General features: G+C 67.5%; 40 protein-coding genes and 2 tRNA genes (2 of these 42 cut by a window edge). 23 read left to right on the top strand and 19 right to left on the bottom strand.

All coding sequences use genetic code 11. The features are described from left to right. The 8 genes from VGN82_RS05095 to VGN82_RS05060 all read left to right on the top strand — a co-directional run. Positions 1 to 1,771 carry the 3' portion of a peptidoglycan L,D-endopeptidase MepK gene (locus VGN82_RS05095; protein WP_327525907.1) on the top strand. The gene continues 44 nt to the left of window position 1, outside the view, so 1,771 of the gene's 1,815 nt are visible here — the last part of the coding sequence; its start codon lies beyond the left edge, outside the window; the stop codon is at positions 1,769 to 1,771. Between the two features lie 80 nt (positions 1,772 to 1,851). Continuing rightward, positions 1,852 to 2,061, top strand: coding sequence for a hypothetical protein (locus VGN82_RS05090; protein WP_327525906.1), 210 nt, complete (start codon positions 1,852 to 1,854; stop codon positions 2,059 to 2,061). 90 nt (positions 2,062 to 2,151) lie between these two features. Beyond that, positions 2,152 to 3,066, top strand: coding sequence for a LysR family transcriptional regulator (locus tag VGN82_RS05085; protein ID WP_327525905.1), 915 nt, complete (start codon positions 2,152 to 2,154; stop codon positions 3,064 to 3,066). 232 nt (positions 3,067 to 3,298) lie between these two features. Continuing rightward, complete coding sequence (locus tag VGN82_RS05080; protein ID WP_327525904.1) at positions 3,299 to 3,766, top strand: NAD(P)H-dependent oxidoreductase subunit E; 468 nt, start codon at positions 3,299 to 3,301, stop codon at positions 3,764 to 3,766. Then, on the top strand, positions 3,763 to 5,346 hold the full coding sequence (locus tag VGN82_RS05075) for a formate dehydrogenase beta subunit (protein WP_327525903.1): 1,584 nt from the start codon (positions 3,763 to 3,765) through the stop codon (positions 5,344 to 5,346). Before VGN82_RS05080 ends, VGN82_RS05075 begins: the two co-directional genes overlap by 4 nt. Before the next feature lie 10 nt (positions 5,347 to 5,356). Continuing rightward, the gene (gene fdhF, locus VGN82_RS05070; protein WP_327525902.1) at positions 5,357 to 8,251 is read left to right on the top strand and encodes a formate dehydrogenase subunit alpha; all 2,895 of its coding nucleotides are present in this window, start codon (positions 5,357 to 5,359) and stop codon (positions 8,249 to 8,251) included. Beyond that, on the top strand, positions 8,238 to 9,080 hold the full coding sequence (gene fdhD / locus VGN82_RS05065; RefSeq protein ID WP_327525901.1) for a formate dehydrogenase accessory sulfurtransferase FdhD: 843 nt from the start codon (positions 8,238 to 8,240) through the stop codon (positions 9,078 to 9,080). The genes fdhF and fdhD overlap by 14 nt, the downstream gene beginning before the upstream one ends. Positions 9,081 to 9,102: 22 nt before the next feature. Continuing rightward, positions 9,103 to 9,345 carry a formate dehydrogenase subunit delta gene (locus VGN82_RS05060; protein ID WP_327525900.1) on the top strand — a complete coding sequence of 81 codons (243 nt, stop codon included), beginning with the start codon at positions 9,103 to 9,105 and terminating at the stop codon, positions 9,343 to 9,345. A gap of 80 nt (positions 9,346 to 9,425) precedes the next feature. Here the strand turns inward: VGN82_RS05060 and VGN82_RS05055 are convergent. Further along, positions 9,426 to 9,501: transfer RNA gene (locus tag VGN82_RS05055), tRNA-Ala, on the bottom strand. Between the two features lie 142 nt (positions 9,502 to 9,643). On the opposite strand from VGN82_RS05055, the gene VGN82_RS05050 reads away from it, so the two are divergent. The 3 genes from VGN82_RS05050 (at position 9,644) to VGN82_RS05040 (ending at position 11,033) form a co-directional block, all read left to right on the top strand. Then, complete coding sequence (locus VGN82_RS05050) at positions 9,644 to 9,934, top strand: YggT family protein (RefSeq protein WP_327525899.1); 291 nt, start codon at positions 9,644 to 9,646, stop codon at positions 9,932 to 9,934. Positions 9,935 to 9,953: 19 nt separating this feature from the next. Next, complete coding sequence (locus VGN82_RS05045) at positions 9,954 to 10,271, top strand: DUF167 family protein (RefSeq protein ID WP_327525898.1); 318 nt, start codon at positions 9,954 to 9,956, stop codon at positions 10,269 to 10,271. A gap of 69 nt (positions 10,272 to 10,340) precedes the next feature. Further along, positions 10,341 to 11,033 (top strand): carbonic anhydrase, encoded by a 693-nt coding sequence (locus tag VGN82_RS05040; RefSeq protein ID WP_327525897.1) that lies wholly within the window; start codon positions 10,341 to 10,343, stop codon positions 11,031 to 11,033. Between the two features lie 95 nt (positions 11,034 to 11,128). On the opposite strand, the gene VGN82_RS05035 is transcribed toward VGN82_RS05040, so the two are convergent. Beyond that, positions 11,129 to 11,785, bottom strand: a complete 657-nt coding sequence (locus VGN82_RS05035; RefSeq protein ID WP_327525896.1) for a transglutaminase-like cysteine peptidase — start codon at positions 11,783 to 11,785, stop codon at positions 11,129 to 11,131. Between the two features lie 680 nt (positions 11,786 to 12,465). On the opposite strand from VGN82_RS05035, the gene VGN82_RS05030 reads away from it, so the two are divergent. Next, positions 12,466 to 25,548 (top strand): T1SS-143 repeat domain-containing protein, encoded by a 13,083-nt coding sequence (locus VGN82_RS05030; RefSeq protein ID WP_327525895.1) that lies wholly within the window; start codon positions 12,466 to 12,468, stop codon positions 25,546 to 25,548. Between the two features lie 609 nt (positions 25,549 to 26,157). On the opposite strand, the gene VGN82_RS05025 is transcribed toward VGN82_RS05030, so the two are convergent. The 4 genes from VGN82_RS05025 to VGN82_RS05010 form a co-directional block, all read right to left on the bottom strand. After that, positions 26,158 to 27,474 carry an HlyD family type I secretion periplasmic adaptor subunit gene (locus tag VGN82_RS05025; protein ID WP_327525894.1) on the bottom strand — a complete coding sequence of 439 codons (1,317 nt, stop codon included), beginning with the start codon at positions 27,472 to 27,474 and terminating at the stop codon, positions 26,158 to 26,160. Continuing rightward, positions 27,461 to 29,584, bottom strand: a complete 2,124-nt coding sequence (locus VGN82_RS05020) for a type I secretion system permease/ATPase (protein WP_327525893.1) — start codon at positions 29,582 to 29,584, stop codon at positions 27,461 to 27,463. The genes VGN82_RS05025 and VGN82_RS05020 overlap by 14 nt, the downstream gene beginning before the upstream one ends. A gap of 165 nt (positions 29,585 to 29,749) precedes the next feature. Then, positions 29,750 to 31,057: a TolC family outer membrane protein gene (locus VGN82_RS05015; protein ID WP_327525892.1), complete on the bottom strand. Its 1,308-nt coding sequence runs from the start codon at positions 31,055 to 31,057 to the stop codon at positions 29,750 to 29,752. A gap of 741 nt (positions 31,058 to 31,798) precedes the next feature. After that, positions 31,799 to 31,875, bottom strand: a tRNA-Arg gene (locus tag VGN82_RS05010). 28 nt (positions 31,876 to 31,903) lie between these two features. On the opposite strand from VGN82_RS05010, the gene VGN82_RS05005 reads away from it, so the two are divergent. The 3 genes from VGN82_RS05005 to VGN82_RS04995 all read left to right on the top strand — a co-directional run bounded on the left by VGN82_RS05005 (position 31,904) and on the right by VGN82_RS04995 (position 35,216). Continuing rightward, the gene (locus VGN82_RS05005; protein WP_327525891.1) at positions 31,904 to 32,716 is read left to right on the top strand and encodes a hypothetical protein; all 813 of its coding nucleotides are present in this window, start codon (positions 31,904 to 31,906) and stop codon (positions 32,714 to 32,716) included. Positions 32,717 to 32,789: 73 nt separating this feature from the next. Further along, on the top strand, positions 32,790 to 34,202 hold the full coding sequence (locus VGN82_RS05000) for a M48 family metalloprotease (RefSeq protein ID WP_327525890.1): 1,413 nt from the start codon (positions 32,790 to 32,792) through the stop codon (positions 34,200 to 34,202). A gap of 144 nt (positions 34,203 to 34,346) precedes the next feature. Beyond that, positions 34,347 to 35,216 (top strand): dienelactone hydrolase family protein, encoded by an 870-nt coding sequence (locus VGN82_RS04995; protein ID WP_327525889.1) that lies wholly within the window; start codon positions 34,347 to 34,349, stop codon positions 35,214 to 35,216. Positions 35,217 to 35,302: 86 nt separating this feature from the next. Here VGN82_RS04995 and VGN82_RS04990 read toward each other — a convergent pair whose 3' ends face one another. Genes VGN82_RS04990 through VGN82_RS04980 form a run of 3 tightly spaced genes read right to left on the bottom strand, consistent with a single transcriptional unit; the run spans position 35,303 to position 36,990 of the window. Next, entirely contained in the window at positions 35,303 to 35,908 is a 606-nt protein-coding gene (locus VGN82_RS04990) for a HutD/Ves family protein (RefSeq protein WP_327525888.1), read from the bottom strand. A 12-nt stretch (positions 35,909 to 35,920) separates the two neighbouring features. Next, complete coding sequence (locus VGN82_RS04985) at positions 35,921 to 36,847, bottom strand: site-specific tyrosine recombinase XerD (RefSeq protein ID WP_327525887.1); 927 nt, start codon at positions 36,845 to 36,847, stop codon at positions 35,921 to 35,923. After that, on the bottom strand, positions 36,844 to 36,990 hold the full coding sequence (locus tag VGN82_RS04980; RefSeq protein WP_327525886.1) for a histidine kinase: 147 nt from the start codon (positions 36,988 to 36,990) through the stop codon (positions 36,844 to 36,846). Before VGN82_RS04980 ends, VGN82_RS04985 begins: the two co-directional genes overlap by 4 nt. A 175-nt stretch (positions 36,991 to 37,165) precedes the next feature. Between VGN82_RS04980 and VGN82_RS04975 the strand changes: the two genes are divergently transcribed. From VGN82_RS04975 to VGN82_RS04965, 3 genes are all read left to right on the top strand, one after another. Continuing rightward, the gene (locus tag VGN82_RS04975; protein WP_327525885.1) at positions 37,166 to 37,789 is read left to right on the top strand and encodes a shikimate kinase; all 624 of its coding nucleotides are present in this window, start codon (positions 37,166 to 37,168) and stop codon (positions 37,787 to 37,789) included. After that, entirely contained in the window at positions 37,786 to 38,940 is a 1,155-nt protein-coding gene (gene aroB, locus VGN82_RS04970; protein WP_327525884.1) for a 3-dehydroquinate synthase, read from the top strand. The genes VGN82_RS04975 and aroB overlap by 4 nt, the downstream gene beginning before the upstream one ends. Before the next feature lie 185 nt (positions 38,941 to 39,125). After that, on the top strand, positions 39,126 to 39,596 hold the full coding sequence (locus VGN82_RS04965) for a hypothetical protein (RefSeq protein WP_327525883.1): 471 nt from the start codon (positions 39,126 to 39,128) through the stop codon (positions 39,594 to 39,596). A 4-nt stretch (positions 39,597 to 39,600) separates the two neighbouring features. On the opposite strand, the gene VGN82_RS04960 is transcribed toward VGN82_RS04965, so the two are convergent. The 7 genes from VGN82_RS04960 to VGN82_RS04930 all read right to left on the bottom strand — a co-directional run bounded on the left by VGN82_RS04960 (position 39,601) and on the right by VGN82_RS04930 (position 50,763). After that, complete coding sequence (locus VGN82_RS04960; protein ID WP_327525882.1) at positions 39,601 to 41,373, bottom strand: caspase family protein; 1,773 nt, start codon at positions 41,371 to 41,373, stop codon at positions 39,601 to 39,603. A 201-nt stretch (positions 41,374 to 41,574) separates the two neighbouring features. Beyond that, entirely contained in the window at positions 41,575 to 42,708 is a 1,134-nt protein-coding gene (locus tag VGN82_RS04955) for a calcium:cation antiporter (RefSeq protein ID WP_327525881.1), read from the bottom strand. 136 nt (positions 42,709 to 42,844) lie between these two features. Further along, positions 42,845 to 43,828, bottom strand: a complete 984-nt coding sequence (locus VGN82_RS04950) for a TRAP transporter substrate-binding protein (RefSeq protein WP_327525880.1) — start codon at positions 43,826 to 43,828, stop codon at positions 42,845 to 42,847. Positions 43,829 to 43,920: 92 nt separating this feature from the next. Beyond that, positions 43,921 to 45,738: a glucan ABC transporter ATP-binding protein/ permease gene (locus VGN82_RS04945; protein WP_327525879.1), complete on the bottom strand. Its 1,818-nt coding sequence runs from the start codon at positions 45,736 to 45,738 to the stop codon at positions 43,921 to 43,923. 443 nt (positions 45,739 to 46,181) lie between these two features. Continuing rightward, positions 46,182 to 46,706: a CAP domain-containing protein gene (locus VGN82_RS04940; protein ID WP_327525878.1), complete on the bottom strand. Its 525-nt coding sequence runs from the start codon at positions 46,704 to 46,706 to the stop codon at positions 46,182 to 46,184. Positions 46,707 to 46,710: 4 nt separating this feature from the next. Continuing rightward, positions 46,711 to 49,356, bottom strand: a complete 2,646-nt coding sequence (locus VGN82_RS04935) for a DUF3772 domain-containing protein (RefSeq protein ID WP_327525877.1) — start codon at positions 49,354 to 49,356, stop codon at positions 46,711 to 46,713. A gap of 270 nt (positions 49,357 to 49,626) precedes the next feature. Next, positions 49,627 to 50,763, bottom strand: a complete 1,137-nt coding sequence (locus tag VGN82_RS04930) for an ROK family protein (RefSeq protein ID WP_327525876.1) — start codon at positions 50,761 to 50,763, stop codon at positions 49,627 to 49,629. A 254-nt stretch (positions 50,764 to 51,017) separates the two neighbouring features. On the opposite strand from VGN82_RS04930, the gene VGN82_RS04925 reads away from it, so the two are divergent. Beyond that, positions 51,018 to 51,497 (top strand): DUF2938 domain-containing protein, encoded by a 480-nt coding sequence (locus tag VGN82_RS04925; RefSeq protein WP_327525875.1) that lies wholly within the window; start codon positions 51,018 to 51,020, stop codon positions 51,495 to 51,497. A gap of 35 nt (positions 51,498 to 51,532) precedes the next feature. Next, on the top strand, positions 51,533 to 52,768 hold the full coding sequence (locus VGN82_RS04920; RefSeq protein ID WP_327525874.1) for a metal-dependent hydrolase family protein: 1,236 nt from the start codon (positions 51,533 to 51,535) through the stop codon (positions 52,766 to 52,768). A 95-nt stretch (positions 52,769 to 52,863) separates the two neighbouring features. Here VGN82_RS04920 and VGN82_RS04915 read toward each other — a convergent pair whose 3' ends face one another. From VGN82_RS04915 to gloB, 3 genes are read right to left on the bottom strand one after another with little or no spacing between them, the layout of a single operon-like run. Further along, positions 52,864 to 53,661 carry a GNAT family N-acetyltransferase gene (locus tag VGN82_RS04915; RefSeq protein ID WP_327525873.1) on the bottom strand — a complete coding sequence of 266 codons (798 nt, stop codon included), beginning with the start codon at positions 53,659 to 53,661 and terminating at the stop codon, positions 52,864 to 52,866. Continuing rightward, positions 53,661 to 54,125 carry a cupin domain-containing protein gene (locus VGN82_RS04910; RefSeq protein ID WP_327525872.1) on the bottom strand — a complete coding sequence of 155 codons (465 nt, stop codon included), beginning with the start codon at positions 54,123 to 54,125 and terminating at the stop codon, positions 53,661 to 53,663. Before VGN82_RS04910 ends, VGN82_RS04915 begins: the two co-directional genes overlap by 1 nt. Positions 54,126 to 54,133: 8 nt before the next feature. Next, on the bottom strand, positions 54,134 to 54,898 hold the full coding sequence (gloB, locus tag VGN82_RS04905) for a hydroxyacylglutathione hydrolase (RefSeq protein WP_327525871.1): 765 nt from the start codon (positions 54,896 to 54,898) through the stop codon (positions 54,134 to 54,136). Between the two features lie 152 nt (positions 54,899 to 55,050). Between gloB and VGN82_RS04900 the strand changes: the two genes are divergently transcribed. The 3 genes from VGN82_RS04900 to VGN82_RS04890 all read left to right on the top strand — a co-directional run. Continuing rightward, positions 55,051 to 55,818: a class I SAM-dependent methyltransferase gene (locus tag VGN82_RS04900; protein ID WP_327525870.1), complete on the top strand. Its 768-nt coding sequence runs from the start codon at positions 55,051 to 55,053 to the stop codon at positions 55,816 to 55,818. Positions 55,819 to 55,925: 107 nt separating this feature from the next. Further along, the gene (locus VGN82_RS04895) at positions 55,926 to 56,879 is read left to right on the top strand and encodes an acetyl-CoA carboxylase carboxyltransferase subunit alpha (RefSeq protein ID WP_327525869.1); all 954 of its coding nucleotides are present in this window, start codon (positions 55,926 to 55,928) and stop codon (positions 56,877 to 56,879) included. Positions 56,880 to 57,077: 198 nt separating this feature from the next. Next, a protein-coding gene (locus tag VGN82_RS04890) for a murein L,D-transpeptidase family protein (protein WP_327525868.1) crosses the window boundary here: on the top strand, positions 57,078 to 57,671 show its beginning. 834 nt of this gene lie beyond the right edge of the window; only the first 594 of its 1,428 coding nucleotides appear in the window; the start codon lies at positions 57,078 to 57,080; the stop codon falls past the right edge of the window.

The raw sequence follows: 57,671 nt of genomic DNA, 5'->3' as shown, positions 1-57,671 counted from the left end.
CTCGAAGCCGGTTCTTCGTCGGGCGCTGGCGCTGGGCGTCGCAGCGGGCGCACTGCTGCTCGGCGTGCGCGGTACCCAGGACGCCATCGCCAATGGCGACACCCGCACGCTGACCATCCGGCACATGCACACCAAGGAGGAGACGACCGTCACCTTCAAGCGTGACGGCCGCTATCTATCCGAAGGCCTCGAAAAGCTGAACTGGGCCCTGCGCGACTGGCGCACCGACGAGCCGATCCGGATGGATCCGCGCCTGTTCGACGTCGCCTGGGAGGTGCAGCGCATGGTCGGCTCCGAACAGCCTTTCCATGTCGTCTCGGCCTATCGCTCGCCGGGCACCAATTCGATGCTGCGCCGCCGCTCCAGCGCCGTCGCCAAGCACAGCCAGCACATGCTCGGCAAGGCGATGGACTTCTATCTGCCGGACACGCCGACCGCCCGCATCCGCGAAGCCGGAATGCGACTCCAGCGCGGCGGCGTCGGCTTCTACCCTGGCGCCCACACCCCCTTCGTGCATCTCGACGCCGGCTCGGTTCGCTCCTGGCCGCGCATGACGCGCGATCAGCTCGTTCGCCTGTTCCCCGACGAGAAGACCGTCCACCTTCCGGCGGACGGCCAACCCTTGGGCGGCTATGAATTGGCCAAGGCCGAGATCCTGGCGGGCGGCGGCGCCGTCGCCGGCTATGCCGCCGCCGATCTCGACGAGGGCGCGGTGATCTCGTCGGGCCGCAAGAGCCTCTGGGCCGCGCTGTTCGGCGGCGACGAAGAAGAGGCGGATGCCCGCCCGACCCGCGGTCGCCGCGCCGCGCCGCGGCCTCAGCCCACCGTCATGGCCTATGCCAACAGCGGCTACGAAGACAACAATTCCAACGATGGCGGCCGCTTTGCCGTCGCCATGGCGGCTCCTGAACCCGCCCCGCGCTCCCTGGCACGCGAGCGGGCCGACCGGCTGGCGCCCCGCGCCGGCGAGCCGCCGGCGGCCCAGGCGGTCGCTCCCGTCAATGCCGCTGCGGCGCCTCTGCCGCCGCAGGAGAGCCGGCCGTCCCTCGTCGATGCCCCGATCCCGCTCGCCCGTCCGCGCGGCCTGACCCTGCCACAGCAGCCCGGCGACGGCCCGGTCCAGGTCGCCGCGCTGCCGGGAGCCGGCGGCGCACTCGCCTTTGCCCAGCAGCCGGCACCTGCCGATCAAAAGCTCGTCCTCGCGGCCCTGCCGCCACGGCGGCCGGGCGAAATCGCGGGCCTGGCCGAGACGGTGATCGCCGGCCGGCCGACCAACGCACCCTTGCCGCCGATGCGGCCGACCGCCCTGGCGCCCTTCGCCCTGGCGAGTCACTCGACCACGCAGGCGCTGTCGGCCCAGCCGGGCCTCCGCGGCTCGGACGCGGCGACGCAGCCAGCCGTTCCGGAAGGCCGCCTCGTCACGGTCAGCCATCCGCTGCCGCCCAGCCGACCGCAGACCGGTGGCGTGAGCGTCGCCGCGTCGACGCCCGCCCGACATGCCGCCACGCCGATCGTGGCTCAGTATGACGCCGACCGCACAGGCCTTGATTCACTCTTCGCCGCGGTGGCGCGCACCCCCGCCCCTGCCGGCACCAGCGTGACGGTGGCGACCGCTCGCGCCAAGGCGACCTCGCATGCCAGCGCTCCGATCGCGGGACCCAGCCCGGCCGCTGCGCTCGGTTTCAGCCATGCCGAGCCGAGCGACGCCAAGACCGGCTCCTTCAGCGGTCCGGCCGTGCGGGCGCTGCCGACCAACTTCGTTCAGAACTGAACCGATCCGTCCCCCGCGTTAACCGATTGCTGACCCCGCTCGCGTCACACTGCCGGCGATTCGCCAGCAGTGAGAGTGAGATGGGACAGGTTCTGCAGTTTCGACTGCCGCAAAATCGGGAAGTCGCCCCGGTCGGGCTCGCGCTCGATCTGCTCTCGGCCGTGGATTTCGCGCTGCGCGATCTGACCGACATCGGCAACCATGTCACGCTGGAAGCCGTGCGCGAGCAGGCCGCCGCCTGCCGCGAGATGCTGGAAGCCGCCTACCTCGCCGAGTGCGAGCACGGCTGACGCCGTCAGAGCGCCGTCAAAATGCGGCGGCGCTTTCCGGCGGGCATTGTGGCATAGCTGATCCCAACTTCGCGTAACGGCAGTTGGTCGATGATCATACGCCAGCTCATCTATCTCGACGCGCTCGCCCGCGAGAAGCACTTCCGCCGCGCCGCCGAGGCCTGCCACGTCTCGCAACCGACGTTGTCGGCCGCCATCGTGCAGCTCGAGGAGGAGCTCGGCGTCCTGATCGTCGAGCGCGGCCGGCGCTTCCAGGGTCTGACCCGGGAAGGCGAGGTCGTGCTCGCCCACGCCCGCCGCATCCTCGCCGAAGCCGACCAGATGAAGGACGCGATCGCGGAACTGCGCGAGGGCGTCAGTGGCAGGATCAGGCTCGGGGCCGTCCCGACGGCCCTGCCGATGATCGCCCATATCACCGCACCATTCTCGACACGCTACCCCGGCGCCTCGCTTGCGGTGCTGTCTCTGACCTCGACCGAGATTCAGGACGGGATCGACAATTTCGAGCTCGATGTCGGCCTGACCTATCTCGACAACGAGCCGCTCGAACGGGTCATCTCGAAGCCGATCTATCAGGAATCCTACGTGCTCCTGACCCGCGAGGACGGGCCGCTCGGCGAACGCGAGACCATTACCTGGGCCGAGGCCGCGGGCCTGAAGCTCTGCCTGCTCACGGCGGACATGCAGAACCGGCGCATCATCGACGGCATCTTCCGCTCGGTCGGCCATGCGCCGAAGCCGGCGATCGAAACCAATTCGATCTTCAATCTCTGCTCGCATGCCGGCATCCAGGGCGTCTCCAGCATCGTCTCGTCCCAATTGCTGGAGTTCTTCGGCCTGCCGCTCGGCACCAAGGCGTTGCCGCTGGTCGAGCCCAGGGCGAAGCGCACGATCGGCCTGATCATGGCCGACCGCCAGCCGGCGGCGCCGTTGGCCCGCAACCTGCTGATGATGTCCGGCACCGTGACCGAGGCGGCGCTGCAGCGTCGGCCAATCGTCAAATAGACCGGACCTATCGCATTCGGTTCAAACTTGGACCGCAGGCACCTGACGGCCCGAAGCCATCTGCAGAATGCGCCTTCTGGAAGTCGGACATCCTCCGTCCAGCACAGCCTTTGCCTCGAATTGATAGTCGTGACCTATCACTCAGTCGGAACAAACGATTTGAAATCATCCTAAACTTCGCCACCCTCTCATCCTGTCGAGGAGCCGAAGAACGCTTCAGATCGGAGGGACGATGGCCGAGTATCCAGCCTGGGATCAGGATGAGGCGCGCTCCATCGTCGCCGGTTTTGCTCATCTTGAAGGCGCAGCACTGCCGATCCTGCACGCCCTTCAGGCCACGTTCGGCTATGTCGATCCCAAGGCGGTAGCACTGATCTCCGATGCCCTGAACCTGTCGCGCGCCGAGGTCCACGGCACGATCTCCTTCTACCATGATTTCAAGACGGCTCCGCAGCCGGCCCGCGTGGTCAAACTCTGTCGCGCCGAGGCCTGCCAGGCGCTAGGTTGCGAGGCGCTCGTCGATCACCTCGAGCGCGATTACGGCATCACCGTCGACGGCCATGCCGGCGCCGTTGCAGTCGAGACCGTCTACTGCCTCGGAAACTGCGCCTTGGGTCCTTCGGCACTGATCGACGGGGAACTCGTTGGCCGCATCGATGCCGACAGGCTGGCCGAGCTCTGTCACGGAGCCCACGCATGAGCCCGGCTGCCGCCCCGATCCGGATCTTCGTGCCCATCGATGCGGCGGCCCTGTCGGTCGGCGCCGGGCGCGTCGCAGAGGCGATCGCCCGCGAGGCCCAGTCGCGCGGTATCGCGGTCGATATCGTCCGCAACGGCTCGCGCGGCATGCTCTGGCTCGAGCCGCTCGTCGAGGTCGAGAGCGAGGACGGCCGCATCGCCTATGGCCCGGTCGTAGCCAGGGATGTCGCGGGCCTGTTCGAGACCGGCTTCCACTTCGGTTCGCCTCATGCTCTGCGCCTGGGCCTCACCGAAGAGCTGGACTGGATGAAGCGGCAGCAGCGCCTGACCTTCGCCCGGATCGGCGTCACCGATCCGTTGTCGCTGGCCGATTACCGCACCCATGACGGGCTCGCTGGGTTGAACGCCGCGCTCGGCATGACCGGAGCGGAGATCGTCGAGGCGGTCAGGGCGTCGGGCCTGCGCGGGCGCGGTGGGGCGGGCTTCCCGACCGGCATCAAGTGGAAGACCGTACATGACGCGCAGGCGGAGCAGAAATACATCGTCTGCAATGCCGACGAGGGCGACAGCGGCACCTTCGCCGACCGCATGCTGATCGAAGGCGACCCCTTTATGCTGATCGAGGGCATGGCGATCGCCGCGCTCGCGGTCGGCGCGACCCGTGGCTACATCTATCTGCGCTCGGAATATCCGCATGCCTTCCGGACGCTGCAGCGCGCCATCCTGAAGGCCGAGAGCGCCGGTATCCTCGGCGACAGCGTGCTCGGTTCGGGCCATGCGTTCCATCTCGAGGCCCGCCTCGGCGCCGGGGCCTATATCTGCGGCGAGGAGACCTCGCTGCTCGAAAGCCTCGAAGGCAAGCGCGCGATCGTGCGTGCCAAGCCACCGCTGCCGGCCCTGCAGGGCCTGTTCGGCAAGCCGACCGTCGTCAACAACGTGCTGTCCTTCGCCGCGGTACCGTGGATCCTGCAACACGGTGCGCAGACCTATGCCGATTACGGGCTCGGCCGTTCGCGCGGCACGCTGCCGGTGCAACTCGGCGGCAACGTCAAGCGCGGCGGTCTGATCGAGCTCGCCTTTGGCATCAGCTTGCGCGAGATCATCGAGGATCTCGGCGGCGGTACCCTCTCGGGCCGTCCGATCCGCGCGGTGCAGGTCGGCGGGCCGCTCGGCGCCTATCTGACCGCGGCCCAACTCGACGTCGCCATGGATTACGAGGCGCTGGCCGCGATGAAGGCGATGCTCGGCCATGGCGGCATCGTCGTCTTCGACGACAGCGTCGACATGGCCAGGCAGGCGCGCTTCGCCTTCGAGTTCTGCGCCAAGGAGAGCTGCGGCAAGTGCACGCCCTGCCGGATCGGCGCGACGCGTGGCGTCGAGACGATGGACCGCATCATCGCGAATATCGACCGGCCGAAGAACATCGCCGTGCTGCGCGACCTGTCGAAGCTGATGACCGACGCCTCGCTCTGCGCCATGGGCGGCCTGACGCCGATGCCGGTGATGAGCGCGCTGAACCATTTCGCAGAGGATTTCGACCGGCCGCCGCCGTCCAAGACGTTCCCGCTGGCCGCCGAGTAAGGAGCCTGCCATGAGCCTGATCAAGGAGATCGATTTCGGCACGCCGATCCGGGTTTCGGAGAAGACGGTAACGCTGACGATCGACGGAGAAAGCGTCACGGTGCCGGCCGGCACCTCGGTGATGGCTGCGGCGATGAGCCTCGGCACCAAGATCCCGAAGCTCTGCGCCACCGACTCGCTGGAGCCGTTCGGCTCCTGCCGGCTCTGTCTGGTCGAGATCGAAGGCAGGCGCGGGACCCCTGCCTCCTGCACGACGCCGGCCGAGGACGGCATGGTGGTCCGCACGCAGTCGGAGAATCTCTCCGGCCTGCGCAAGGGCGTGATGGAGCTCTACATTTCCGACCATCCGCTGGATTGCCTGACCTGCTCGGCCAATGGCGACTGCGAATTGCAGGACATGGCGGGCGCCGTGGGCTTGCGCGAAGTTCGCTACGGCTATGAGGGCGAGAACCACGTCTTCGCCAAGACGGCCGACGGCCTCGCCAACGAGAACTGGCTCGGCCTCGACAGCTCGAACCCGTATTTCACCTATGACCCGACCAAATGCATCGTCTGCAACCGCTGTGTCCGGGCCTGCGAGGAGGTACAGGGCACCTTCGCCCTGACGATCACCGGGCGGGGCTTCGACTCGCGCGTCGCCCCCGGCCCGACCGATTTCCTCGGCTCCGAATGCGTCTCTTGCGGCGCCTGCGTACAGGCCTGCCCGACCGCGACGCTGATGGAGAACAGCGTCATCGCCATGGGCCAGCCGGAGCATTCCAAAGTCACGACCTGCGCCTATTGCGGCGTCGGCTGCTCCTTCAAGGCGGAGATGCAGGGCGACAAGGTCGTCCGCATGGTGCCCTACAAGGACGGCAAGGCCAATGAGGGCCATTCCTGTGTGAAGGGCCGCTTCGCCTGGGGCTACGCCACCCATGCCGACCGGATCACCAGGCCGATGATCCGCGAGAAGATCACCGATCCCTGGCGCGAAGTGTCATGGGACGAGGCCATTCAGCACGCGGCCTCCGAGTTCAAGCGCATCCAGGCGAAATACGGCCGGGAGTCGCTCGGCGCCATCACCTCGTCTCGCTGCACCAATGAGGAGGTCTTCCTCGTGCAGAAGCTGGTGCGCGCCGGCTTCGGCAACAACAATGTCGATACCTGCGCCCGCGTCTGCCACTCGCCGACGGGCTACGGGCTGAAGACGACGCTGGGAACCTCCGCCGGCACCCAGGACTTCAAGTCGGTCGCCAAGGCCGACGTCATCCTCGTCATCGGCGCTAACCCGACGGACGGCCACCCGGTCTTCGCCTCGCGCATGAAGAAGCGCCTGCGCGAGGGGGCGAAGCTCATCGTCGCCGACCCGCGCCGCACCGACATCGTCAAGTCGCCCCATATCAAGGCCGACTATCATCTCCAGCTCAAGCCCGGCACCAATGTCGCGCTGATCAACGCGCTCGCCCATGTCGTCGTCACCGAGGGGCTGATCGACGAGGATTATGTCCGCGAGCGCTGCGACCTCGCCGATTTCGAGATCTGGGCCCGCTTCATCGCGCAGGAGCAGAATTCCCCCGAGGCCAGCGAACAGTTCACCGGGGTTCCCGCCGCCGATGTGCGGGAGGCGGCGCGGCTCTATGCCAGGGGCGGCAACGGCGCGATCTATTACGGCCTCGGCGTCACCGAGCACAGCCAGGGCTCGACCATGGTGATGGGCATGGCCAACCTCGCCATGGCGACCGGCAATATCGGCCGCGACGGCGTCGGCATCAATCCGCTGCGCGGCCAGAACAATGTCCAGGGCGCCTGCGACATGGGCTCTTTCCCGCACGAGTTCACCGGCTACCGCCACGTCTCGGACGATGCCACGCGGCAGGTCTTCGAGATGATGTGGGGCGTGACGCTCGATCTGGAGCCGGGCCTGCGCATCCCCAACATGCTCGACGAGGCCGTCGGCGGCACCTTCAAGGCGCTCTACGTCCAGGGCGAGGACATCGCCCAGTCCGATCCCAATACCCAGCATGTCACGGCCGGGCTGTCGGCGATGGAATGTGTCGTGGTGCAGGACCTGTTCCTGAACGAGACCGCGAAATACGCCCATGTCTTCCTGCCGGGCTCCTCCTTCCTGGAGAAGGACGGCACCTTCACCAATGCCGAGCGCCGCATCAATCGCGTCAGGCAGGTGATGGCGCCGCTCTCGGGCAAGTCCGAATGGCAGGTCACGCTCGATTTCGCCCGGGCCCTCGGCTACGAGATGGCCTATTCCCACCCTTCCGAAATCATGGACGAGATCGCAAGGCTGACACCGAGCTTCGCTGGCGTCAGCTACGACAAGCTCGAACGGCTCGGCTCGGTGCAATGGCCCTGCAACGAAAAGGCGCCGGCCGGCACGCCGCTGATGCATGTCGACCGCTTCGTGCGCGGCAAGGGCAAGTTCATGATCACGGAGTTCGTGCCGACCGAGGAACGGACGGGCGCGCGCTTCCCGCTGATCCTGACGACGGGACGCATCCTGTCGCAATACAATGTCGGCGCGCAGACCAGGCGTACCGCCAACGGTGCCTGGCATGACGAGGACGTGCTGGAGATTCACCCCTTCGACGCCGAGAACCGCGGCGTTAAGACGGGCGATCTCGTCGCACTCACCAGCCGATCGGGCGACATCTCGCTGCGCGCCGAGGTCTCCGAGCGCATGCAGCCCGGCGTCGTCTACACCACCTTCCACCATGCCGAGACCGGCGCGAACGTCATCACGACGGACTATTCCGACTGGGCGACGAACTGCCCGGAATACAAGGTGACCGCCGTCGAGGTCCGGCGCACGAACTATTATTCGCAATGGCAGGAGCGCAATCGCGAAGAGGACGTCTCGCTGCGCCGGATCGCGGGCAAGAACACGGGACGGCTGCCGGATGCCGCGGAATAGTTCGCCCGCCCAGCCCCCGGCAAGTTGGGCCGTCGAGGCGGCACCGGTGCGCTTTGCCACCGGGCCCGGCGCGGCGGTGAGCGCCGAGGTCGCCGTCGAGGCGCCGATCAACATCGTCTACGGCAACCAGCCCTATGCGGTGATGATGGCGACGCCGTCCGATCTCGAGGATTTCGTCACCGGCTTCAGCCTGACCGAGGGCATCGTCGCCCAAGCCGGAGAGATCAGGGGCATCGAGGTGGCGCCGCAGCGCGATGGCATCGTCGTGACGGTCGATCTCGTGCCCGGCCGCTTCCGCGAACATTTGGCGCGCCGGCGCAACCTGTCAGGCCGCACATCCTGCGGCCTTTGCGGCGTCGAGACGCTTGCCGAAATGCCAGTCGCCCGGGGCGGCATGTCGCCCCTCCCACCGATACGGGCGGAAGCCGTCGCATCAGCGCTGGCCGCGCTCGAACGCCATCAGCCGCTGCATCGCCTGACCCGCGCCGTCCATGCCGCGGCCTGGTGCGACAATCGCGGCACGATCCTCGCCGCGCGCGAGGATGTCGGCCGGCACAACGCCTTGGACAAGCTGATCGGCGCCCGGCTGAGGGCCGGCCACGAGGCCGGCAACGGCTTCATCCTGGTCACCAGCCGCGCGTCGTTCGAGATGATCGAGAAGACGGCGATCTTCGGGGCACGGACACTGGTTACGATCTCGGCGCCAACCTCGCTGGCAATCGAGCGTGCGAGGGCGCTCGGCCTGACGCTGATCTGCACTGCGCGCGGCAACGGCGCGACGCTCTACGCCGGTCACCTCGCTGAGACCGCCGAGGCGCAGGCGCGATGACCAAGACGAAGGACGGCAATCGATGATCGGAAACGATGCGGGCGAAAAGCACGCCAAGCTCGCGCGCATGGCCAACCAGATCGGCGACTACTTCAAGGCCTACCCGGAACAGCAGGCGGTCGCCGCGATCGCCGATCACATCAACCAGTTCTGGAGCAAGCGGATGCGCGAGGATTTCCGCGCTGGCTTCGAGGAAGACGCCTCGGCCCTGTCCTCGCTGGTGCGGCAGGCGCACGCCAGGATCGCGCCCGCACGAAACGCCTGAGCACGGCGTCCACAGCCCAACGGCACGCGAAGGCGCCGCTTTCAAGCGAATTGTGGGAGATCAGCACGTTACGTGCGGCCTGGTGGAGCTGAGGGGATTCGAACCCCTGACCTCTGCAGTGCGATTGCAGCGCTCTCCCAACTGAGCTACAGCCCCGAGGCGCTGGCCTTCTAGGCCCTGCGTCGCGTGTCTGTCAATCGCCCTCGCCATGAGTTTCTCAGGAGAGTTTCTCGGGCGAGTTCCACCGGCCGGGTGGGGACGGAGCGCGGCTGTTCAACGACGATCAAGAGGAATGCCGATGCGTGCTGTTCTCGACGTGGTGATGCTCGCCTTGAACATCTACACATGGCTGCTGATCATTTCGGCGGTGCTGAGCTGGCTGATCGCCTTCAACGTCCTCAACACCCGCAACCAGTTCGTCGCGACCGTCTGGGACATGCTCTACCGGGTCACCGAACCGGTGCTGCGCCCGATTCGCAACATGCTGCCCAATCTCGGCGGCCTCGACATCTCGCCGATCATCCTGCTGCTCGGCATCTTCTTCATCCAGAGCGTGATCGTCCGTTACATCTACCCGAACGTCTTCTGAGGGCGGTTCGCTGCACGGCGTGACCGCGCCCTGGACCGCCGTCGACGACGGCTTGCGCCTGACGGTCAGGCTGACCCCGCGCGGCGGCCGCGACGCGATCGACGGTGTCGAGACCCTCGCCGATGGCCGCCCGATCCTGAAGGTGCGGGTGCGCGCGGCGCCCAGCGACGGCGAGGCGAATGCCGCGCTGATCGCGCTTCTGGCCCGTGAACTCGACCTGCCACGCTCGGGCGTCGCCCTTGTCGCGGGCGCAACTGCGCGCCTGAAGACCGTGGCGTTGACGGGCGACGCACAAAGCCTCGTCGGCCGGCTGAAGGCGAAGATCGCGCTCGGATGACGTCCCCGGAAGCCTTCCGCGCTGCAGCATGCGCTTGACGAAACCGCGCGCCTCCTGTTCCAAGGAGCCATGGACAAGCCAGCAGCCCCCTTTCCCGATCGGCTGACCGAAGGCTACCGCGCCTTCCTCGACGATCGTTTCGACCGCGAGAAGGATCGCTACGAGAAACTCGCCGAAAGCGGCCAGACCCCGAAGATCCTCCTGATCGGCTGCTGCGATTCGCGGGTCTCGCCGGAAGTCATCTTCGATGCGGGGCCCGGCGAGATGTTCGTCGTCCGCAACGTCGCGAATCTCGTGCCGCCCTTCTCGCCCGACGACCAGCTCCACGGCACCTCTGCCGCGCTCGAATATGCGGTGCAGGCGTTGAAGGTCGAGCACATCGTCGTGCTCGGCCATGGCCGCTGCGGCGGCATCCGCGCCTTCGCCGACGATACGCAGGGCCCGCTCTCCTCGGGCGACTTCATCGGCAAATGGATCACGCTGATCGGCCCCGCCGCCGAACGCTCCGGCGGGCGCGGGCGCCACGAGACGTTGGACGGCTATGTCGAGCGCCTGGCCTTCGCCTCGATCCAGCAGTCGCTCGCCAATCTGCGCAGCTTCCCCTGCGTGCAGATCCTTGAGGGCAAGGGCAAGCTGCATCTGCATGGCGCCTATTTCGCCGTCGCCACGGGTGTGCTGATGATCCTTGACCCCGTGACCGGCCAGTTCGTTCCCGCGATCGGCGAACTGCCACGCAAGGCTCAGCCGATCCGCTGCGACTAGAGCGCACGCCGGCTCAGTGAACCCGATCGGTCGCCCCCTGCGCGGGCCGGCCTTCCGATGGCCGTGGGCGATCCGTCGCAGCCTTGCGGCCGGGGTCAGTGCGCGAGCGCTTCCTCCCCGGCCCAGCCGCTCGCCGGAGCCACGTTGTCGTGGTCGATCATGTTTGTCATCGGCGCGGCGAAGAGGCTAACAACCGCATCCTGCAGCGCGAAGATCGGCCGGAAATGCGTGGCGTCGGTATCTTCGGCGATCTCATCATACCGGTTGTCGAGCATCAGCCAGCTGCCGTTCCGGCGCACCGCGAGGACGGCATGATCCTCAAGCGCGCGCTGGTCCCAGACGAGCAGGATGCGGATGTCGTCGGCGCTGACGCCCAGGCGACGCAGGAGGGCGTATTTCGCGATGGCGTAGTCTTCGCAATCACCGAAGCCCCCGATAACCTTGAGCGGCGATGACCAGACATCGACAACGCCATGGCGCGACAGGTCGCTGGCATAGCGGATGGCGCGATTGACCGTCCGGTTGACGAACGCGACCCGCTCGTCCGAGGCAAGCGCCTGGGCCTCGTTGGCGATGTTGAGAAGGGTGCGCGCGGCCGCCGGACAATCCGCCTGCGCGGCGCCGCAGCGATCGACGACAGCCAGATCGGAAGCGACGTCCTTCTGAGCCGCACTCCACTTCGCGACGACCGTCGCGTTGGTCGTGCCGAACTGAACATAGCCGCGATGGGAGAAGGGGTCGCGCTTCGGCATCTCGGCAGCGACATGCCCCCCGAAAGGATCGGTCGAAGCCAGCCGGAGCCCCTCATTGGCGCTGCTCTGAGCCGGCTGCGGTTCGACGATGCCGTTGCGGCGGGAGAGAACTTGGGCGATCGAGAAGAACGTCGGCACACCCGTCGAGAGCGCAGGCGGCACGGCAGTGCGCCTGACGGGCCGACTCGAGCGCGTGTCGCTCGCAGCAGCGTCGCCAATGAAGACCAATGCAGCGACGACGCCGGCAAGCGTCATCACGCTGCGTACAAAGCACAGCCGATCCATATTCTATGGTCCCTGTTGCGACGAGACCTCGACCACTTGAGTGGTTCTCCAGGCTTCTGCCTGTGACTCGTCTCTATTCGACAGCAACAAGGAACAATGGGCGCAGTTCTCGCTGAGTTAAGAACTGACGTCACAAAGCGGGCATCTCGGGATGAGGTGAACAAGCCGCGAGAAAAATTGCTTTATTTTTCTTTCAACCCGAAACGCTTGGGTAAATGCTTTGTTGACGGGAATGCCGGGCTTTTACCGGCCTTCGCTCTCGAGCCCGAATTAACTCTTATTCACACGGGTTTAGCGCTTTCGCCGCCGAACTGTTGACGAATGGTCAATCGTAAACAATACGTTAAGACACCAGCTAAAGTTGGTTCGGCTGTGCGTATCGGGGGGATGGCGTGATGAACGCTCCGTTTATTTTGGCTCAGGCCTCGGTGCCTGGGGGCACTTCGGCCGCCCCGACGGCAAGCGTGAAGCTCGTCAAGCCCTCAGATGGCGCCGCGGTGGTTCTGCGCGTCGACCCGGGTACGCGGCTCGATTTCTCGGGCATCGCCAACGATCAGATCGTGATGGTTCGCTCCGGCGACCGTCTCATCATCCTCTTCCAGGATCAGTCGGCGCTCGTCCTGCAGCAGTTCTTCGATCCGCTCGGCCGCCCCGCGGATGGCGTCGGCATCGAAGTTGGCAACGGCCAGAACATCTCCGGCGCGCAGTTCGCGGGCCTGTTTCCGATCTCGACGGATCAGTCCGTCCTGCCGGCGGCCGGGCCTGCCTCCTCGTCAGGTTCGGTCGGCTCGGCGCTGGCGGTCACCGATCCGAATTTCGGCCCGGGGATCACGCAGCGCGATGGAACCGCCCTGCTTGCGGACGAAGGCGCGGGCGGCGGCCCCGAGATCACCCCTCTCGCCGAGGAGAACATCCCCTCGATCGCAGCAACGCAGAGCGCCATCATCGTCGACGAAGATGGTCTGGGCGGCTCCGATGGCGGCATCGGCGACGTCGCGGGCACCGCCACGGTCGTCAATGGCAGGATCACGCTGGCGTTCGGCGCCGACGGCGCCTCGTCGACCACGCCCATCATCTTCACGGACGGTCCGACCAGCCTGACATCCGCCGGCCTGCCGGTGACGCTGACTTGGGATCAGGCGAACCTCACCTTGACCGGCGCGACGGCGAACGGTCCCGTGTTCACGCTGGTCATAACGAACTTCCTGACCGGCGACTATACATTCACCCTGCTCGCGCCGCTCGATCATCCGATCGCGAATGCCGATGACAGCCTGACGATCGAACTTCCGTTCATCATCCAGGACGGCAGCGGCGATCGTGCCGCGGGCTCGCTTTCGGTGACGATCAACGACGATACCCCCGATGCGGCGCCGATCGCGGCGCAGACGCTTGCCGAAACGACCGGCGGGCAAGGCAACGTCTTCATCACCGCCGTTGCGACCTCGTCTCTGAACATCGACTGGAATAGCGACGACGCCAACACGAACACCGGCCCGATCGACCGCAAGGTCGCCTTCGCGGCAGGTGTTTCCGCGCCGGCCGGACTGACCTCGAACGGCGAGGCGATCAGCTACGCCTTCAATGGCGAGCGCACGCTGCTGACGGCCACGGCCGGCGGCCGGACGATCTTCACCGTCCAGCTCTCCGACCTCGCCAACGGCTCGTACACCTTCACCCTGCTCGACAATCTCGACCATCTCGGTGCCGGTGCCGCGATTCAGGCGCTCGGCTTCGCCATTGTCGCGACCGACGCCGACGGCGACACCGTTCCGAACAGCTTCACCGTGAATATCGTCGATGATGTTCCGGTTGCGGGCGCGATTGCGGCGCAGACCCTGTCCGAAATGACGGCGGGCCAGAGCGAAGCCGAAGGTCCGAGTGAAGGGCAGGGCGAGGGGCAAAGCGAGGGTGAAGAAGCGGGCAACGCCTTCATCTCGAGCGACGTCACCGCTTCGCTGAACATCGACTGGAACAGCGACGACGCGAACACGAACGCCGGCACGATCGACCGCAAGGTCGCCTTCGCGGCGGGCGTTTCAGCGCCTGAGGGCCTGACCTCGAATGGCGAGGCGATCACCTACGGCTTCAACGCCGATCGCACCCTGCTGACGGCCTCGGCCGGTGGGCGCACGATCTTCACCGTCCAGCTCTCCGATGCCGGCAACGGCAGCTACACCTTCACGCTATCGGACAACCTCGACCACCTCGGCGCCAGCGCAGCGAGCCAGGCGCTCGGCTTCGTCGTCGTCGCGACCGATGCCGATGGGGACAGCGTCAACACCGGCTTCATCGTCAACGTCACCGACGACATTCCGACCGCTGGCGTCATCCTGGCGCAGACGGTTGCCGAGACGACCGGCGGCGAAGGCAATGCCTTCGTCACCGCGATCGCGACCTCGTCGCTGAACATCGACTGGAACGGCGACGACGCCAACCCGAACAGCGGCACGATCGACCGCAAGGTCGCCTTCGCGGCGGGCGTTTCAGCGCCTGAGGGCCTGACCTCGAACGGCGAGGCGATCACCTACGGCTTCAACGCCGATCGCACCCTGCTGACGGCCTCGGCCGGTGGGCGCACGATCTTCACCGTCCAGCTCTCCGATGCCGGCAACGGCAGCTATATCTTCACGCTCTCGGACAACATCGACCATCTTGGCGCGAGCGCGGCAAGCCTGGCGCTCGGCTTCGCGATCGTCGCGACCGACGCCGATGGCGACGCCGTGCCGTCGAACTTCACCGTCAACGTCATCGACGACGTCCCGACCGCAGCTCCGATCGCCGATGAGACGATTGCCGAGACGACCGGCGGGGAAGACGATTCCTTCGTCACCGCCATCGCGACCTCGTCGCTGAACATTGACTGGAACAGCGACGAGGCGAACACGAACGCTGGCACGATCGACCGCAAGGTCGGCTTCGCGGCCGGGCTGTCGGCGCCGGCTGGCCTGACCTCGAACGGCGAGGCGATCAGCTACGGCTTCAACGCCGACCGCACGCTGCTGACGGCAACCGCCGGTGGCCGGACGATCTTCACCGTCCAGCTCTCGGATGCCGGCAACGGCGCCTACACCTTCACGCTCTCGGACAACATCGACCATCTCGGCGCGAGCGCGGCGAGCCTGGCGCTCGGCTTCGCGATCGTCGCGACCGATGCCGATGGCGATGCCGTGCCGTCGAGCTTCACCGTCAACGTCACCGACGACGTCCCGACCGCGGCTGCGATCGCGGCGCAGACGCTGGCCGAAGTGACGGCGAGCGGCGGCTCGAACGCGTTCCAGGCCCAGACTCTGTCGGCGATCTCGCTGAACATTGACTGGAACAGCGATGACGCCAATCCGGGTGTCGGCGCGATCGACCGCAGCGTCGCCTTCGCCGGCAACACGGTCTCGACGCTGAACGCGCTCGGCCTGACCTCGAACGGCCAGGCGCTGAGCTATGCGCTGAGCAGCGGCAACACCGTCCTGACGGCTTCGGCCGGCGGTCGCGTGATCTTCACGGTGAGCCTCTCGGATGCCGGCAACGGCAGCTACAGCTTCACGCTCTCCGACAACATCGACCATCTCGGCGCCAATGCGGCGAGCCTGGCGCTCGGCTTCGCCGTCGTCGCGACCGATGCCGATGGCGACAGCGTCAACACCGGCTTCACCGTCAACGTCACCGACGACGTGCCGGTGATCACGAACCCGGTCGCCGGCTTCGTCGACGAGGAGGGTCTGTCGAGCAGCGGCAACAGCGATGGCGAGCACAGCTATCCCGGCGATCTCGCGGGCACCGCGACGACGGTGACGGCCTCGCTCGGGGTCGACTGGAACGCGGATGACAACAACAGCGGCAGCGCCAACCGCTCGCTCGCCTTCAACGGCTTCGTCAACGGCCAGAACGCGACCTATGGCGCGGGCACGAACCTGACCTCGGACGGCCAGCAGGTGAAGATCTGGGTGGTCGGCACGACGCTCTACGGCTTCGTCGGCAGCAATCCGCCGAATGCGAACACCGCGCCCTCGACGGGGCAGCGCGTCTTCACCGTGACGCTCGACGACACCACCGGCAATTACAGCTTCACGCTGCACGACAATCTCGATCACCCGGTCGCCGGCAGCGAGGACGACATCGTCCTGAGCTTCGGCTTCCGCGCCACCGATGCCGACGGCGACAGCGCGACCGCGAGCTTCACCGTCAGCGTCGACGACGACGGCCCGCGCTTCACCAGCGCCCCGGATGCGCGCACCGTCGACGAGGAGTTCATCAACGCGTCCGGCAATACCGGGCTGGAGCACAACTATCCTGGCGACGTCCTCTTCGACTTCGCCAGCGCCAGCGGCGACCTCAACATCGCCTGGGGCATGGACGACAACAATGGCGGCGCCGCCGATCGCTCGGTCGCCTTCCTGAACGTGGCGAACAACCAGGCCGTCACCTATGGCAACGCCGCCGCGACCCTGACCTCGAACGGCGCGACGGTGCGCTTCGTGCGGGTCTCGGCGACCGAGATCCTCGGCATCGCCGACGACGACAATGACGGGCTGGTCAGCGCCGGCGGCCGCCGGGTCTTCCGGGTGACGCTCTCCGACGAGGACAGCGGCAGCTACCGCTTCGAGGCGCTCGACAATCTCGACCACCCGCTGGCCAATATCGAGGACAACATCGTCCTGAACTTCGGCGTGCGCGCGACCGACGCCGATGGCGACAGCGTCGATGCGAGCTTCTCGGTGACGGTCAACGACGACGCCCCGCGGATCGGCAATCCCGAGAGCGAGTTCGTCGACGAGGACGACCTCGCCAACGGCAACGACAACCCGCCGAAGGACTCGCTGGTGCACACGGGCGATCTCGAGATCGCCTGGGGCATGGACGACAACAACAGCGGCGCGACCCATAACCGCAGCGTCGCCTTCACCACGAGCGCGGCACCGGCCGGGCTGACCTCGAACGGCGAGGCGATCAGCTACAGCCTCAGCGCCGACGGCCTGACCCTGACCGCCAGCGCCGGCAGCCCGGCGCGCACGGTGTTCACGATCACGCTCTCGGACAATGGCAGCGGCTCCTACACCTTCACGCTCTCCGACAACATCGACCACGCCGTCTCGGGCCCGAACGACGACAGCCGTACGCTGAACTTCGGCTTCCGCGCCACCGACGCCGACGGCGACAGCGTCACCGACAGCTTCAACATCACCATCGCCGACGACCGGCCCGAGATCGGCAACCCGGTCGCCAGCGCGGTGACCGAGAACACCAGCGGCCCGGCCGGCGCCGAGGTCTTCGTCGCGGCCAGCGCCGGCGGCTCGCTCGCCATCGCCTGGGGTGCCGACGACGCCAATCCGAACAGCGGTGCGATCGACCGCTCGGTCTCGTTCTCCACCTCGATCGACACCGGCGACACGGTGCGCACCAGCACCGGTGCGACGCTCACCTCGAACGGGGTGACGGTGCGCTTCCTGCGGGTCTCGGCGACCGAGATCCTCGGCATCGCCAACGACAATGGCGGCGCGCTCGACGCGAGCGACCGCCAGGTCTTCCGCGTCACGCTCTCCGACGCCAACAACGGCTCCTACAGCTTCGAGCTGCTCGACAATGTCGACCATCTCGGCCAGCAGGGCAGCTCGCTGCGCCTGGACTTCGACTTCGTCGCCCGCGACGCCGATGGCGACACCGCCAGCGACGACTTCAGCGTCACCATCAACGACGACCAGGGCCGGCCCTCGATCGCGCCGGTCGCCACCCAGAGCGTGACCGAGGCGACCTCGACGGCCAGCGGCAACGTCTTCACCCCGGCCAGCCTGAACGGCGTCGCCCTCGGCATCTCCTGGGGCGCCGACGACGCCAACCCGAACAGCGGCACGATCGACCGCAGCATCGCCTTCGCCGGCAACACGGTCTCGGCGCTGAACGCGCTCGGCCTGACCTCGAACGGCCAGGCGCTGAGCTATGCGCTGAGCAATGGCAGCACCCTGCTGACCGCGACCGCCGGTGGCCGCACGATCTTCACCCTTCAGCTGTCGGACGCCGCCAGCGGCTCCTACAGCTTCACCCTCTCCGACAATCTCGACCATCTCGGCGCCAACGGCGCCAAGCTCGCCCTCGCCTTCGGCTACGTCGCCAAGGACGCCGACGGCGACACCGCAAACTCAAGCTTCACAATCGATATCGTCGATGACGTGCCGGTGGCGCCGGAGCAGGTTCGGGTCGGACTCGACGACGACGCGCTGACGGGCGGAAACCCCGGTGGCGACGGCGACGGCAGCGATTCGACCAACACCAGCGGCACGCTGGCGATCCAGTTCGGTGCGGATGGCGGCACGGTCGCCTGGACCGCTCCGACCTTCATCACGAGTGGCTACAGCTACACGATCTCGGGCAGCGAGCTGAAGATCTTCCAGCTCCAGGGGACGACGACGGTCAACATCCTGACCGCGACCCTCGATCCCCAGACGGGCGCCTATTCGGTCGTACAGAATGCGCCCGTGAAGCACCCGAACGCGGCCGAGGAGAACGAGGTCCCCTACAACCTGAACTACCGCGTTACCGACGGCGACGGCGACATTGCGGACGGCGTCATCCGTGTCGTGGTCGATGACGACATGCCGGCCCTGACCGGCCCGGTGACCACCGGTCTCACCCTGGACGAGGACGACCTCGCGGGCGGCACCGACGGCACCAAGGAGGCGCTCTCGGCGACCGGTTCGCTGCCGATCAGCCTGGGCGCGGATTCCGCCAACGGCTCGAGCACGCTGAACGGCTCCATCGCGCTGAGCGCGGCGGGCGCGACCTGGACCGCGGCGACACAGACGCTCGCGGCCAATGACGGCTCGTGGAAGGTCGTTCTGAACGGCAACGGCACCTACACCTTCACGCTGCTCGACAACGCGCTGGCGCATGGCGCGGGCGACAACGGCGAAAATACGCTGGGCATCAGCATCGGCTATGTCGCGACCGACGGCGACGGCGATTCGATCAACGGCTCCTTCGCGATCAACATCGTCGACGACGTGCCGGTGGCGCCTGGAGAGGTCCGGGTCGGCCTCGACGACGACGCGCTTGCAGGCGGCAACCCCGGTGGTCCCGGCGACGGCGGCGACGCCACCAACACCAGCGGCACGCTGGCAATCAAGTTCGGCGCGGATGGCGGCACGGTCGCCTGGATCGCGCCGACCTTCAGCAGCAACTCCACCTACTCCGCGACGATCTCGGGCGGCGAGCTCAAGATCTTCCAGCTCCAGAGCGGAGCGACGGTCCATGTCCTGACGGCGACCCTGGACCCGCAGACCGGCGCCTATACCGTCGTGCAGCACGCGGCGCTCAGGCACGGCAACGGCGCGAACGAGAACGAGGTCGGGTTCGACCTGGATTATCGCGTCACCGACGCCGACGGCGACACCTCCGACGGCACCATCCGTCTGGTTGTCGATGACGACACCCCCGTGGTCGGCGCCGCGCCGGCCCTGGGCACGATCGACGAGGATGAGCGCATCGCAGCCGTCGGCGGGGTCGTCAGCGAAAGCGGCACGTTCACCGTCGCCTGGGGCGCGGATGGCGCGCGGTCGCTCGTCGCCGGGACCGGCGTCGCGGTCAGCGGCCTGGCTTCGGGCGCAGCCCTGAGCTCCGGCGGCCAGCCTGTCTCCTTCGGCTACCTGAACGGCGTCCTCGTCGGCTATGTCGGCACGACCATCCCGACCAGCCTGTCGGATGCCCGGGTCGTCCTCTCGGTCGAACTTTCGGCTGCGGGAACCGGCTCCTATGTCTTCACCCTGCGCCAGCCGCTCGATCATTCCGGCGCGGCCGGCACGCCGATCGAACTCGGCTTCACGGTGACGGCGACCGACAATGACGGTGACACGGCCGCCACGAGCTTCGCAGTGCGCATCGATGCCGCCGGCTCGATCTCCTCGATCAACTATGCGGCGCTGCAGACGGGTGTATTCGTCAATCTCGACGGCATCGCGCATATCGGCGGCAACGGGCAGCAGGTCGCCGGCGATACGGCGACGGACCTGCAGGGCGCCACGCCGAAGATCGTCGGCATCGACAACGTCGCCGGAATCGCGAATGCGATCGGCGGCGCTGGCGACGACATCCTGTTCGGCGGCAGCGAAGCCAATGTCCTGACCGGCAATGGCGGCAACGATGAGCTGCACGGGCTCGGTGGCGCCGACCAGCTCTACGGAATGGCCGGCGACGACACCCTGTACGGCGGTGAAGGCAACGACACGCTCCGCGGTGGCGGCGGCACGGACAAGGTCTACGGCGGAGCGGACAACGACACGATCGAGGGCGGTCTCGACGCCGGTACCTCCGGCTATACCAACTCGCTGTTCGACGGTGGCGACGGTTTCGACCGGATGATCGTCAAGGGCCTGTCGGCCGGACAGACGGTCGTCGCCGACATGGCTGCGGGGACGATCACGGGCGGAGTCTATCTCGGCTCCGGCAACCAGATCGCCAATCTCGAACGGCTTGAGAACGGCAATCCCGAGAGCATCCATGTCGAGTTCCACGGCGACGCCAACGCCAACGAACTGATCGGCGGCGACCAGAGCGATTTGCTCGAGGGGCGCGGCGGGAACGACGTGCTCGAGGGCAAGGGCGGCGACGACACCTTCCTCTATGCCCAGGGCGACGGTGACGACACCGTCTCCGGCGGCGACGGCATCGACACGCTCGTTCTCGCCAAGGGCGATCCTGCGGGCCCGGGCCGCAACACCTATCTCAGCGGCAACGCGACCGGCTTCACCGCCGTGGTCAGCGATGACCAGGCCGGCACCACGGCCGTCGGCGAAGGCACGGTGACGACGACCGGCGTCGAGAAGGTCGAGCTGACGCTTGGCGACTACGAGTGGGCGATCATCGGCACCAGCGGCGCCGGCGGCTACCTGACCGGCGTCACGGATGTGAGCGTGACCGGTGCCGACACCGGCAACGTCCTGTCGAGCGCCTACCTGTCCTCGGCGACGAAGCTGGTCGCTGACCTCAAGGGCGGTGACGACAGTTTCGGTGCGGGCAACCAGAGCGTCGCGGCGGATGTCGACGGCGGCGCCGGCATCGACTTCGTCTCCTATAGCCAGCTCTCGAACCCGCGCGTCGTCATCGACCTCGATGCCGGGACGGCGGATCGCTTCAACAACGCCACCAATGCGCTGATCGCGACGGACCGGATCGTCAATTTCGAGAACGCCGAAGGCACGATCAACAACGACACGATCTATGGCGAGGAGGGCGTCAACCGGCTGCAGGGCAATGCCGGCAACGACATCCTGGTCGGACGCGGTGGCGACGACCTGCTTGAGGGCGGCGCCGGCAGCGACGTGCTCTACGGCAACAACTTCTCGCTGAACCCGACCGGCTCCGATCTCGGCCCGACCACCGGCGAGAACGACCGTGCCGTCTATCGCGGGCCGGCCACGAGCTACGTCGTGACCTTCAACGCTGGGCTCGGCGCCTGGCAGGTGACGGCGCTGGCCTCCGCCCCCGAATACGATCCGGGCGGTGCCAACACCGACACGCTCTATGGCATCGAGGGGATCGACTTCGACGGCGACGGCGATGTTGACTTCAACCTCGACCCCGCGACGGCGCCCGTTCAGGTCTATAGCGGCGCCACGCTGATCGGCACCTATGCCAGCATCCAGCAGGCCAACGACGCGCCCACGACGCTGGCCGGCATGCGTATCCTGATCGCCGGCACGATCGTCGGCGAGCTGGCCACCCTGACCAAGGACAACCTCGTCGTCGAAGGTCAGGCGGACGACACCGGTATCGTGCTGACGTTGGGCGCCGGCGCGAACAACGTCACGCTGGCCGGCACGGCCCCGATCAACGTCGTCGGCAATGCCGGCAGCAACGTGATCGCCGGCAATGACGGCGCGAACGAGATCGCCGGCGGCAATGCCGGCGACACGCTCTCCGGCGGCGGCGGCGACGACATCTTCCGCCTCGGCGCTGACCTGGTGCTGAGCAGCGGAACCCGCGACATCGAGCTCGGCGACGGCAGCAAGCGCGCGCTGAGCGTGGCCGGGCTGGCCGGGACGATGGACCCGACCGATGGCGGCACAGGCAGCGACGCCATCCTGCTCGACAAGGGCGCGGGTTCGGGCTTCGTCTACGACGCCTACACGGCGACGAGCTATCTGCAGAACATCGAGAGCATCGTCGGCACCGACGGGAACGACATCATTCTCGTGCCGGCCAACTATGCCAGCAACAACCCCGGCGGCGGCATCGTCCTGGATGGCGGTACCGGCAATGACGCGCTCGGCGGCGGTGCGGGCTCCGACACCCTGCTGGGCGGCGCCGGCAACGACCTGCTCTCGGGCCTGGGTGGCGATGACACGCTGAATGGCGGCGACAACGACGACGAGCTCTGGGGCGGTGCAGGCGCCGACACGCTCAACGGCGACGCCGGCAACGACACGCTGATCGGTGGCGCTGGCAACGACACGCTCAATGGCGGGGATGGAGACGATCTCTTCGTCTACAACCCCGGCAACGGCGGCGGGATCGTCGGCGACGGCTCGGATGTGATCGACGGCGGAACCGGCACCGACAAGCTCAAGGTCACCCGTCTGGCGGCCGAGCAGAACCGCTACGACGTCACCGCGACGGCTGGCGGCTTCAATCTGACGGTCAACAACTTCTCCGGCCCGGCCGAGGCGACGCTCGTCGCCACCCGGGTCGAGAAGGTCGAGATCGAGCTCAAGGGCAACGAGCAGGTCGTCCTCACCGGCAACCTGACCGGCATCGACGTCCATGTCGAAGGCAATGCCGAGGGCAACGGCCTGTTCCTGAACCAGCTCGCGGCGATCGGCTCGGTCACGGCGAATCTGGGCGACGGCAATGACGAGGTCTATGGCGGCTCGCACACGACCGGAGCGGTGGTCAATGGCGGGGACGGCACCGACCACGCGAACTACGGCATCGTCAACGGCGCCGTGACGATCGACCTTGCTGCCGGCACGGCGATCCGCGCGACAGCGACGGATCTGATCACCAACTTCGAGAATGCGACCGGAACCAGCGCCAACGACACCATCCGCGGCTCCTCGGCGGCGAACATCCTGCAGGGCGGCGCCGGCAACGACCTGATCGAGGGCCGTGGCGGCGACGACATCCTGATCGGCGGCGAGGGCAACGACACCATCGTCCACACCACGGGCGACGGTTATGACCGGGTGGATGGCGGTTCCGAAACCGGCAGCGCCTACCCCGATTACGACGTCCTCGTCGTCAACGGCGATGCCACCGCGCGCAGCTACACGCTGTCGCGGGTCATCGGCGGCGACGAGATCCTGCCGAGCACCGGCAGCGACGCGACCGATATCCTGGTCAGCTATGCCGGCGGCGGCATCCGCGCCGACGAGATCGAGCGCGTCGTCTTCAACGCCGGCAACGCCGGCGACACACTGACGATCGGCAACATCGAGAACACGGCCATCGCGATGTCGACGATCGTGTTCAACGGCGGCGCCGGCGACGACGTGCTCGACCTGAGCACGGCGAATCTCGCAGGGCGCACGGTCGTCTTCAACGACCAGGACGTCGTGACCTCGGGCGACAGCGATCTCGTCAAGCTCGCCGGCGCCTGGGAGGACTACACCGTCGGCCGCGCGGGCGACGTCTACACCATCGTCAACCGCGTGACCGGCGCGACGGTCAAGACCACCAATGTCGAGACCTTCGAGTTCGCCGGCAGCGGCCAGACGCTGACGCTGGAGCAGATGATCAACGACGCGCCGGTGGCCAATCCCGACACCTTCGTCACCAACGAGGACACCGTCGCGGCCATCCTGAAGTCGGTTCTGCTCGGCAACGACACGGATCTGGACGGGGATACGCTGGACCTCACCGGGGTCTCCGGCCTCAGCGCGCTCGGCGCCGCCGTGACCATCGTCGGCAACGAGGTGCGCTACGACCCGACGGCCGTTGCGGCGCTGAACGCGCTGCGCCTGCCCTCGGACACGCTGCAGGACAGCTTCACCTACACCGTGTCCGACGGGCGCGGCGGCACCGCGACGGGGACGGTCTCGTTCACGGTTCAGGGTGCGAACGACCGTCCGCACGACATCTCGCTTTCGGCCAGCAGCATTGCGGAGAACAACGCCGCGAATGCCGTGATCGGGACGCTGTCGACGGCGGATGTCGATACCGGCGACACCCACAGCTACACGCTGTCGGGGACCCACGCCTCGCTGTTCGCGATCTCGGGCAGTGAACTGCGCGCCGCTGGGCCGCTCGATTTCGAGACCGCGCCGCTGCTACAGGATGGCGGGCGCGGCTATTCGATCGACGTGACCTCGACGGATGCCGGCGGCCTGAGCCGGACCGAGACGTTCATCGTTCAGGTGACGGACGTCAACGAGACGCCGGTGCCGATCACGGTGGCGTCTGCGAGCGCGCAATACGCGTTCGTCGATGGCGTTCCGACGCCGGATAAGTTCAACCTGAACATGGCGTCGCTGTTCAGCGGTGGGCAGGGCGCGCTGACCTACACCGTGCAGCACATCGCCGGGGGCGCGATCTGGGGATGGGAGCAGATCAACGGCTCGGTGATCAGCGGCGATCCGACGAACGGCCAAGTCGGCCTCTATGTCGCCAAGATCACGGCGACCGACAGCCTCGGCCAGGTCGCAAGCACTTATGTCGCGTTCTCAGCTCTCGATGCGAACGGCGATAAGTACACCATCACGAGCAGCAACGACCCCGGCTATCAGAACAACAACAGAGGCGACGCGATCATTCTCGATCCCGCGCAGGCGATCACGACCGCCGTCCTTGGCGGCCCGAACGGCGATGTGATGATCGGCAACGGGTTCAATAACATTCTTGACGGAGGCAACGGCAGCGACGCGCTCTACGGCGGAGCCGGCAACGATACTCTTCGCGGAGACACGGACACCGACTTCCTCTCTGGCGGCGATGGGAATGACACGCTGGAAGGCGGCAACGGTAGCGACGTGCTGCTGGGTGGCGACGGCGACGACACTCTCATCGGTGGCACTGACAGCGATATCCTAGAGGGCGGCGCAGGCGTCGATACGATGAATGGAAACAACGGCGCCGATATCCTGTTTGGCGGTCTGGGCGCCGATATCCTGACCGGCGAGTCCGACTCCGACATCTTCGGCTATCGCTCTATGGCTGAAGGCGGCGATCGCATCACCGACTTCAAGCAGAACGGCAACGCCGACAAGATCCAGGTGGAAATCTCCGGCTTCGCGAACCTCTCGGCGTCCGACTTCTCGGGCGGCGCCGGCTCCGCGCTGAACACCGGCTCGTTCGGGTCCGCCGCCACGGCCAGCGCGGCTCAGAGCGGGAATTTCCTAGCCGACCAGCACTTCATCTTCTTCGATGGAACCGGCGGCAGCAATCCGTCGCTGCTCTATTACGATCCGACGCCGACCAGCGCCGGCGGCGACCGTGTCCTTCTCGCCCAGCTCGAGAACGGCGCGACGGTGACGGCCAACGACATCATCCGCGCCTGACCCCTCGCAGGATGAACAGGCAGACGAGGCGGAGGCCCCACCGGGTCTCCGCCTTTTCTTTTGTGACCAACCATCGCCTAGCGCCCAAGCAGCGCTGCATCGGCGATCGAAGTGGCGCAAGCTTCTTGGACGCCGCCGCGAAGCCTTCGGCACTGTAGCTTGAGCGGCTGGAGCGGGCTTGGTCTTGATGGGAGCGCGGGTCATCCCGGATGGAGCGATGCGGAGATCCGGAATCCATTCCGGAGCGCTGATCGGTCAGCTTCCGGAATGGATTCCGGGGCAAGCCCGGGACGAAAGAGTGGTTAAGAAAAAGAATCAGCGCGCTATAGAGCCTGACCTGCAAGGCTGGGGGCACCTTGTGCCATGAAGCACGGGCGAGCCCTGCCAGGCATAGCTGCTCGTGAAGGGCGGCCGATGCGCGAGCAAGCGGCGAGCAGGGCTGTGTCGGCAGAGCGCCCGGGCGGAGGCCTCGACCCTGCCGGAAGCCATTCCGGGCTTCAGGTGCAAGACTCACCGCACACCGAGCGCCCGCTCGAGCACTAAAAAAATGCGGCGCCCGTTGGGGCGCCGCCCGCGAAATTCGCGATGCAGGGTGCGGCTTGCCGGCCTTCAGCGTTCGCGCAGCGCCTCGGTCCGAACCTTCGTGACCGGCTTCAGCATATAGGCCAGCACGCTCTTGTGTCCGGTCAGGACCTCGATCGTGCCGACCATGCCCGGGATGATCGGCAACGGGGCGTTCTCGCTGCCGAGATGGTTCTTCGTCGTGCGCACGGTCACGCGATAGAAGGTCTCGCCCTTGTCGGTGGACGAAGTGTCGGCGCTGATGCGCTCGACATTGCCGTGAAGCGACCCGTAGATCGTGGGATCATAGGCCGTGATCTTGACCACGGCGGGCTGGTCCGGGCGAATGAAGGCGATATCGGCCGGCCGGACCTGCGCCTCGACCAGCAAGGTGTCATCCAGCGGCACGATCTCGACGAGGTGCTGACCCGGCTGCAGCACGGCGCCGATGGTTGCCACATTGACCTTGTTGACGATGCCGTAGACCGGCGCGCGCAAATCGGTGCGCTTCACGCGGTCCTGCGCTGCCTTGATGGTCTCGTCGAGAACGGCCAGGTCACCACGGCTCTTGACCAGCTCCTCCTCGGCGAGCGCGCGGAAGGTGGCGGTCGCGCTCCCCCTGCGTGAGGAGGCCTCGTCGATCGCGAGCTCGATGCGGGCAAGCGATGCCTTGGCGACGTCGAGCTGGCCGCGGACATCGGTGACCTGTCGCTCGAGCCGCAGCATCTCGATTTCCGGCACCACCTTGGACTGGTGGAGACGTCGCGTCAGCGTGACCTCGCGCGCCAGCAACTCGGCGGTCGCGCTCAGGCGCTGCTCCTGGGCGCGAAGCTCGTCGCGCTCGCGCCGGCGCTGTTCTTCCTGCTGTCGCAGCACCTCGACGTCCTGGGCGAGCTTGCGCGCCCTGGCCTCGAACAGCGACAGCTCGAGCGCGACCACGCGCGCGAAGTCGCGCTCCAGCGCCGGATCGAATGCGAGCTTCTCCGCTCCGCTCGCCTCGGCGGCAAGGCGGGCAGCGCGGGCGACGAGGGCGCCGCGGCGCTCGCTGACCTCGCCCAGCTGGGCGGCGAAGCTGGTCGGGTCGATCCGCATCAGCACCTGCCCACGCTGGACGATCGCGCCCTCCCGGATATCGATCGATTCGACGATCCCGCCCTCGAGCGTCTGCAAAATCTGGATCTGGCGCGAGGGAACCACCTTGGCCTCGCCACGCGTCACCTCGTCCAGCACGGCGAAGGAGGCCCAGGCCAGCCCCACCACCAGCAGGGCCAGGCAGACGCGGATCAGGATGCGATAGGTCTTCGGCGTCCGCAGCTCGATCGCGGCGCGGACGTCGTTCGCATAATCGAAGTCAGTTGCCCGCATGCGCCGCGCCTCCCTGCTGGCCGCGGTTCGACTTGGCCAGTTCCGTCAGGATGCGGTCGCGCGGGCCATCCGCGATGATGCGGCCATGCTCGAAGACGATAAGGCGGTCGACGAAACGCAGCAGCGAGACGCGGTGCGTGCTGACGACGAAGGTGCTGTCCCGGCCGAGCACTGTGTTCAGCCTGGCGCAGAACTCGGACTCGCTGCTCATGTCGAGCGCGCTGGTCGGCTCGTCCATGAACAGGATCTTGGGGTTGCGGATCAGCACGCGCGCCAAGGCCACGGATTGTCGCTGCCCGCCCGAGAGGCTGCGCCCGCCCTCGGCGACCGCCATGTCATAGCCGTCCGGGTGCTGCCCGATGAAATCCTCGACGCCGGCGAGGCGCCCGGCCTCGACGACTTCGGCATCGGTCGATGCCGGGCGACCGACGACGATGTTCTCCCGGACGGTGCCGAAGAAGAGCTGGACGTCCTGAAGCACGATCCCGATGCCGGAGCGGATGTCAGCCGGATCGTACTGGCGCAGATCGACCCCATCGACCAGGACCTGGCCCTCATCCGGCTCGTAGAGCGCCGAAAGGAGGCGGCCCACGGTCGTCTTGCCCGAACCGATGCGGCCGACGATGCCGACCCGCTCGCCGGGATTGATCGTGAAGCTGACGCGGTCGAGGGCCTTCGTCTTCGTCCCCGGATAGCTGAAGGACACGTTTTGGAAGCTGATCGAGCCCTTGGCGACCTGGCGCGCCACGAAGACCCTGTCCTTGGGCCGCTCGGTGTCGAGCGCCATGATGCGGTCGATCGCCTGGAGCGATTGCGAGGTTTGCGCGCCGCGCGTCATCATCGCCGCGATGTTCGTCAGGGGCGACAGGATGCGCCCGATCAGCATGTTCGCGGCGACGAGGCCACCGACGCTGATCGTGTTGTTCATGACCAGGAAGACGCCGACGACGATCAGGACGAGCTGCGCCACCTGCTGGGCGGCGTTGGACAGCGTGAGGGCGAGCGAGGACCAGTAATGGACCGCCTCACCCGAGCGGGCCGAGGCCGCGACGGAACGCTCCCAGACCGATTGCATCCGCCCTTCGGCACCGAGCACCTTCACCGTCTCGAGGCTCGCAATCGACTCGACCAGCACGCCGTGGCGCGCCGCCGCTTCGGCCTGCAGTTCCTTCATCGCGCGCTCCAGCGGGCGCTGTATCAACAGGCCGATGCCGATGATCACCGGCAGCAACAGCACCGGAATCCAGGCGAGCGGCCCGACGATCAGGAACATGATCGCCACGAACAGGACGGCGAAGAGCAGGTCCGTCAACGAGATCAGCGAGGAGGAGGTGAAGAACTCCCGGACGCTGTCGAAGTCGCGGATCTGGTTGGCAAGCACGCCGACGCTGTTCGGCCGCGCCCGCATTTTCAGGCCCAGGACATGCTCGAAGATGTTCGAGGCGAGGACGACGTCCGCCTGCTTGCCGGTCAGGTCGATCATCCGGCTGCGAGCGATCCGCAGCGCGACGTCGAAGACGAAAGACAAGGCGACGCCGATGGCCAGCGCGACCAGCGAGGATACCGCATAGTTCGGCAGGACCCGGTCATAGACCGCCATCACGAACAGCGGGAAGACCAGCGCCAGCATGTTGATCAGGAAGGCGCTGAGGCCGATATGGACATAGTTCGAGCGGAACTTGCCGACGACCGACCAGAACCAGTGCGCTCCGGCGAGGTCTTTCAGGACCTCGCGTCGGCCGGCAGCGAGGGGCTTGGGTCGCACGAAGAAGGCGAGCCCCGAATAGCGCGCCTGCAGGAGCGCGAGCGGAATGTCCTCGAGCCGGGCGTCGGGATCCGAGCAATCGACGATCTGGGCGCGGCCGGCCTCTTGATCGATCGCCTTCAGCACCGCGATGCCGTCGATCAGCACCAGAACTGCGGGCAGCACCAGCGCGGGAATATCGGGAAGGGCCCGCGCCTGGGCGACGGCCTCGAGATTGGCTCGCCCGGCCGCGCGAGGGAAGAGATCCGCGGTGAGGGCGCCGTCGACAAGTGGAAGGCCGGCCCGGATCGCTTCCGCGCCAACAGAACGGCCGTAATGCGAAGAAACGACGAGCAGCGCCTGCAAGAGAGGATCGAGACTTCTCGGCTGAGCGCTATGCCGATCCTCTCTCGGTTCGATGATCACTTCCGCCAATGACATCAAGGATTCTCCTTGACGTCACTATTGCACATTTTTCGACGCATTTTCTGCGCTCTTACTAAATAGTTAAGATGATTGCTAAAGCCGATCTCAGCGCAGGGGCGACGCGAAGATGTCGGGGAACAGGTTGCGCTGCTGCTCGAGGCGCAAACGCGACTCGTCCGGCGGGGTGATGTTCAGGCGGCTCAGGAGCCGGCCGGATGTTGCCAGCAGCTGATAATCCGCGAACACAGCGACCATGCGGGCCGAAGCCAGCGAAAGCTTGGCGTTGAACAGGCCGTTCTCCGCGTTGAGCAGATCGAGCAGGGTCCGCTGTCCCAGCTCGTACTCGGACTGATAGGCCTTGACGACCGTCTCGGCCGCCTTGACCTGCGCGACCAGCGAGCTGACGCGGGCGCCGGAGTTCGCACGGGCCGCCCAGGCGCGGTCGACGCTCTCGAAGGCCGAGCGCCGCAGTGCATCGAGCCGCATCTGCTGCTCGGTCACGCGCTCGGACAACTCGCTGCGGCGGGCCGCGCGCGTACCGCCGTCGAAGATGTCCCAGTTCATCGCAACCTTCGCGCTGGCATCGTCGAAGCGGCCGGTGCGCTCGCTCGAGTTGCGGCCATGCGTGGCGCCAGCCTCCAGCGAGACGGTCGGCAGCATCGGCCCGAGCGCAGCATCATAGGCGCGCTTCGAGGCGGTCACGTCGGATTGCGAGGCCAGAAGGGTCGGGTTGCTCGCCAAGGTGAGCTCGAGCGCCTCCTTCTTCGAACCGGGCAGGCCACCGATCCGGGGCGGCGACTTCAGCGCCTGCGGCTCCTTGCCGACGGTCCGACGAAAGGCCGCCTTGCCGTCCTCCAGCCGGATCTTCAGCTCGGCCTCGATGGCGAGGGCGGCTTCGAGCCTCTCACGAACCTGGTCACGATCGCCGACGCCGGCCCGGCCGCCTTCGAAACGGGACTCGACGTTCTTGCCCAGCGCCTGGTGGACCTGGATGTTACGTCGCGCGGCGGCCAAGGATTCCGAATAACGGATGATGTCGACGAAGGATTCGACGGTATCGAGCGCCGTCAGCTCGGCGCGCTCGAAAGTCCTCCAGGCCGCGGCGTCCGACCGCGCCATCTGCCGATAGATCTCGTTGATCGTGGAGCCGCCATCGAACAGCAGCTGGCGCACGACCACACCGCCCTCGGCGCCGCGACGCCATTTGTCATCGTTGGCGGTCGGAATGCTGTCGAAGCGACGGCCGCGTTCGAAACCCGCCTCACCGACGACGCGAACCTGCGGGAGAAGACCGCCTTGAACTTGTCGGACCTCGAAATCGACAGCCCGGCGGTTAGCCGCCGCCTCGCCGATTCTTGGATTGGTCGCGACGGCTTCTCGGATGGCTTGCTCAAGCGACATTGCTTGAGACACAACGGGGCTCGTCATGAAAGCGGCCACTGCCGCCCATCGCAAGATTCGTAACATCGAGACCCGCCCCAGAGAAACTCTTAGTCAGTCAGCGCCGCATTCCATGCGATATCCAAACGGCATCGAAATGCAATATCGGTTCGATGTTTAATTGAAATTTAATGTTAACTTACGCCGAATTTCCCGACGTTTTGTCTGATTCGGTGACCGGTTCGACACACTGGCGCCATCAAACTCGCCCGCCGCAATGCGATGGCGATAATATGGACCGCGCCGACCGGCACAGGCAGTGCCGGGAGGGCATCGCTAGCCAAGCGCGCCCCGTCGATACCATTTGCAATCATAAATCATTGATAAGAAAAACAAAAACATCAAGCCCGCGCGATCCGGAGACGCTTCGCCGAATGTTGGACCAGGCGACGGAGCTGAAGGTTGCGGGTAGCTCACCTCCCCGATTGGCATGAAGGCCCATGCCACAACCCATTACTGTGCCGCATGTTGCAGCATTGAGCAGAAAGTCCAGCCGGCGCCTGCCGCCCGCGCCAAACTCTACGTCATGATGCCGCGAACGACTCGGACGACATCGAGATGGTGACGCGCCAGACACGGCCAACCTGTCGCCGAGCGTCACGGCAGGGAGGCCGGACGGAAGCGTCCTGCCAGGGCCGGCAGAAGCCGCGCCGAGAAGCAGGCGGCGAACCGCCCTGGCATACCGCGCTGCAGATTGGTGATTTCTCGAGATTTTGGCGTCCCGGAAGGGATTCGAACCCCTGACCTACGGTTTAGGAAACCGTTGCTCTATCCTGCTGAGCTACCGGGACGCACGTCAAACCGTGTAGCATAATCGCCATGCCGGTGAAGCCTCTTCTTGTGTTGGTTTTCGCGACGCTGCTTGCCTGGCCGCTTCTCGCCGGGATGGCCGTGGCAAGCGACGCCTGTTCCGAGCTTGCGCCCGACAGTCCGGTGGTGCGCCTGTCCGGGCTGGACGGAGCCGGCGACCCGGTTCTCGTGGACGGGCGCCGGCTCCGCCTCGTCGGCCTCGCGCCGCGGCAGGACGATGCGGAAGCGGCCCGGTTCGCCGATGGCATCGGGCGCTGGCGCGAGCGTGAGCTGAAACTCGTCCTGCTCGGAGAGGCTGACCGCTGGGGCCGCCTCCCGGCAAGGCTCTATGAAGCGGGCGCGACACCCGGAGACGCACCGCGCGAGCTCGCCGCCGCGCTCCTGAGCGAGGGCGCCGCCTTGCCGCTGCCGGAGGCGAGGCCAGCCCGATGCGATGGCGGCGCGCGCCCCGCACGAACCAGCCGTCAGCGCGCAAGGCCACAACCACCGGCGACTCCGATGGCAGCGGCAGCCGGCGGACCCGCCATCGACGGTCATGATATCGCCGCGCTCAAGGCGCAAGAAGGCCGTCTCGTGCTGTTGGAAGGGCGAATCGCCTCCGTCGGCGAGCGAGCGCAACGGACCTATCTGAATTTTTCGCGCCGGCGGGGGGAGGCCGCGTCGATCGTGTTGTCGAAGACGCTGTGGCGCGAGATGCAGGATGGCGGCTGGACCGCGACCGGGGTGAGCGGTAAACGCTTGCGGGCGCGTGGTGTCCTCTCGGGGCGCGACGGGCTCCTGCTCGACGTGACCTCGAAGCTCGCCCTGGAACTGGTCGACTGACGGAATGCTGGCGTTCTGGCGACACGGATTTCTGCTTTGTCCCAAGCGGCTGGCTGCGCTCGCGCTTCCCGCCATGCTGCTCGTCGCCTGCACGAGCGACCAGAGCCCGCTCCTGCCGTCGCAGGGCGCGACCGATGGCGAGATCGCGCCGCGGGTCAGCACGGTGCAGCGCGCCTCCGAGAGCGAGCATCAGCGCCTGCTCTCCGCCTTCGGCGGTGAGTACCGGGCGCCCAAGGCACGCGCCGTCCTGGACGAGGTCGTGCAGCGGCTGTCGAAGGCCGGCGAGGGCCAGATCGGTTCCTACGAGATCACCATCCTGAATTCGCCGGCCGTGAATGCCTTCGCGCTGCCCAATGGCCGGCTCTACGTGACCCGGGGCTTGCTCGCCCTCGCCAACGACACCGCCGAGATCGCCTCGGTTCTCGCCCATGAGATCGCGCATGTCACGGCGCAGCATGCCGTCGAGCGGGCCGAGCGCGAGCTGGAATCGGCGCTGGTCAGCCAGGTCGTCTCGCAGGTCCTGAAGGATCCGGCGCAGGGCGCGGCCGTGCAGGCCGGCTCGAAGCTCTCGCTCGCCAAGTTCTCGCGGCAGCAGGAACTGACCGCCGACCAGATCAGCGTGCGCAACATCTCGCGCGCCGGCTATGACCCTTACGGCGCCGGGCGCTTCCTCGCCGCGCTCGGCCGCAACACCGCCTTCCGTAGCTCTGGCCAGAATCAGAGCTCCGACGACAAGCGCCTCGACATGCTGTCGAGCCATCCGCAGACGCCCGAGCGCATCGCCGCCGTGACCGCCGCCGCGCGCCAGATCGGCGCGCCGGGGATCGGCGAGCGCGATGCCGGGCGCTGGCTGTCGGCGATCGATGGCATCGCCTATGGCGACGACCCGCGCGACGGCGTCGTGCGCGGGCGACAATATCTCAACAGCGCGCTGCGCATCGGCTTCACGGCCCCCGAAGGCTTCGGGCTCGAGGCCGCCCGCGACATGGTCATCGGCGTCAGCGCCAACGGCACCCAGGCGCTGCGCTTCGACTCGGTCTCGCTGAAGGCCGGCCAGACGCTGCAATCCTATGTCGCGGCCGGCTGGATCGACGGCGTCGAAACGACGGCCATCGAGTCGCTCGACATTGCCGGGCAGCCGGCCGTGATCGCGGTCGGAAAGGGCACCGACTGGACCTTCCGTCTCGCGGCCGTCCAGGCCGGAAACCGGGTCTATCGCTTCATCCTGGCGGCACGCGGTGGCGATCCCGAGCGGCCGATGCGGGCCCTGCTCTCCAGCTTCCGCGTGCTGAGCGCCGAGGAGGCGCACACCGTCAAGCCGATGCAGGTCCGGACGGTGGCCGCCGCTGCCGACGACACGCCCGCGACGATGGCCGCGCGGATGCCGGACCAGGAGCGCGCGCGGGAGCTGTTCATGGTGCTGAACGGCATCGAACGGGGCGGCGCCCTCACTCCAGGCCAGCGCTACAAGATCATCGCGGAATAACGCGCCCCGAAGGCCGATCTTCACGAAGCCGCGATGAGCCGGCCGGTCCCTCCCGCACTCCACAGAGGTCGCTAGGATGTCTCCGCCCTTTGCCGGGGTGAGAGAACACTGCAATCCGTGCGCAACATCACGCGGGAGGACACCATGGCGCTCGATCGCCGGATCGTCGAACTCTACGACGAATACACCCACAAGCCGCTCGACCGCCGCATCTTCTTCAACCGCCTCATGGTGCTGGCCGGCTCGGCCGCCGCAGCCGAGGCCGCGCTCGCCCTGCTCGAGCCGAACTACGCCCAGGCCCAGCAGATCGCACCTGATGACGCGAGGGTCACGGCTGAGCGGCTGGATACGAGCGTCGATGGCGTCGCGCTCAAGGGCTATCTCGTCGCCCCCAAGGCGGCCGGCCGTCGGGGTGGCGTGCTCGTCATCCACGAGAATCGCGGCCTGAACCCGCATATCGAGGACGTCACACGGCGCATGGCGCTGGCCGGCTTCACCGCGCTGGGGCTCGATTTCCTGACGCCGCTCGGCGGCACGCCGAAGGATGCGGACGAGGCCCGGGCGCTGTTCCCGCGTCTGCCGGCGGCTGACGTCGTGCAACAGGGCCGGGCAGCGCTGAAGCTCCTGGCCTCGCGACCGGATGCGTCAGGAAAGACCGGCGCGATCGGCTTCTGCTGGGGCGGCGGCGTGGTCAACGATCTGGCCGTGGCGGCGCCCGAACTCTCGGCGGGCGTGGTCTTCTACGGCCGATCGCCCAATCTCGCCGGCGTGCCCCAGATCAAGGCGCGGCTGCTGATCCAGCATGCCGCCCGCGATACGCGCCTTGTCCAGGCACTGCCCGAATACGAGGCCGCGCTGAAGGCGGCGGGCATCCGCCACGAAGCCATCGTCTATCCGGATGTCGACCACGCCTTCATGAACGACACCAGCGCCGAGCGCTACAATGCCGCCGCCGCCAAGCAGGCATGGGAACGGTCGGTTGCCTTCCTCGCCGCAGAGACGGGAGCGACCTGAGTCCTGTCGCGTTTGCTCTGATGACGGCGTCATCCCGGCCTTGCACCGGGATGACGACCGAGCTTCGAGAATTCGGCCGGACTTGCCTAGCGCAGCTGGATGGTCGCCAGCAGCGCATGTCCCCCCTCCACAGCCAACACGCCCTCGGCATCGACATCGATGCGCAGGGCGTGGCCGCCGGGAACGGTGAACGCCTCAGAGCCGCAGCGCCCGCTCACGGCAGCGCCTGGCGCGTAGAGGATGTGGATCCCGCGGGTCAGGACCAGGCGCTCTCCCGCGACGGGTGCGACCAGGTCGACGGCGCAGAGCGATCGGTCGGCGATCAGGTTCACGACCTCGACCGGCCCATTCTCCAGCCGGCTGACCAGGGGAATGCCACCATCGTAGCGCACCGGCGTGAAGGGCTGGCGCAGATCGATCTCGCCGTTGGTCCCGTCCAGGACGAGACCGGAGCCGACGATCACCGTCTGCAGCCGCTCATAGCCGGTCAGGTCCGAGAACGGGCCGGGCCGGACGATCGCCGTTCGGCCGAGCCGCCAGACCATCCCCTCCCAGCCAGCCGGATCGGCTCCCGCCTGGCAGGCATCGGCGATATCGACCGTGATGCCGCCACCATTCTTCCAGGGCTTGCTGCGGAAGCTCTCCGGCGCCAGCGGCGTGAGGGTCGGCCGGGTGCTTGCGGGTTCGGTCATGATCGGCTCGCTTCAGGCATCGTCCGCCAGGGGGTGCAGGTCTCGCACCATGCTCTTGAGGCGGTCGTCGAGGACATGGGTGTAGATCTGGGTCGTGGCGATGTCGGCATGCCCCAGCAGTTCCTGGACCACGCGCAGATCGGCACCGTTCTGCAGCAGATGGCTGGCGAAGGCGTGGCGCAACACATGCGGGCTCAGGCTCGCGGACAGTCCCGCTGCCCCGGCCAGGACCTTGAGGTCGCGCGCGAAGGCCTGGCGGGTGAGATGGCCGCTCTCGCCGTCGGCGGGGAACAGCCAGCGGCTCTCCGCGCCGCCGCTCTCACGCAATGCGCCGAGCCAGGAGCGCGCAGCCTCGCGCGCAGCCTCGTTCAATGGCACCAGCCTATCCTTCTCGCCCTTGCCGCGCACGACCAGAAAGCGCTCGCGCGTCGTCGCGGCCGAGAGCGGCAGCGCAATCAGCTCGGAGACACGCAGGCCCGTTGCGTAGAGCATCTCGATCAGGCAGCACATCCTGAGCGCGCGCAGCCGCGCGGGCCTCGTCGCGCCCTCCCGTTCGCAGGCCAGCCTCGCCGTCTCGATCAGCCGGTCGACATCTGCGACCGAAATCACCTTGGGCAGCGGCCGCCCCTGCCGGGGCCCTTCGATCGCGGCCGATGGATCGCCAGGCGAGAAGCCCTCGGTGTAGAGGAAGCGGTGGAACTGGCGCACGGCCGACAGCCGGCGCGCGGCCGAGGAGGCCTTCAGCCCGCGCTCCGAGATTTCAGCGAGCCAGGCGCGGATGTCGTCTGCCGAGACCACGTCGAGCGCCCGCCCGCCGAGGAAGGCGAGATAGTCTTCGATATCGCGTTGATAGGCATCGAGCGTGTTACGGGCGGCCCCGCGCTCGGCCGCGAGCATATCGAGGAAGCCGTTCAGCCGCGCCCTCGCGATCCGGCTCATTTCGGCAGCAGCTTGGAAGGCGGCACCGTCTCGACCATCTCGCGCGGTACCGGCTGCACGAAGGTGACCAGCGCGACCATGCAGCCGAAGACGAGCCCGCCGAGCAAGGCGAGGAACGCCACAAATCTGAACAGCGTCGGCACGGAGAAGCTGAACCCTCGAGAAGATCGATCGACGCGACGTCGAATGACGACATCTTTCGGAAGATGGCGGGCGCGGGCAAGGGCGGCAAGGCCACAGGCCGGCCAAAAACTGCCGCCTGCGGACATGACGCAGCATATTGGCTCATGCTAAACGGGCGCTGAGGACAACGCCGCAATGACCATCGTCGAAACGCTCGACCAACCCGAGAACAAAGAACTCCGCGTGAACCCTGACGCATTGCGCGCCGCGCTCGGCAACCGCGCGATCGTGCTCGTCGGCATGATGGGCTCCGGCAAGAGCTCGGTCGGCCGGCGCCTGGCGGCACGTCTCGGCCTGCCCTTCGTCGATGCCGATGCCGAGATCGAGACGGCCGCCGGCATGACGATCGCGGAGATCTTCACACAGCGGGGCGAGGCCGAGTTCCGCGACGGCGAACGCCGTGTCATCAGCCGCATCCTTACGACGCGCAGCCCGCTCGTGCTGGCGACGGGCGGCGGCGCCTTCATGAACACCGAGACGCGGGCGCGCATCGCCGATCTCGGCATCTCGATCTGGCTCAAGGCCGAGCCCGAGGTGCTGATGCGCCGCGTCCGCAAGAACACGAAGCGGCCGCTGCTCCAGACCGCCGATCCGGAAGGGACGCTGCGCCGTATGCTCGGCGAGCGCGAACCGGTCTATGCGCTCTCCGATCTCACGCTGGTCTCGCGCGACGAGCCCCACGATGTCGTCGTCACCGGCGCGATCTCGGCGCTGGAGAGGCATCTGCGCGCCGACACCGACAGAAAGCGGATGCCATGACCATTCCTGCGAAGGACAGCTCGGGCGCCCGGATCGTGGTTCCGGTCGCGCTCGAGGGCCGTGCCTACGACATCCATATCGGCCGCCACCAGCTCTGCGAGGCTGCCGCCCTGATCGCCGCCTTCGCGCCCGGCGCCAAGGTCGCGCTGGTCACCGACGAGAGCGTCGCCGCCCTGCATGCCCCGGCCTTCGAGGCCTGCCTGCAGCAGGAGGGCATCACCTCGACGCGCATCACGGTGCCGCCGGGCGAGGCGACGAAGTCCTATGCCCAGTTCATCGCGCTCTGCGACGCGCTGCTCGCGGCCAAGATCGAGCGCGACGACATCGTCATCGCGCTGGGTGGCGGCGTCGTTGGCGACCTGACCGGTTTTGCGGCCGCTGTGCTGCGACGTGGCGTGCGCTTCGTGCAGATGCCGACGACCCTGTTGGCGCAGGTCGATTCCTCGGTCGGCGGCAAGACCGGCATCAATTCCGGCCATGGCAAGAATCTGGTCGGTGCCTTCCATCAGCCAGCGCTGGTCATCGCCGATACCGCGCTGCTCGACACGCTGAGCGAGCGCGAGTTCAAGGCAGGCTATGCCGAGGTCGTGAAATACGGGCTGATCGACGATCCCGGTTTCTTCGACTGGTGCGAGGTCAACTGGAGCCGGATCATCGCCGGCGGCCCCGAGCGCGACCATGCGGTCGCGGTCGCCTGCAAGGCCAAGGCCGCCATCGTCGCCCGCGACGAGCGCGAGGAAGGCGACCGCGCCCTGCTCAACCTCGGCCACACCTTCGCGCATGCGCTCGAGCGCCTGACGAAATACGACTCCGACCGGCTCGTCCATGGCGAGGCGGTCGCAATCGGACTGGCATTGGCGTTCCGCTTCTCACAGCGGATGGGTCTCTGCTCCGGACAGGACGCCATCCGCGTCTCGCGCCATCTCGACGCGGTCGGCCTGCCGAGCACGCTCCAGCAGGTGCCCGGCGGCGCCGGCAGCGCGCCGGAGATCGTCGCTGCGATGGGTCAGGACAAGAAGGTCCGGCGCGGCGTGCTGACCTTCATCCTCGCGCGCGGCATCGGCAAGAGCTTCATCGCCCATGGCGTCGCGGCCGAGGAGGTTCAGGCCTTCATCGAGACCGAGCTGGCGGCCAACGGCCCGGCGCACTGACCCGCTTCGCCGGCCGAGATCTCACGGATCTGGCGGCTCGGGAACGACGGCGATGACGCAACGGCAGAATGCCGCGGCGCGACCATTGCGGGCGACAGCCGTCACTGCCATTTATTTGCGGCACGCAGCCCCCGCGACGCAGGATCCGGAAGCCGGTCCGGCGTCATCAGGAGAGGACCGACCGCATGGCGAAGACGAGATTGGCCGGACGAGCTCTGCTCGGCCTGTTCATTGCGGCTTGTGCATCTTCGACACCCAGCGCTGCGGAACCGATCCAGCTCATCACCAGGCAGGAAGCGAGCTTTCCGCCGCCAGCTGCCGCCAGCAGCCAGGAACGCAACCTGACGCGCGGCCCAGGTGTCGATCGACTGGCACCGCCGGCTGTCGGCATGAACGGCGAACCCTTTCGCTTCGCCGTGAAGTTCAAGCCGCGCAACGGCGTGCCGATCGATCCCGCGACCGTCCGGGTAACCTATCGCCGCCAGCTCGATGTCGACCTGACCTCCCGCATCAAATCCTTCATCACCGCAGACGGCATCGACGCGGCGGCCGTGCTCGTGCCGCCGGGCCGGCATCTCATCGAAGTCGAGGCGACCGACAAGGAAGGGCGTCTCGGGCGAGGTCAGATCACGCTGACGGTCGAGGCACCGAAATAGGGCCTCACCGCCTGGCCGCAGGCGGCAGCAGTGCGATCGCCGGCGCGTTGCCGTAGCTCGCCGGCAGCTGCTGGCCATTCGTCCGCTGCGACACCTGTGCGCTGGTCTCCCTCACCACCGCATCCAGCGGATGGCCGGGCTTCGACAGAGTCTCCAGCAGCGCACGCAGGAACGGGCTTTCGAGCCCATCGCCATCAAGCGCGGTCTGGCCCGGCTGGGTCGAGTGAAACACCACGTTGTTGGGCGCAGCCACGGGCGTTGCCGCCAGCCCGCTGCGCAGGCGTTCCGGCACGGCCGGCGCCCGCCTGCCCGTCCCGCGCGACACAGCCACCGCGCGCGCCTCGACGAAAGGGTCGTTGCGGCAGGCGTCGACGATCACGAGAGCCCCGCGACGCGCCTTGCCGGCCGCCGCCACGAGATCGGCAAGCGCCAGAGCATCGCTGTCCAGTTCCTGGTCGCTCCCCGGCGATGCATCGACCGGGATCAGGTAGTTCCGGCCGGCGGTCTCGACGCCATGGCCAGCATAGAAAACGAGGGCAACATCCGCCTCTGCCGCCCGCTCGGCGATCACCGCGGGCACCTTGCGAAGCTCGGCCTTGCCGAGATTCTCGGCGACCTCGACGACATCGAAACCCATTTCAGCGAGCGCGCTCGCCATCACCGCCGCGTCGCGACGGGCATTCGGCAGGCTGGTGAGCTGGTCGTAATCGCCCTCGCCGATGACGAAGGCGACGCGCCTGAGCCCATCCGGAGAGCCGCTGCCGACCGCAATGCCCGCATCGAGACCGCTGCGGAACAGCGAGGAGGCGTCGCGGCGTGGCGGCCGGGTCAGCTCCTTCAGGCGGAAGGATGCCAGGATGCGTTCATAGAGCCTGGGGGTCGATTTGGTCGAGGCGAGGATGCGCTTGTAGATCGCGATCGCCTTGTCACGTTGGCCGCGCCGTTCCTCGACGCGGGCGAGGCCGAGCGCCACGCTCAAGTTCTTCGGGTCGAGCCGCGAGGCATCGCGAAAATGCTTCTCGGCGACATCCGGCTCCTTCAGCTTGTCGAGCGCCAGATCCCCGGCGCGGACCAGCAAGGCCGCCCGCGCCGAAGACGCCTCTGCTTTCGGCGTGTCGGCGCCGGCGCGGGAGGCGGCGATGAGGTCGTCATAAGCGGCCTGCAGGTTGCCCGCGCGCAGCTCGAGTTCGGACTTATGCGTCAGCGCGATGCTGGCAAGCGGCGGCCCGAGCGCCGAGACGGCGGCGAGATCGGCGCGTGCGCGATCGAGTTGCCCGAGCCGGCGCAGCAGGTCGCCGCGCGCCCACAGCGCCGTCGCAGCGGCCGGATCGAGCTCCACTGCCCGGTCGAGATCGGCGAGCGCCGCCCCGACATCGCCGGTTCGCTGATGTTCGAGAGCGCGCTGGACAAAGGGGGTGGCGTCCTGCGGCGCCGCCTTCATGGCCTGCTCGACATCGGCACGGGCATCCCCAGGCCGACCGATCGTCTGGTTGATCGTGACGCGAAGCGACAGGGCCTCGCCCTTGAGCGGCCCCTCGGCGTCGATTGCCACCTGGACGTCCTGCAATGCCGGACGCACCTCCGCGAGCGACGGCGGCTTGTACGCGACCGAGCCATCGTTCTTCGCCGCCTGCGCCGCGCCCTTCTGGACCACCTGCAGGAAGCGCATCAGCCCCCTGAAGAAGCTGGCTCTCTGGCGAGCCGCTTCGTCGGCACCTCCGGCCAGGATGCGTCCGCAGGCGGCTTCGGCCGCCCCGAGTTCCGCCGGCGAGAGCATCGTCGTTTTCACACGCTCATTGGCACAGAGGCCCATATCGCCTCCGTCCTGGGCCTGAGCCGGACATGCCCACAGCGCGAGCGCAAGGAGCAAGCCCGGCAAGGAAACTGGATGCAAGCTCGATCTCCCCGGCGCGGTATCGGCCATGACTGCCGTAGCGTAACCACTTTGGCCGGCCTGTCACGCGTCCGCACGGCCACGTTATGGGCTGAACACCAGGACCAGGAAGACGAAGAAGACCGAGAGATGGACCGCGCCCTCCAGCATCGTGGTGCGCGTGCCGGTGAAGGTCAGCGTGCTGAGCAGCAGCGTCATCGCCAGGATGACCATGTTCGTGCCGGACAGGCCGAGCACGATCTCCTGCCCCGTCCAGAGACCGATCGCGAGCACCGCCGGCACCGTCAGCCCCAGCGTCGAGGCGGCGGCGCCGAGGCAGAGATTGATCGCCCGCTGGAGCTGGTTGGCGTTGATCGCCCTCAACGCCGCGATGCATTCCGGCGTGAACACCACCATCGCGATCAGGATGCCACCGAGCGCAACCGGCGCGCCGAGCTGGATGATGCCGAAGTCGAGCACCGCCGCGAGGCTCTTCGAGAGGATGACGATCGGCAGGATGTTGGCGAGCAGCAGGGCGACATGCGTCAGGGTCGCGCCGCCCGGGTCCTCATGGCCGTGATCGTCCTCGCCGGCCTCGATTTCGGGCGTGGCGGTGCGTGGCAGAGGTGCCTGGTCGCCGGTCGGCTCCTGGAAGAAGGAGCGGTGCCGGCCCGTCTGGAGCACGAGGAAGGCGCCATAGAGCGCGACGGTGAATAGCGAGAAGCTGACCGACTGCAGCGTCGTCAGCGTGCCGTTCGCGGTCGATGTGGTGAAGTTCGGCAGAACCAGCGGGATTACCGTCAGCGGAGTGATCACGGACAGGTAGGAGGCGGCCCCCTTGAGATTGTAGCTTTGGGCGAAATGGCGCCGGCCGCCGACGAGCAGGCCGATGCCGACGACGCCGTTGAGCACGATCATCAGCACCGCGAACATGGTGTCGCGCCCCAGCGTCGGCGCGCCCTTGGCGCCCAGCATAACGGCCGAGATCAGCGCCACCTCGATGATCACGATCGAGAGCGTCAGGATCAGCGTGCCGAAGGGCTCCCCGAGCCGACCCGCCAGGATCTCCGCCTCGTGCACGACCCCGAACGCCGCCCAGATGATGACGCCCAGCAGCCAGACGAAGATCACCACCGAGATCAGCGGCGCGCCAAGTTGAGCCAGCAGCCCATCGCCGAAAAGCAGGAAGGCGGCAACGGTCGCCCAGGCACAGGCGAGGCGGAGGATCAGCGTGCTCAATGGTCCATCCCGGAATGTCGTGGCTTGAAAAAAGGGCGCAAGAAAGCGGGCCGCCGAAGCAGCCTTCGTCCCAGCCTAACGCATCCGGAGTTGGTTTTGTTCGCTGAATCGCCGCGGCAGACGCCCCGCCTCTCGTTCAGGGCTTGCGAAAGGAGTCCAGCACCGCAGCCCCGTCCGCGCCCGCCTTCTGGCGCCAGTCCTCAACGGCGCTCCTGCCGGCATCCGCGAGCGCCTTCGCGACGGTCGGTGGCACATCGGTCTGGATCGCCACCTTGTTGGCGCGCATGCGGGCATAGTTCTCGTCGAGCCGCGTGCGGATCGCGTTCCATTGCCTCTTTTCGGTCGCCGCGCCGGCTTCGTCCACGATCTGGCGCAGATCTGCCGGCAGCGCCTCATAGGCCGCGAGATTGACCGTCGCGATCGAGATCGGCAGGGCGTAGTTCACCTCGGCGAAATTCGGCAGGAAGTCCCAGAGATTGCGCCCGGCTCCGCCATCGCCCGAGGACAGCACGGCGGTGACGCTGCCATCCTTCACCTTCGGCATGGCGTCGGCGAAGGAGAGATTGCTCGCCTTGGCGCCCGCCGCATTCAGCACCGCGGTCGAGGTCGCGTCATAGGTGCGGATCGGGAGGCCGGCGAGGGCGGCCGGTGCAGTCAGCGGCTCCTTCGACCAGATGCCCGAGGCCGGCCAGGGCGTGGTGTAGAGAATCTTCTGGCCGAAGGTGGCGAGCTTTCGGTCATAGACCGGGCGGGCCAACTCCGTCAGCTTGCGGGCATCCGTGATCGAGGTCGCGAGAAAAGGCAGGGAGGACAGGCCAAACAGCGGATCGACCGCACCGAGCGCCCCCGCGAAGGCGTCTCCTGCCACGACCTCGCCCTTCTGCACCGCGGCGATCATCGCGGCCGACTTGATGCCGCGGGCTGCGTCGAAGCTCGGCTTGATCGTCAGCCGCCCGCCGGATTTCTCGTTCACGAACTGGGCGAAGGCCGTGACGCCCTCTCCGGGGATGGCCGTTGCCGGATACTCGGTCGGCATCTCCCAGATTGTCTGCGCGCCCGCCCCGGCGGGCACTGCCAGGGAGACTGCCGAAAGCAGGAAACCCGCGATGAACCAGCGCATGATCATGTCCCTCGTGATCGCGGGACAGGCAACGAGCGGCCCCCGCTTCGAACCGCGGGTTCCATGCAAGATCGAGGCAAGCGTGCCTCTGCCTAGTCCGGCGTGATCTTGGCGGCCAGCGCGCTCACGGGCTCTTCAGTGGCGGGTGCTGGGGCCTTGTCGGTGACGAGATACTGCGCGCGTGCGAGAGCGGCGAAGCGCCCGCCCTTGGCGACGAGCTCCTCGAAGGAGCCCATCTCGATGACCCGGCCCTGCTCGAACACGAGGATGCGGTCGGCATTGCGGATCGTGGCCAGACGGTGGGCGATGACGAAGGTGGTACGGCCCTTCATCACCTCCTCCAGCGCCTTCTGCAGCTTGACCTCGGTCGCTGCGTCGAGCGCCGAAGTCGCCTCGTCGAGGATCAGGATCGGCGGGTTCTTCAGCAGCGCCCGGGCAATCGAGAGACGCTGGCGCTCGCCGCCTGAAAGCGTGCGGCCGCGCTCCCCGACGAGCGTGTCGAGTCCGTCGGGCTGGCGCGCCATCACCTCTGTCGCCTGTGCCCGGTCGAGCGCCTGCATCATCTCGGCATCGGTCGCATCCGGCTTGCCGACGGTCAGGTTCTCACGGATCGAGCGCGCGAACAGCATCGGCTCCTGGAAGACGACGCCGATGTTCCGGCGCAGGGAGAGCAGCGAGATCTCGCGGATGTCCACGCCGTCGGCGGTGATCCGGCCCGATTGCGGATCGAAGGCACGGTGCAGCAGGCCGAGCGTGGTCGACTTGCCCGAGCCGGTCGACCCGACGATCGCGATCGTCTCGCCGGGCGCAACCGCGAAGGACACGTCCTGCACCGCGGCGCGCTTGCCGTCATAGGAGAAGGACACGTCCTCGAAGGCGACGGCGCCCGAAAGCCTGCCGGCATCGGCGGCGCCATGCGGATCGCGCACGCTCGGCAACGTATCGAGCACCTCGAAGAATTCGCGCATCTTCGGCGCCTGCATGAAGATGAAGTTCACGAAGGAGACGATCTGCTCGAGCCGCCCGACCAGCATGGTGGCGAAACCCATGAAGGTCACGATCTCGCCGACGGTCGTCAGGCCCCGCATCAGCAGCCAGGTGCCGACGACGAAGATCGCGAGCACCGTCAAGGTGGCGGAGGCGCGTGTCGCCACCGTCGCGATCGCCCACCAGGACAGCACGGGCAACTGCGCGTCGAGCAGGCTGGCGATGGTCGAGCGCAGGCCGCGGACCTCGGCCTCGACGCGGGTGAAGCTCTGGATCACTGGGACGTTGCCGAGAGCGTCCGAGGCCCGTTCGGCGAGGCTCGAATGGTAGCTCTCGACATTGCTCTGCAGCTTGTCGGTCTTGCGCAGCACATAGGCGGTGAGCGAGCCGAACAGCGCGACCAGCCCGATCAGCAGCAGGCCGAGCTGCCAGTTCTTCCAGATCGTGAAGGGCAGCAGCACGAACAGCGCGACGATCGAGGCGCAGTGCTCGCGGAAGAAGGAGAGCCACAGCGCCCACATCGCGTTGGTGCCGTCGAGCATGACCTTGAGCACGCGGCCGGAATGGGTCTGCGTGTGATAGGCCAGCGGCAGAGACAGCGCGTGCTCGAAATACTCCGCCATCACGGCGAGCCGGCGCCGATGCGCCAGCCGGTCGGCATGCAGCGCGACGAAGACGCCGATGCCGATATTGGCCAGCCCGAAGCCGACCCAGGCACCGATCAGCGTTCCGATGCTTCCCCAGGTCACCGTCCCGCCGGCTGTCTGGATGGTGGTGAGCCGGTCGATCAGCGCGCCGAACAGCATCGGCTCGGCGAAGGAGACCGCGGCCAGCAGGATGTTGGCGAGCGCCAGTACGATACCCAGCCGCCTTTCGGGACCGAGCGCGCCCAGCACGCGTGCATAGAGAGAGAACAGCGACATCGCGCCTAGCTTTAGCGGACGGTGCGCGCCGGGCAAGCTCGGCATCGACATTCAGCTCGACGATCAGGAAGGCCGAGCGCTGTTCACGGACGGCAAGGACCTGCCGAGCGACCGCATGCGCAAGCTGCCGGCGCCGAGGCTGCGGCACATGCCCAACAAGATCGCGATCACCGGGCACACCGCGACCCCGCGGCCCGGTGCCGCGCCCGAGGGTGATCCCTTGGAGCTCCCGGTCGGCCGCGCCGGCGGTCCGCGAGATCCTCACAAATGGCAGCGTGCCGAGCGACCGCTTCGCCGCCGTCACCGGCAAGGGCGACACCGAGCCGCTGGTCAGGGAGAGCCCCTACCCGCCCTGCAATCGCCGTGTCGGAACGCGCTGAAACCGGGTGCGCCATCGCTGCCGACAGGACTCATGTCCTGAGGGCAGCGGGTTGCGGCGCCGGTCACGGCGCCAGGATCAACGCCCAGTAGACCTGGTATTTCGAGCCCGGAGCATAGGCCGTGGCGATGCCCATTCGCGTCGCGCCGGGCGTCTTCATGACCCGGTCGTGCTGCGGTGAATCGCGCCAGCCCGAAAAGGCCTCCGCCAGCCGGCGGTACCCCGCCGAGAGATTGGCCTCGGCCCCGGGCTGCCCGCTGCGCGCCAGCCGCGTCTTGACCGCCTCGGCTTGGACCGGCTTGTCGGCCGCCGCCATCGCGCTCGCCTCCTGCTGTGCCGCCGCGACCAGGGCGGGGTCGAGCGTCAGCGTGTTCAGCCCGGCATTCAGCCGGTAGGCCGAGATCATCGCCCGGGCTTCGTTCGCATCGACCTGCGCAGAGGGAGAGCCGAGATCGCGATAGAAGGCCGGCTGGCTCTGGCGCACCGGCTCGGTGCAGCCGGCGACGCCCATGAGCGCGAGTGCGCCTGCTACGAGGGCGGGACAGGTCATCGAGCGGGCTCTCGCCGCGCCGCCTTCGAGGCTGAGCATCGCATCATTCCTTGCTGTCGTCCTTGGCCGGCTCCGGCGCCGCAGCGCGGGCGGGCGGCGCTTCCTCCGCCTCGTCTTCCTCACCCTCGTCGCGGGGAGCGGGCGATGTCTTGCGGGCGCGGCTCGGAGAGGCAAGCTTGGCCTCGCCGCTCGCCTTGCTGCCATTCGTCTTGCCTGCGCCTGCCTTGTCCGCGCTCGCCTTGCCCTCGCGGGTGACAGCCGCGGCAATGCTGCCAAGTGACTGCTCGACGCCTTCGAGCCCCTTGACCAGAAGCTCAGGCGTCGCTGCGGCCGGCTCCATCTCGGTCAGCCGCTTGTGGATCGCGAAATTGAGGTCGCTGGTGACGCGGCCGACGATGTCGACATCGGCGACGACGCAGACCAGCTCGAAATCCATCGTCGAGGTGCCGATCTTCTTGAACATGACCGCCGGCGGCGGCTTCTGCATCACGTCGCCGTGGCCGGTCGCGACCTCGCTCAGCATGCCGCGGACATCGCCTGCATCGAGGCTGCGCGGCACGGACAAGGCGATCAGGATGCGCCCCGTCCGGTCGTTGCGGACGCGGTTGCGTACCACGCCCGAGACCAGGTTCGAATTCGGCACGATCACCGAAGCACGGTCGAAGGTCGCGATCTCGGTCGAGCGGACATTGATCTTCTTGACGATGCCCTCGGCGTCGCCGACCACGACCTGATCGCCGACGCGGATCGGCCGCTCCCAGAGCAGGATCAGCCCCGAGACGAAATTCGACACCACCGACTGCAGGCCGAAACCGATACCGACCGAGAGCGCCGATGCGACCAGCGTCAGCCGCTCCAGGCTGAGGCCAAGCGCCGAGACCGCGATCGCGACGGCGCCGACATAGCCGACATAGCCCGCCGCCGTGGTGATCGAGTTCCGCAAGCCCGTATCGAGCTGCGTCGTCGGCAGGAACTTGGTCTCGAGCCAGCCCTGCAGTGAGCGCGTCGCCCCGAGCCCGGCCGCGAACAAGAGCCCGGCGATGAAGATCGAGGACAGGGAGATCGTGACGCCGCCGACCTGGAAGCCGAAGAAGGCCGCCCGCAGCGACGACAGGAAGTCGGCCGATTCCAGCCCCCACGGCGCCAGCACCATCAGGAAGGTGATGACGATCAGGACGAGCTTGAGCGCGCCGGCCGCGATGACCGCGATCTTGTCCAGCGTGCCGGTGCGGATGCCGAGCCCGGCCTTCAGCGTCAACGCCAGGCGACCCTTCCCGGTCAGCGCCTGCGGAATGCCGAGATCGACGAGCTGATAGACGATCACGAAGACGCAGGCGACGATGCCGACCCAGAGCACCTGCTCGGTCAGGAAGGAGGCGAAGATGACGTAGCCGCTCAGCACCGCGAGCGACATCACGAACCCGATGATCCAGCCGAAGATGCGGATCGGCCCCAGGCTCGCGCCGTCGACCGCGACATAGGGGCCGAGACAGGCTTCTTCCTCGACCTCCTCGTCGTCGCGAAGGCGATAGAGCCCCGCCACCAGCGTCACCGCGAAGATGATGACGAGGATGCTGCGCAGGATGATCGACACGGCGAGGCCTGCCGCGATCGCCGTCAGCCACGCTTCCAGCACCTTGCTGATCGACAGGACCAAGGCCAGCGAGGTTCCCATCCAGACCACGATGCGCGCGGTCGAATCCATCACGCTGACCAGCCGTCGCTGCGGCTGGCTCGGCGCGAACAGCGCATCGAGCAGTGCCTGGACAAAGGCGACGATCGCCAGCCCGGCGACCGCAGCCGCGATCACCGGCTGGATGCGGAGCGGGAGCAGCCCGGCGGTGTTGAGCGCGGCATAGATCAGCCAGCTCGCCAGTGCCGGCGGCGCCGCGCCGGCCACGACATGGGCCAGCGCGATGTAGAGGGAATGCAGGCTGTCGCGATCCTGCGTGGTGCTGAAACGAGCCTTGAAGCGCGGCAGATAGCGGCTGCGCGCGAAATAGAGCAGCCCCGCCCCGATGAAAGCGAGCGCGACCAGCGCGCCGCGCGCACCCGACAGCGCCTCGGCGACACCCGACAGCCAGCCTCCGAAGATGTAGCCGGAGGCACGCAGATCCTCCGGCGCCGTCGCGATCGCGCTGCCCCACATGTCCGGGCTGAGAACGCTCGGGCCCGCCGCAAAGAGCACCTTGGCGAAGAGCTCGCGGCGCCGGTCTCCGATCGACGCCTGCAGCTGTTCGGCCTGGAGGAACGCCGCCCGCGCAATCTTCATCGTCTCGTCGGCGTCCGTGAAGGCCTTCTGGCGCGCCTCGCGCTCGCGCGTCACCTCGGCGCTCTCGGGCGGCGCCGAGGCATCGGGTTTCGGGCCGAGCTGGTCGAGGCGCAGCTTCGCCTGCTCGACACGCGGGGTCTGCTCCTCGACGATCTGGCGAAGCTGTTCGAGCGACGGCTGCAGCCGCACGCGCTGGCGCTGCAATTCGGCCTCCGTCGCACTCGGAGCGGCCAGCGTGGATTCGATCTGGGACAGCTCGATGCGGATCGCATCGAGCCGGGCGCGCGCGGGCGCAGGCTCGGCGGCCGGCTGCTGCGCGAGGGCCTGTCCCGCGCCGGACAAGGCCGCCAGCAGCAGCATCGCGAGAACGAGCACGAAACCGCCAAGACGATGCCTAGGTGCGGGCGCTTGCCTCATGCGCACAGCCATTCCGGTCGGGCCTCGCTCAGGATGGTGATTCGGGTGTGGCTCGACCGTCGCCACAGCTCCGTTCCCAAGGCAAGCGGCCCCAGGCGGGGCGTAGCGCGATCGATCGAAGGGCAAGAGCAAGACCTGTCTGCAAGGTTGGAGATGGGAACCGGCGCCCCGCGCTGCCGAAGCGGCATATGGGCGGCCCCTCAATCCCCCGCAAACGGGTCATCATCATGGCGCCGGGAGCAACAATGCGGCTTGCCCCCGCTTGCCGCGTCAGCCCTTCGCCTCCGATTTGTCCTTGTCGGAAGTCTTGTCCTTACCGGCCGCCTTGCGCTTCGGCGCGTTCCGGTTGCGATAACTCGCATTGCCCAGCCCGGTCCCGATCGTCAGGACCGCCCAGTTCTCGACATCCTGCATCGCCGGCAGTTCGCTCAGCCCCTGGATCACCGCATCGTTGTGCATCGTCACCTGGGTCTCGTGATCGCCGATCTCGGGCACCAGCTCGCGAATGCTGTCGACCAGGTTGAAACGGCTGCTCTCCCAGTTGCCCGGCAGGTTCTGAGCGCCGCGGTCGATCGCACCATCGGGCTCGATCAGGCCGGGGCAGCCGACCCCGATGAAGGGCGCGACGCGCAGGCCGTCCTTCTTCGCCTGCCTGAGCTGTGCCTGCAGCATCTCGCCGAGCCGCGCGATCGCCTCGTCCCGGCGCGGCTCTTCATCGGCATGCCGCCAGAGCTCGGAGGATGCGACACGCGCCTTGCTGAGATCCGCGGCCTTGTCCTGGCGCAGCTCGACGATGCCGGCACGGATGTTGGAGCCGCCGATATCGACGGCGACGAGGCTGTCATAGGCCTCGAATATCCATTTCGGCGCCAGATGGGCGCTGCCGACCAGCCCCGCCTCGTCGGGATGATGGCTGACCGGCACGAGATCGATCCTGTGCCCGTCCGTGCTCAGGATGATGCCGGCGCGGCCGATGGCGAGCTCGCCGACACGGCTCTCGCGAAAGCCCCCGCCGATAACGATGCGCTCGACCGGAGCCCAGCTCTTGAGGCGGGTGAAGCGCCGGATGACGAAGGCGAGCGACTGCGCGAATCGCTCAATCGCGCTAAGCACGAGCGCCGCCTCATGTGGGTCGCCGTCCTTCAGCAGCGCATCGAGCTGCTTCTTGCTGACCTCCGCCGTCGCGCCTTTCAACGGATCGCCGCCTTGCTCACGCAGATGCTGGCGAAGCGCGTCGAGGTGCTCGACGAAGGCGCTGCGGCTCGCCTTGTCGCCGACGAAGCCGTCCTCGTCGCGGATCTCGAGATTGTAACTGGTGACGCTGACGGACGGCAGTTCGGGTGCGCCATGCAGGCCGTGCGGGCGCCCCTCGCGATTCCGTGTCGTCCCTGCCGCAGCGGCGCCCATGGCATCCTCCCCCTGAAGTGCGTCGAAAGGGCAACCCCGGATGCCCTGCGAGGTTCCGTGACGATGCGGCCGAGCACCGCCTGAGAGCTCCGCGGCGGCGCCCGACGCATGGCGCGCCTGCGCCGGTCGCGGTGCATTCGGTACCGCTGCCGGTTGACCCGCCAACCGGATCACCGCTCCATGGGCCCGACTGCAAGCGACGCCGCGAACCGGCGCGTGAAGGGGCCCGGCGATCCGCGCTCCCGGGGGATGACATGGTGGATTACATCGTTCGGGCGGCGCTGATCGGCGTCGGAGCAACCGCGCTGCTCGATCTCTGGGCGCAGTTCCTCAAGCACGCCTTCGGCCTACCGGCGCCGAACTGGGCGATGGTCGGGCGCTGGTTCGCCCATCTCCCGCGTGGTCGCTTCATTCATGAGGATATCGCGAAGGCCGAGCCGGTCGCCAACGAGCTCGCCATCGGCTGGATCGCGCATTACCTCGTCGGCATCCTCTTCGCCGGCATCGTACTGGCGATCTGGGGCATTGGCTGGGCCTACAACCCGACCTTCCTGCCGGCGCTGATCGTCGGCCTCGCCACCGTCGGCTGCGGCTGGTTCATCCTGCAGCCCGGCATGGGCGCCGGCATCGCTGCCTCGAAGCGCTCCAATGCCAACACCTTGCGCCTGATGAACATCATCGGCCACACCGTCTTCGCGATCGGCCTCTACGCTATCGCGTTGCTCACCCGCTGAACTTCAACTTTCAGAACTCCAGTCGAGACATCACCATGGCCAGCACACTCTTCACCAATGCCCGCATCGTCGACGGCACCGCGCCGGAAGCCGGCGCACCCGTCAGCGTCCTCGTCGAGGGCGGCACGATCCGTGAGGTCGGCAAGTCAGTGACGTCGGCCAAGGCCAAGGTCGTTGACCTCAAGGGCAAGACGCTGATGCCCGGCCTGATCGACGCCCATGTCCACGTCGTCGCCGGCGTCGCCGATCTCGGTCGCAACGCGGCCCTGCCGGATTCGCTCGTCGCCGTCCGTTCGCTCGTGATCATGCGCGAGATGCTGATGCGCGGCTTCACCACGGTGCGTGACGTCGGCGGCGCGGATTTCGGACTCAAGCAGGCGACCGAAGAAGGCCATTTCCCGACGCCCCGCCTCGTCATCTCCGGCAAGGCGCTGAGCCAGACCGGCGGCCATGCCGATTTCCGCGGTCGCTATGACGACGCGACGGCGCCGGTCATCCGCCACCGGCTCGGCGCGCTCGGCCGCGTCTGCGACGGTCTCGACCAGGTCCGTCGCGCCGCGCGCGAGGAAATCAAGGGTGGCGCCGACTTCATCAAGATCATGGCCAATGGCGGCTGCGCCTCGCCGACTGACCCGATCCATTTCCTCGGCTTTTCCGTCAGCGAGCTGGAAGCGATCGTGGAGGAAGCGCGGATGGCCGGAACCTATGTCTCGGCCCATGTCTACACCGACCAGGCGATCCGTCGCTGCGTCGAGGCGGGCGTCCACTCGCTCGAGCACTGCAACCTGATCGAGGCCGAGACGGCGAAGCTCGCGGCGTCGAAGGGCGCGGTCGCGGTGCCCACGCTCGTTACCTATGACAAGCTCGTCTCGGACGGCCCCAAGCTCGGCTTCCCGCCGGATTCGGTCGCCAAGGTCGACGTCGTGCGCTCGGCCGGCATGAACTCGCTCGCCGTCATGAAGAAGGCCGGGCTCGCCATGGCCTATGGCAGCGACCTTCTCGGCGACATGCACAAGTACCAGTCGGAGGAGTTCGTGATCCGCGGCCGCGCCCTGCCGGCCCATGAGGTGATCGGTTCCGCCACCCATGTCGCAGCCAAGCTGCTCAAGCTCGAGGGCAAGATCGGCACGGTCGCGGCCGGCGCCCATGCCGACCTGATCGTCGTCGACGGCGACCCGCTCAAGGACCTCTCGCTGCTGACCCGCCAGGGCAAGCACATGCCGATCATCATGAAGGGCGGCGCCTTCATGAAGCGGGCGAGCCTGGGCTGAAGGCAACAGGCGTCATGCTCGGGCTCGACCCGAGCATCGCCTGACAAGAGATTCTCGGGCCTGCGCTTCGCTACGCCCGAGAATGCCGGATTGCCTCACGCCCCGAGGTCGAGAATCCGCGTCTCGTAGGCGTAAAGCCGGCGGAAGCCGAGGCTGCGATAGAGCCCGAGCGCGATCGCATTGGTCTGGTCGACCTGAAGATAGGCGCTGTCGCAGTCCATCGCCCGCGCCCAGCCCATCAGCCCGACGACAAGGCGCCGGCCGAAGCCGTGGCCACGATGGGCGGGATCGACCACGATGCTGCCGATTTCGGCCATGCCGCGCTCGGCCACGCTCATGCCAAAGGCGACCGGCTCGCCCGCGACCAGCCAGGTCGCGAAGGCCGCCGGCAGGCGGACGGCATCGACGATGGCGGCGAGCTTGTCGGCATCGGCCTTGATGCCCGGCTGACGCGAGGCGACCCCCGCGATCCACTCCTGGCTCGGGCGTGCCTCGATCTGCAGCTCGGGCTCGACCTCCGGCACGATGTCGGCGAGCTGCCGGATCAGGCCGAAGGACGCGTCCTTGACCCGGTATCCTCGCGCCAGCGCCATGGCCCGCGTCGCCTCTCCGACGAGCGGGGTCAGCCGCATGCAGGGCGGCAGCCCATCGGCCCGGTAAAGTTCCTCGATCAGGTCCAGCGTCGCCTCGTCGAGCTCAGCGCCCGGCTTCAGCGGCGAGGCGGAATTCGCCCGGCCGGAATAGCCGCCGGCAAAACGCACCACCCAGTCGCCGATCAGCAGCGTCGCCGGAGACGGCCAGGCATTGACGATGCGGCGCTCGCAATCGAGCACGAGGTGCAGATCGTCCGCGGCGATCTCCGGCTGGCCGAGGCCCGGTTGGAACTGCGTCATCATGCACCCCCTGTCGGCTGGCGCGGCGTCGGCCGCCAGTTCGGCGGTGCCATTTCGAAAGCCTCGAAGACGAAGCCGGGCGCGACCGTGCAGCCGACCAGCGTCCAGGCACCGAGCGAGGTCGCGCTCTGCCACCAGCCGGCCGGCACGACGAATTGCGGGCGCTGCCCGGCGGCGAGATCCGTGCCGAGATGGTGCGCCGAAGCGTCATGGCCATTCGGCGAGACGCTGATCACCAGCGGCGCCCCGGCATAGTGATGCCAGATCTCGGCGGCATCGACGCGGTGCCACTCCGAGGTCTCGCCCGTGTCGAGCAGATAGTAGATCGCCGTCGAGACGCTACGCCCCTCGGCCTCGCGCGGATCGCGAAAGGTCTCGCGGTAGTGTCCGCCCTCGGGATGGGGCTCGAGATCGAGCAACCGGATGACCTCGGCAGCGGTCAGGCCGTTGAGCGTCGCGTTCATGGCGTCGCTCAGAACCGGTTCTTGGCTTCGCGCAACGCGGCGAAGACGTCGCCGGCAGGTGCGCCGACCAGGCCCACGGCAGCGGCGAGAGCGCTCTCGCCTGCCCGGAAGAAGGGGTTGGTCGCGGCCTCCTCGGCGACCGTCGTGAGCGCCCAGAAGCGCCCCTGGGCCTTGGCCGCCTCCGCTTCCGCCAACCTCGCCTTGAGCACGGCATTGGCCGGATCGACCGAAGCGGCGAACCGGGCATTCGACAGGGTGTAATCATGGCCGCCGAGCAGCCGGGTATCGCCAGGCAGCGCCATTAGGCGCGACAGCGAGGTCCACATCGCCGCCATCTGGCCGGGCTGCACCCGCCCGCAGCCCATCACGAAGACGACGTCGCCGACCAGCGCGAGCCTCGCCCCGAGCGAGACGAAGCTGAGATGCCCGTCGGAATGACCGGGCGTGTGCCAGATTTCAAAGCTCTCGCCGCCGAACGAGACGCTGTCTCCCTCCTTCAGAATGCGGTCGAGCGGGGCGGAGGCCGCCGCATCCGCCGGTCCGCAGACCCTGGCACCGGTCGCCCGCTTCAGTTCGGCCACGCCCTGCGTGTGGTCGTGATGGGCATGGGTCACGAAGATGTCGGTGATGGCCCATCCCCTGGCCTTCGCCGCGGCCATAACATGGCCGGCATCGGGCACATCGACCGCCGCGCACGCCTTCGCCACGGGATCGTAGAGCAGCGCGCCGGCGTTATCGCTGAGAGTGCGGAAAATCTGGAGATCGAGCGGCATGGGGGGCTCCGGAACGCGGCTGACCCTTCGGTGCATAGCGAATGGCGTCGGCAGAGGCCAGCCTTGCACCGGGCTACCGGTCGGCCCTGCCCGCAGCCTGGCTGCCGCTTGGGCCTTGCGCGCATCGGCGCGGCACCACATCTTGCGGCTCCATGTCCCTCGACGTCGCCGATCTGCGCGCCTTCTATGCCAGCCCGCTCGGCCATGTGGCGCGGCGCTTCATCGGCACGGCAATGCTGCGCTTCTGGCCCGACTGTGCCCGCCAGCGTGTGCTCGGTCTGGGGTTCTCGACGCCCTATCTTTCGGTCTTGGGCGCGAATGCCGAGCGGGTGATCGCCTTCATGCCGGCGGCTCAGGGCGTGGTGAACTGGCCTTCCGACGGGCTCTCCGCCTCGGCGCTGGTCGAGCCGACGCTGCTGCCCTTGCCAACGGCCTCGATCGACCGCGTCGTGCTCGTCCATGCGCTGGAGGAGACCGAAAGTCCCGACGACCTGATCGAGGAGGTCGGACGCGTGCTTTCGCCCGGAGGCCGGATGATTCTCGTCGTCCCGAACCGGCGCGGCCTCTGGGCCCGCATGGACGGCACGCCCTTCGGCCAGGGTCGCCCGTTCAGCCGCTCGCAGATCGAGGCCTTGATGCGCGCCGGCGAGTTCTCGCCGGAGAACTGGACCGAGGCGCTCTATGTGCCGCCGCTGCGGCGGCGCCTGCTGATGCGCTCGGCCGCCGCCTGGGAGCGCATCGGGGCCGGGCTCGCACTGCCCTTCGCCGGCGTGCATGTGATCGACGCGACCAAACAGGTCTATCGCCGCATTCCGCTGCGCGCGACGCGTCGCAGCTTCGCCTTCCGCCCGATCCTGCTGCCCCAGCCAAGCCCGACGCAACGGACCGACAGCACCCGTGACGGCAAGCCGCCGGGTTGACAAAAAAGCCGGCGCGCGACCAAGGTCCGCCGCTTTTCGCAAGCCGGTTCCACACGACGCTTTGATGCGCAGGGACCAACCTGGCGCGAAACCTGAACTGGATCACGATGCGTAGCTATCTGGATTTCGAGAAACCGGTCGCCGAGCTCGAGGCGAAGGCGGATGAATTGCGGGCCCTGGACGCCAAGGGCGACGGCTACGCGCTTTCCGACGAGATCGACAGGCTGGAGGCCAAGGCCGGCCAGGCGCTGAAGGAGCTCTACGCGGTTCTGACGCCCTGGCAGAAGACGCTCGTCGCACGCCACCCGCAGCGGCCGCATTTCAAGGATTACTGCGCCGGCCTGATCGAGGAGTTCACCCCACTGGCCGGCGACCGTGCCTTCGGCGAGGACGAGGCCATCGTCGGTGGCTTCGGCCGCTTCCGCGGCGAGCCGGTCTGCGTCATCGGCCAGGAGAAGGGTGATTCGACCGAGACCCGCATCCGGCACAATTTCGGCATGGCCAAGCCCGAGGGCTATCGCAAGGCCGTCCGGCTGGTCGAGCTCGCCGACCGTTTCGGCCTTCCCGTCCTGAGCTTCGTCGACACCGCCGGCGCCTATCCCGGCATCGAGGCCGAGGAACGCGGCCAGGCGGAAGCCATCGCGCGCTCGACCGAGACCTGGCTCGGCCTGCGCACGCCCAGCATCGCGCTGGTGATCGGCGAGGGCGGTTCGGGCGGCGCGATCGCGATCGCCGCGGCCAGCCGCGTCATCATGATGGAGCATGCGATCTATTCGGTGATCTCGCCGGAAGGTGCGGCCTCGATCCTCTGGCGCGACACCGGCCGCGCCCAGGACGCCGCCACCGGCATGAAGATCACGGCGCAGGACCTGCTGAAGTTCGGCATCATCGACCGGATCGTGAGCGAACCGACGGGCGGCGCGCATCGCGATCGGCAGGCCGCGATCGGACGCGCCGGCGAGGCGATTTCGGCGTCGCTTTCGGAGTTGGCGGGCTTGTCGCAGGACGAGATCGTCGACCGGCGCGCGGAAAAATTCCTGGCGATCGGGCGCACACTCTGACGCCGCGGGACGGCGCTTGGCGCGCTCCAAAGGCACACGGCTTTAACCTGCCCTTGACCATGTGGCCTTAAGGGCAGCCCCTGTGGTAAGGAAGCTTCAAGCCTAACGCTTCTAGAACAGCAGGACGGGCACAATTTGGCCGTCTTGCGAAGTCACAGGTCGCGCTCCTCCGTGGCGACCCATCATGGGATTGACGACGTGGCATTCAAGCAACTCGCGCTCGTGGCTTTTGTTGCATTGACCTTGGGCGCCTGCGAGGAGGACCGTTATCGCGGCTCCGCCCGCCATAACATCCCGATCCCGGCAGCGACCTATGCCCTGATGTCCGAGAAGGGCATGAGCAAGGACCAGCCGATCCTCATCCGCTCCTACAAGAAGGAGTCGGAGCTCGAGATCTGGAAGCGCAAGGCCAATGGCCAGTATGCCCTGCTGAAGACCTATCCGATGTGCCGCTGGTCGGGGCAGCTCGGCCCGAAGGTGCGCGAGGGCGACCGCCAGGCGCCGGAGGGCTTCTACGCCATCACCCCGGCGCAGATGAACCCGAACTCGTCCTTCTACGTCTCGTTCAACATGGGCTATCCCAACGCCTATGACCGCTCCTATGGCCGCACCGGCGCGCATCTGATGGTGCACGGCGCCTGCTCCTCGGCCGGCTGCTACTCGATGACCGACGACCAGATGGGCGAGATCTATGCGCTCGTCCGCGAGGCCCATAATGGCGGCCAGAAGGCCGTGCAGATGCAGGCGCTGCCCTTCCGGATGACGCCGCAGAACCTCGCCAAGCACCGGCTC

The sequence above is a fragment of the Allobosea sp. genome, from assembly GCF_035999205.1.
Classification (GTDB): Bacteria; Pseudomonadota; Alphaproteobacteria; order Rhizobiales; family Beijerinckiaceae; genus Allobosea.
Note: the sequence above shows the minus strand (reverse complement) of the source record. Positions and strands in the feature narration are given on the sequence as shown.

What these genes read in the sequence shown, in the direction of transcription:
- VGN82_RS05040 (WP_327525897.1), top strand. Translation starts at nt 10,341, where the DNA reads ATGGACAAGCCAGCAGCCCCCTTTCCCGATCGGCTGACCGAAGGCTAC.
- aroB (WP_327525884.1), top strand. Translation starts at nt 37,786, where the DNA reads ATGACCATTCCTGCGAAGGACAGCTCGGGCGCCCGGATCGTGGTTCCG.
- VGN82_RS05075 (WP_327525903.1), top strand. Translation starts at nt 3,763, where the DNA reads ATGAGCCCGGCTGCCGCCCCGATCCGGATCTTCGTGCCCATCGATGCG.
- VGN82_RS04960 (WP_327525882.1), bottom strand. Translation starts at nt 41,373, where the DNA reads ATGCTCTCGCCGGCGGAACTCGGGGCGGCCGAAGCCGCCTGCGGACGC.
- VGN82_RS05060 (WP_327525900.1), top strand. Translation starts at nt 9,103, where the DNA reads ATGATCGGAAACGATGCGGGCGAAAAGCACGCCAAGCTCGCGCGCATG.
- VGN82_RS04935 (WP_327525877.1), bottom strand. Translation starts at nt 49,356, where the DNA reads ATGAGGCAAGCGCCCGCACCTAGGCATCGTCTTGGCGGTTTCGTGCTC.
- gloB (WP_327525871.1), bottom strand. Translation starts at nt 54,898, where the DNA reads ATGCCGCTCGATCTCCAGATTTTCCGCACTCTCAGCGATAACGCCGGC.
- VGN82_RS04930 (WP_327525876.1), bottom strand. Translation starts at nt 50,763, where the DNA reads ATGGGCGCCGCTGCGGCAGGGACGACACGGAATCGCGAGGGGCGCCCG.
- VGN82_RS05030 (WP_327525895.1), top strand. Translation starts at nt 12,466, where the DNA reads ATGAACGCTCCGTTTATTTTGGCTCAGGCCTCGGTGCCTGGGGGCACT.
- VGN82_RS05050 (WP_327525899.1), top strand. Translation starts at nt 9,644, where the DNA reads ATGCGTGCTGTTCTCGACGTGGTGATGCTCGCCTTGAACATCTACACA.
- VGN82_RS04895 (WP_327525869.1), top strand. Translation starts at nt 55,926, where the DNA reads ATGCGTAGCTATCTGGATTTCGAGAAACCGGTCGCCGAGCTCGAGGCG.
- VGN82_RS05090 (WP_327525906.1), top strand. Translation starts at nt 1,852, where the DNA reads ATGGGACAGGTTCTGCAGTTTCGACTGCCGCAAAATCGGGAAGTCGCC.
- VGN82_RS04990 (WP_327525888.1), bottom strand. Translation starts at nt 35,908, where the DNA reads ATGACCGAACCCGCAAGCACCCGGCCGACCCTCACGCCGCTGGCGCCG.
- VGN82_RS04950 (WP_327525880.1), bottom strand. Translation starts at nt 43,828, where the DNA reads ATGCGCTGGTTCATCGCGGGTTTCCTGCTTTCGGCAGTCTCCCTGGCA.
- VGN82_RS04910 (WP_327525872.1), bottom strand. Translation starts at nt 54,125, where the DNA reads ATGAACGCGACGCTCAACGGCCTGACCGCTGCCGAGGTCATCCGGTTG.
- VGN82_RS04920 (WP_327525874.1), top strand. Translation starts at nt 51,533, where the DNA reads ATGGCCAGCACACTCTTCACCAATGCCCGCATCGTCGACGGCACCGCG.
- VGN82_RS04940 (WP_327525878.1), bottom strand. Translation starts at nt 46,706, where the DNA reads ATGCTCAGCCTCGAAGGCGGCGCGGCGAGAGCCCGCTCGATGACCTGT.
- VGN82_RS05025 (WP_327525894.1), bottom strand. Translation starts at nt 27,474, where the DNA reads ATGCGGGCAACTGACTTCGATTATGCGAACGACGTCCGCGCCGCGATC.
- fdhD (WP_327525901.1), top strand. Translation starts at nt 8,238, where the DNA reads ATGCCGCGGAATAGTTCGCCCGCCCAGCCCCCGGCAAGTTGGGCCGTC.
- VGN82_RS05000 (WP_327525890.1), top strand. Translation starts at nt 32,790, where the DNA reads ATGCTGCTCGTCGCCTGCACGAGCGACCAGAGCCCGCTCCTGCCGTCG.
- VGN82_RS04985 (WP_327525887.1), bottom strand. Translation starts at nt 36,847, where the DNA reads ATGAGCCGGATCGCGAGGGCGCGGCTGAACGGCTTCCTCGATATGCTC.
- VGN82_RS04965 (WP_327525883.1), top strand. Translation starts at nt 39,126, where the DNA reads ATGGCGAAGACGAGATTGGCCGGACGAGCTCTGCTCGGCCTGTTCATT.
- VGN82_RS04975 (WP_327525885.1), top strand. Translation starts at nt 37,166, where the DNA reads ATGACCATCGTCGAAACGCTCGACCAACCCGAGAACAAAGAACTCCGC.
- VGN82_RS05085 (WP_327525905.1), top strand. Translation starts at nt 2,152, where the DNA reads ATGATCATACGCCAGCTCATCTATCTCGACGCGCTCGCCCGCGAGAAG.
- VGN82_RS04900 (WP_327525870.1), top strand. Translation starts at nt 55,051, where the DNA reads ATGTCCCTCGACGTCGCCGATCTGCGCGCCTTCTATGCCAGCCCGCTC.
- VGN82_RS04945 (WP_327525879.1), bottom strand. Translation starts at nt 45,738, where the DNA reads ATGTCGCTGTTCTCTCTCTATGCACGCGTGCTGGGCGCGCTCGGTCCC.
- VGN82_RS04925 (WP_327525875.1), top strand. Translation starts at nt 51,018, where the DNA reads ATGGTGGATTACATCGTTCGGGCGGCGCTGATCGGCGTCGGAGCAACC.
- VGN82_RS05035 (WP_327525896.1), bottom strand. Translation starts at nt 11,785, where the DNA reads ATGCCGAAGCGCGACCCCTTCTCCCATCGCGGCTATGTTCAGTTCGGC.
- fdhF (WP_327525902.1), top strand. Translation starts at nt 5,357, where the DNA reads ATGAGCCTGATCAAGGAGATCGATTTCGGCACGCCGATCCGGGTTTCG.
- VGN82_RS05005 (WP_327525891.1), top strand. Translation starts at nt 31,904, where the DNA reads ATGCCGGTGAAGCCTCTTCTTGTGTTGGTTTTCGCGACGCTGCTTGCC.
- VGN82_RS04995 (WP_327525889.1), top strand. Translation starts at nt 34,347, where the DNA reads ATGGCGCTCGATCGCCGGATCGTCGAACTCTACGACGAATACACCCAC.
- VGN82_RS04915 (WP_327525873.1), bottom strand. Translation starts at nt 53,661, where the DNA reads ATGACGCAGTTCCAACCGGGCCTCGGCCAGCCGGAGATCGCCGCGGAC.
- VGN82_RS05080 (WP_327525904.1), top strand. Translation starts at nt 3,299, where the DNA reads ATGGCCGAGTATCCAGCCTGGGATCAGGATGAGGCGCGCTCCATCGTC.